Origin of the sequence: Streptococcus caecimuris (assembly GCF_943193075.1) — a bacterium.
GTDB lineage: Bacteria > Bacillota > Bacilli > Lactobacillales > Streptococcaceae > Streptococcus > Streptococcus caecimuris.
The window spans coordinates 1-57,671 of sequence record NZ_CALPCT010000011.1; the positions used below are offsets into that span (position 1 = coordinate 1).

The 57,671-nt window shown below is 41.7% G+C and carries 53 protein-coding genes and 2 pseudogenes (1 of these 55 running past the window's edge); 46 read left to right on the forward strand and 9 right to left on the reverse strand.

Features of this window, described 5'->3' with window-relative positions; genetic code table 11:
- Positions 1–144: 144 nt before the first annotated feature.
- Together NFR56_RS05600 and NFR56_RS05605 are read left to right on the forward strand one after the other, a co-directional pair.
- Positions 145–1,203, forward strand: a pseudogene (locus tag NFR56_RS05600) (Rpn family recombination-promoting nuclease/putative transposase).
- Positions 1,204–1,517: 314 nt separating this feature from the next.
- The gene (locus NFR56_RS05605) at positions 1,518–2,057 is read left to right on the forward strand and encodes an NADPH-dependent FMN reductase (RefSeq protein WP_003006128.1); all 540 of its coding nucleotides are present in this window, start codon (positions 1,518–1,520) and stop codon (positions 2,055–2,057) included.
- Positions 2,058–2,087: 30 nt separating this feature from the next.
- On the opposite strand, the gene NFR56_RS05610 is transcribed toward NFR56_RS05605, so the two are convergent.
- Both NFR56_RS05610 and NFR56_RS05615 read right to left on the reverse strand, forming a co-directional pair.
- Positions 2,088–2,783: a VIT1/CCC1 transporter family protein gene (locus NFR56_RS05610; protein ID WP_003006131.1), complete on the reverse strand. Its 696-nt coding sequence runs from the start codon at positions 2,781–2,783 to the stop codon at positions 2,088–2,090.
- 481 nt (positions 2,784–3,264) lie between these two features.
- The gene (locus tag NFR56_RS05615; protein WP_155168872.1) at positions 3,265–4,659 is read right to left on the reverse strand and encodes an MFS transporter; all 1,395 of its coding nucleotides are present in this window, start codon (positions 4,657–4,659) and stop codon (positions 3,265–3,267) included.
- 322 nt (positions 4,660–4,981) lie between these two features.
- Between NFR56_RS05615 and NFR56_RS05620 the strand changes: the two genes are divergently transcribed.
- The 6 genes from NFR56_RS05620 (at position 4,982) to NFR56_RS05645 (ending at position 12,036) form a co-directional block, all read left to right on the forward strand.
- Positions 4,982–6,274 carry a PTS transporter subunit EIIC gene (locus NFR56_RS05620; protein ID WP_251458059.1) on the forward strand — a complete coding sequence of 431 codons (1,293 nt, stop codon included), beginning with the start codon at positions 4,982–4,984 and terminating at the stop codon, positions 6,272–6,274.
- On the forward strand, positions 6,261–7,118 hold the full coding sequence (locus tag NFR56_RS05625; RefSeq protein ID WP_251458062.1) for an alpha/beta hydrolase: 858 nt from the start codon (positions 6,261–6,263) through the stop codon (positions 7,116–7,118). Before NFR56_RS05620 ends, NFR56_RS05625 begins: the two co-directional genes overlap by 14 nt.
- 83 nt (positions 7,119–7,201) lie before the next feature.
- Positions 7,202–8,320, forward strand: a complete 1,119-nt coding sequence (locus NFR56_RS05630) for a DUF4767 domain-containing protein (RefSeq protein WP_251458065.1) — start codon at positions 7,202–7,204, stop codon at positions 8,318–8,320.
- Between the two features lie 213 nt (positions 8,321–8,533).
- Positions 8,534–9,097 (forward strand): hypothetical protein, encoded by a 564-nt coding sequence (locus NFR56_RS05635; protein WP_049514852.1) that lies wholly within the window; start codon positions 8,534–8,536, stop codon positions 9,095–9,097.
- Between the two features lie 175 nt (positions 9,098–9,272).
- Positions 9,273–10,040: an ABC transporter ATP-binding protein gene (locus NFR56_RS05640; protein ID WP_251458068.1), complete on the forward strand. Its 768-nt coding sequence runs from the start codon at positions 9,273–9,275 to the stop codon at positions 10,038–10,040.
- Entirely contained in the window at positions 10,033–12,036 is a 2,004-nt protein-coding gene (locus NFR56_RS05645; protein WP_251458129.1) for an FtsX-like permease family protein, read from the forward strand. Before NFR56_RS05640 ends, NFR56_RS05645 begins: the two co-directional genes overlap by 8 nt.
- A gap of 358 nt (positions 12,037–12,394) precedes the next feature.
- Here NFR56_RS05645 and NFR56_RS05650 read toward each other — a convergent pair whose 3' ends face one another.
- On the reverse strand, positions 12,395–14,359 hold the full coding sequence (locus tag NFR56_RS05650; protein ID WP_251458071.1) for a peptide ABC transporter substrate-binding protein: 1,965 nt from the start codon (positions 14,357–14,359) through the stop codon (positions 12,395–12,397).
- A 260-nt stretch (positions 14,360–14,619) separates the two neighbouring features.
- On the opposite strand from NFR56_RS05650, the gene NFR56_RS05655 reads away from it, so the two are divergent.
- The 20 genes and pseudogenes from NFR56_RS05655 to NFR56_RS05750 all read left to right on the forward strand — a co-directional run.
- Positions 14,620–14,946 carry a PadR family transcriptional regulator gene (locus NFR56_RS05655; protein WP_070594416.1) on the forward strand — a complete coding sequence of 109 codons (327 nt, stop codon included), beginning with the start codon at positions 14,620–14,622 and terminating at the stop codon, positions 14,944–14,946.
- Positions 14,943–15,743 (forward strand): hypothetical protein, encoded by an 801-nt coding sequence (locus NFR56_RS05660; RefSeq protein WP_070594417.1) that lies wholly within the window; start codon positions 14,943–14,945, stop codon positions 15,741–15,743. Before NFR56_RS05655 ends, NFR56_RS05660 begins: the two co-directional genes overlap by 4 nt.
- On the forward strand, positions 15,740–16,570 hold the full coding sequence (locus NFR56_RS05665) for a hypothetical protein (RefSeq protein ID WP_251458074.1): 831 nt from the start codon (positions 15,740–15,742) through the stop codon (positions 16,568–16,570). Before NFR56_RS05660 ends, NFR56_RS05665 begins: the two co-directional genes overlap by 4 nt.
- Positions 16,571–16,854: 284 nt before the next feature.
- Positions 16,855–18,246, forward strand: a complete 1,392-nt coding sequence (locus NFR56_RS05670; RefSeq protein WP_251458077.1) for an APC family permease — start codon at positions 16,855–16,857, stop codon at positions 18,244–18,246.
- Positions 18,247–18,593: 347 nt separating this feature from the next.
- Positions 18,594–19,208: a hypothetical protein gene (locus NFR56_RS05675; protein ID WP_070589531.1), complete on the forward strand. Its 615-nt coding sequence runs from the start codon at positions 18,594–18,596 to the stop codon at positions 19,206–19,208.
- Between the two features lie 356 nt (positions 19,209–19,564).
- On the forward strand, positions 19,565–21,058 hold the full coding sequence (locus tag NFR56_RS05680) for an ATP-binding protein (protein WP_070589529.1): 1,494 nt from the start codon (positions 19,565–19,567) through the stop codon (positions 21,056–21,058).
- A gap of 522 nt (positions 21,059–21,580) precedes the next feature.
- Positions 21,581–21,817 (forward strand): DUF2829 domain-containing protein, encoded by a 237-nt coding sequence (locus tag NFR56_RS05685; RefSeq protein WP_070589528.1) that lies wholly within the window; start codon positions 21,581–21,583, stop codon positions 21,815–21,817.
- Positions 21,810–22,508: a 3-oxoacyl-ACP reductase gene (locus tag NFR56_RS05690; RefSeq protein WP_070589525.1), complete on the forward strand. Its 699-nt coding sequence runs from the start codon at positions 21,810–21,812 to the stop codon at positions 22,506–22,508. The genes NFR56_RS05685 and NFR56_RS05690 overlap by 8 nt, the downstream gene beginning before the upstream one ends.
- A 9-nt stretch (positions 22,509–22,517) precedes the next feature.
- A complete protein-coding gene (locus NFR56_RS05695) occupies positions 22,518–22,997 on the forward strand; it encodes an NUDIX hydrolase (RefSeq protein WP_070589523.1) in 480 nt (159 codons plus the stop codon).
- Positions 22,998–23,004: 7 nt separating this feature from the next.
- Entirely contained in the window at positions 23,005–23,739 is a 735-nt protein-coding gene (locus NFR56_RS05700; protein WP_251458080.1) for a GNAT family N-acetyltransferase, read from the forward strand.
- Positions 23,740–23,780: 41 nt separating this feature from the next.
- A complete protein-coding gene (locus tag NFR56_RS05705; RefSeq protein ID WP_251458083.1) occupies positions 23,781–24,683 on the forward strand; it encodes a putative PEP-binding protein in 903 nt (300 codons plus the stop codon).
- Entirely contained in the window at positions 24,625–25,065 is a 441-nt protein-coding gene (locus NFR56_RS05710) for an ASCH domain-containing protein (protein WP_251458086.1), read from the forward strand. The genes NFR56_RS05705 and NFR56_RS05710 overlap by 59 nt, the downstream gene beginning before the upstream one ends.
- A 381-nt stretch (positions 25,066–25,446) precedes the next feature.
- Positions 25,447–26,826, forward strand: a complete 1,380-nt coding sequence (gene glmU / locus NFR56_RS05715) for a bifunctional UDP-N-acetylglucosamine diphosphorylase/glucosamine-1-phosphate N-acetyltransferase GlmU (RefSeq protein WP_021152840.1) — start codon at positions 25,447–25,449, stop codon at positions 26,824–26,826.
- Positions 26,827–26,835: 9 nt separating this feature from the next.
- Positions 26,836–27,381 (forward strand): NUDIX hydrolase, encoded by a 546-nt coding sequence (locus NFR56_RS05720; protein ID WP_223325331.1) that lies wholly within the window; start codon positions 26,836–26,838, stop codon positions 27,379–27,381.
- A gap of 11 nt (positions 27,382–27,392) precedes the next feature.
- Positions 27,393–27,728 carry a cell wall synthase accessory phosphoprotein MacP gene (gene macP / locus NFR56_RS05725; protein ID WP_070589511.1) on the forward strand — a complete coding sequence of 112 codons (336 nt, stop codon included), beginning with the start codon at positions 27,393–27,395 and terminating at the stop codon, positions 27,726–27,728.
- Between the two features lie 24 nt (positions 27,729–27,752).
- Complete coding sequence (locus tag NFR56_RS05730) at positions 27,753–28,445, forward strand: 5'-methylthioadenosine/adenosylhomocysteine nucleosidase (protein ID WP_021152843.1); 693 nt, start codon at positions 27,753–27,755, stop codon at positions 28,443–28,445.
- 21 nt (positions 28,446–28,466) lie between these two features.
- Positions 28,467–28,775 carry a YjgN family protein gene (locus NFR56_RS05735; RefSeq protein WP_049483430.1) on the forward strand — a complete coding sequence of 103 codons (309 nt, stop codon included), beginning with the start codon at positions 28,467–28,469 and terminating at the stop codon, positions 28,773–28,775.
- Positions 28,776–28,879: 104 nt separating this feature from the next.
- Positions 28,880–29,503 (forward strand): endonuclease III, encoded by a 624-nt coding sequence (nth, locus tag NFR56_RS05740; protein ID WP_251458089.1) that lies wholly within the window; start codon positions 28,880–28,882, stop codon positions 29,501–29,503.
- A 265-nt stretch (positions 29,504–29,768) separates the two neighbouring features.
- The gene (locus tag NFR56_RS05745; protein WP_031574467.1) at positions 29,769–31,736 is read left to right on the forward strand and encodes a peptide ABC transporter substrate-binding protein; all 1,968 of its coding nucleotides are present in this window, start codon (positions 29,769–29,771) and stop codon (positions 31,734–31,736) included.
- Between the two features lie 168 nt (positions 31,737–31,904).
- Positions 31,905–32,114, forward strand: a pseudogene (locus NFR56_RS05750) (PaaI family thioesterase); the annotation flags it as partial.
- Positions 32,115–32,220: 106 nt separating this feature from the next.
- On the opposite strand, the gene NFR56_RS05755 reads toward NFR56_RS05750, so the two are convergent.
- The 3 genes from NFR56_RS05755 to NFR56_RS05765 all read right to left on the reverse strand — a co-directional run bounded on the left by NFR56_RS05755 (position 32,221) and on the right by NFR56_RS05765 (position 34,210).
- The gene (locus NFR56_RS05755; protein ID WP_031577145.1) at positions 32,221–32,814 is read right to left on the reverse strand and encodes a helix-turn-helix domain-containing protein; all 594 of its coding nucleotides are present in this window, start codon (positions 32,812–32,814) and stop codon (positions 32,221–32,223) included.
- 170 nt (positions 32,815–32,984) lie between these two features.
- Positions 32,985–33,371 (reverse strand): bleomycin resistance protein, encoded by a 387-nt coding sequence (locus tag NFR56_RS05760; RefSeq protein WP_070505835.1) that lies wholly within the window; start codon positions 33,369–33,371, stop codon positions 32,985–32,987.
- Positions 33,372–33,382: 11 nt separating this feature from the next.
- On the reverse strand, positions 33,383–34,210 hold the full coding sequence (locus tag NFR56_RS05765; RefSeq protein ID WP_251458092.1) for an exodeoxyribonuclease III: 828 nt from the start codon (positions 34,208–34,210) through the stop codon (positions 33,383–33,385).
- 135 nt (positions 34,211–34,345) lie between these two features.
- On the opposite strand from NFR56_RS05765, the gene NFR56_RS05770 reads away from it, so the two are divergent.
- The 15 genes from NFR56_RS05770 to NFR56_RS05840 all read left to right on the forward strand — a co-directional run bounded on the left by NFR56_RS05770 (position 34,346) and on the right by NFR56_RS05840 (position 50,485).
- Complete coding sequence (locus tag NFR56_RS05770; RefSeq protein WP_251458094.1) at positions 34,346–34,798, forward strand: DUF3290 family protein; 453 nt, start codon at positions 34,346–34,348, stop codon at positions 34,796–34,798.
- Positions 34,795–35,427 (forward strand): DUF421 domain-containing protein, encoded by a 633-nt coding sequence (locus NFR56_RS05775; RefSeq protein WP_009732502.1) that lies wholly within the window; start codon positions 34,795–34,797, stop codon positions 35,425–35,427. The genes NFR56_RS05770 and NFR56_RS05775 overlap by 4 nt, the downstream gene beginning before the upstream one ends.
- 139 nt (positions 35,428–35,566) lie before the next feature.
- Complete coding sequence (pbp2b, locus tag NFR56_RS05780) at positions 35,567–37,618, forward strand: penicillin-binding protein PBP2B (protein ID WP_251458097.1); 2,052 nt, start codon at positions 35,567–35,569, stop codon at positions 37,616–37,618.
- Between the two features lie 10 nt (positions 37,619–37,628).
- Positions 37,629–38,225 carry a recombination mediator RecR gene (recR, locus tag NFR56_RS05785; RefSeq protein ID WP_003002450.1) on the forward strand — a complete coding sequence of 199 codons (597 nt, stop codon included), beginning with the start codon at positions 37,629–37,631 and terminating at the stop codon, positions 38,223–38,225.
- Between the two features lie 76 nt (positions 38,226–38,301).
- Positions 38,302–39,348 (forward strand): D-alanine--D-alanine ligase, encoded by a 1,047-nt coding sequence (locus NFR56_RS05790; protein WP_251458100.1) that lies wholly within the window; start codon positions 38,302–38,304, stop codon positions 39,346–39,348.
- 272 nt (positions 39,349–39,620) lie between these two features.
- On the forward strand, positions 39,621–40,991 hold the full coding sequence (locus NFR56_RS05795) for a UDP-N-acetylmuramoyl-tripeptide--D-alanyl-D-alanine ligase (protein ID WP_251458103.1): 1,371 nt from the start codon (positions 39,621–39,623) through the stop codon (positions 40,989–40,991).
- Positions 40,981–41,592, forward strand: a complete 612-nt coding sequence (locus NFR56_RS05800; RefSeq protein ID WP_003015213.1) for an NUDIX hydrolase — start codon at positions 40,981–40,983, stop codon at positions 41,590–41,592. The genes NFR56_RS05795 and NFR56_RS05800 overlap by 11 nt, the downstream gene beginning before the upstream one ends.
- Before the next feature lie 30 nt (positions 41,593–41,622).
- Complete coding sequence (locus NFR56_RS05805; protein ID WP_251458106.1) at positions 41,623–42,324, forward strand: YwaF family protein; 702 nt, start codon at positions 41,623–41,625, stop codon at positions 42,322–42,324.
- A gap of 25 nt (positions 42,325–42,349) precedes the next feature.
- Positions 42,350–43,036 (forward strand): YwaF family protein, encoded by a 687-nt coding sequence (locus NFR56_RS05810; protein WP_251458109.1) that lies wholly within the window; start codon positions 42,350–42,352, stop codon positions 43,034–43,036.
- A 13-nt stretch (positions 43,037–43,049) separates the two neighbouring features.
- Positions 43,050–43,730, forward strand: coding sequence for a YwaF family protein (locus tag NFR56_RS05815; RefSeq protein ID WP_070505817.1), 681 nt, complete (start codon positions 43,050–43,052; stop codon positions 43,728–43,730).
- 184 nt (positions 43,731–43,914) lie between these two features.
- Positions 43,915–45,462, forward strand: a complete 1,548-nt coding sequence (locus NFR56_RS05820) for a peptide chain release factor 3 (RefSeq protein ID WP_023917622.1) — start codon at positions 43,915–43,917, stop codon at positions 45,460–45,462.
- An 80-nt stretch (positions 45,463–45,542) separates the two neighbouring features.
- Positions 45,543–45,923, forward strand: coding sequence for a PH domain-containing protein (locus NFR56_RS05825; RefSeq protein ID WP_003015210.1), 381 nt, complete (start codon positions 45,543–45,545; stop codon positions 45,921–45,923).
- A 40-nt stretch (positions 45,924–45,963) separates the two neighbouring features.
- Positions 45,964–46,872 (forward strand): magnesium transporter CorA family protein, encoded by a 909-nt coding sequence (locus NFR56_RS05830; protein WP_214259755.1) that lies wholly within the window; start codon positions 45,964–45,966, stop codon positions 46,870–46,872.
- Positions 46,873–47,669: 797 nt separating this feature from the next.
- Entirely contained in the window at positions 47,670–49,241 is a 1,572-nt protein-coding gene (cshA, locus tag NFR56_RS05835) for a degradosome RNA helicase CshA (RefSeq protein ID WP_251458112.1), read from the forward strand.
- 350 nt (positions 49,242–49,591) lie between these two features.
- Positions 49,592–50,485, forward strand: a complete 894-nt coding sequence (locus NFR56_RS05840; protein ID WP_070505813.1) for an aldose 1-epimerase family protein — start codon at positions 49,592–49,594, stop codon at positions 50,483–50,485.
- Positions 50,486–50,501: 16 nt separating this feature from the next.
- Here NFR56_RS05840 and NFR56_RS05845 read toward each other — a convergent pair whose 3' ends face one another.
- From NFR56_RS05845 to NFR56_RS05855, 3 genes are all read right to left on the reverse strand, one after another.
- Entirely contained in the window at positions 50,502–50,765 is a 264-nt protein-coding gene (locus NFR56_RS05845) for a GIY-YIG nuclease family protein (protein WP_004219743.1), read from the reverse strand.
- On the reverse strand, positions 50,755–51,501 hold the full coding sequence (locus tag NFR56_RS05850; protein WP_134974721.1) for a tRNA1(Val) (adenine(37)-N6)-methyltransferase: 747 nt from the start codon (positions 51,499–51,501) through the stop codon (positions 50,755–50,757). The genes NFR56_RS05845 and NFR56_RS05850 overlap by 11 nt, the downstream gene beginning before the upstream one ends.
- Before the next feature lie 80 nt (positions 51,502–51,581).
- Positions 51,582–53,921, reverse strand: coding sequence for a cation-translocating P-type ATPase (locus NFR56_RS05855; RefSeq protein WP_251458115.1), 2,340 nt, complete (start codon positions 53,919–53,921; stop codon positions 51,582–51,584).
- A gap of 175 nt (positions 53,922–54,096) precedes the next feature.
- On the opposite strand from NFR56_RS05855, the gene NFR56_RS05860 reads away from it, so the two are divergent.
- The 3 genes from NFR56_RS05860 to NFR56_RS05870 all read left to right on the forward strand — a co-directional run.
- On the forward strand, positions 54,097–54,843 hold the full coding sequence (locus NFR56_RS05860; RefSeq protein WP_003006324.1) for a lysophospholipid acyltransferase family protein: 747 nt from the start codon (positions 54,097–54,099) through the stop codon (positions 54,841–54,843).
- Between the two features lie 67 nt (positions 54,844–54,910).
- The gene (locus NFR56_RS05865; RefSeq protein ID WP_134974723.1) at positions 54,911–55,579 is read left to right on the forward strand and encodes a helix-hairpin-helix domain-containing protein; all 669 of its coding nucleotides are present in this window, start codon (positions 54,911–54,913) and stop codon (positions 55,577–55,579) included.
- A protein-coding gene (locus NFR56_RS05870; protein WP_251458118.1) for a DNA internalization-related competence protein ComEC/Rec2 crosses the window boundary here: on the forward strand, positions 55,560–57,671 show its 5' portion. 135 nt of this gene lie beyond the right edge of the window; 2,112 of the gene's 2,247 nt are visible here — the first part of the coding sequence; the start codon lies at positions 55,560–55,562; the stop codon falls past the right edge of the window. Before NFR56_RS05865 ends, NFR56_RS05870 begins: the two co-directional genes overlap by 20 nt.

Below are 57,671 nucleotides of genomic sequence, written 5' to 3' on the forward strand. Positions count from 1 at the left end.
GTAGAGCCCACTCAACCACTGCGTCTTGCTCGACAATCCAAAAATAATTGAGAGGCTAGGATTTTTGTCCCAGCCTCATTTTCTGCAATTTTTTCGAATAGTATAAGTGAGGGGATTCCCTATACGAAATCATCGGAGGTTGCTATGAAAAAACGACATGAGTATGTATCGCCCACCTTGGATTTAATGGCGAAAAAGATTTTTAGTCTGCCGGATGTGACAGCGAAATTCATCCGCGAAGTCTTGGATCTGCCAGTAGAGTCCGTTGAGATTTTAGAAGGAAGACCAGATCCATGAGCAGGGGTTTTTAGGAGATCTTCTTTTGAAACATCTGTTGATGTGAGAGCAAGACTAGATAGTGGGCTTGAAGTCATCATTGAGATTCAAGTTTTGAAGCAAGAGTATTTCTTGAATCGTTTTCACTATTATTTAGCCAATCAACTGGTAGAAAATGTCCAACGCAAGCGAAAGAAAGGGGCAACCCATTCTATGTACCAGGAGCTGGAGCCGGTCTATGGGATCGCTATCCTGGAGCGAAGTATTTTTCCTCATTTAGATTCACCTGTCAATGTCTATGAAATGCGCCATACAGTAGATGGGACACCTCTTTATAGCTCTCGAAAGGATGGAGTAGCTCATAATATGTTAAAGGTTGCCTTTTTAGAGTTGGATAAGTATAATGAAAGTAGAGATACGGAGTTGAATGCTCACTGGAGACAATGGCTTGAATTTTTTGGCAATCGCCCATTCAGTCATCAACCAGATCAAGTGATCGAGCAGGCAGAATCACTCCTGATCCCATCAAATTGGACAAGGGAGGAAAAAGAAATGATTGATGAACGGATTCGTATCAGAGAAAATTGGGAAATGAGCATGGATACCTTTCGGAAAGAACAACTGGAAGCCGGTTTTCAGAAAGGGTTGAAAAAAGGTCTTGAACAGGGACTCGAACAGGGACTCGAACAAGGTCTTGAACAAGGTCTTGAACAAGGTTTAGAACAAGGTCTCGAGCGTGGTCTTGAACAGGGATTGGAACAAGGCAGACAAGAAGGCATGGAGTTAGGAGTTCAAGCTGGTCAGCAGTCTCTGATTCAGAAACTGGCTTTGAAGGGGATGAGTATCGAGATGATTGCTGAAATGACGGATTTATCCAGCGAATCCATCAAAAAAATGTTGGCTACGGATTCGTCTGACGAGGAGTAGTAGCGTGAACAGAATTTTGGGAACAATGAAACTTCGAGAATTACCTTGCTGAGAAAAAAGTAGTTCTAAAATGGATTGTAAAGATCGTCAGGAGTTCGTTATTTTTGGATCTTGATCCTCTACAGATTTATACGGTTATGATGTATTGAAGGTTGGAAACTTTTATCCAACCTTTTTTCTCACTCCTCTTGCCCCTCACCTAGTGAACTGGAATAGAAGTTTAAAAATACGAGTTGTAATCCTTGACATTACATTGTGATCCTGTATAATAACTATTGTAATGAATAATCTTACAACAGAAAGAGGAAACAACTATGAAAAACATTTTATTTATCGTCGGATCTCTTCGTCAAGGATCATTCAACCACCAAATGGCCCAGAAAGCAGAAAGCCTTCTTGAAGGAAAAGCAACGGTGACTTACTTGGACTACAAGGACATCCCAATGATGAACCAAGATTTAGAAACACCAACCTTGCCAGCTGTGCAAGCAGCGCGTGATGCGGTCCTTGCTGCGGATGCCATCTGGATCTTCTCACCAGTCTACAACTTTGCCATTCCAGGTGTAGTGAAAAACCTGATCGACTGGCTTAGCCGTGCCCTTGACCTGTCAGAAACTCGTGGTCCATCTGCCCTTCAAGACAAGATCGTAACCGTCTCTTCAGTCGCTAATGCAGGACACGAGCCAATGTTTGCGGCTTACCAAGCGCTCTTACCATTCGTTCGGACTCAAGTGGTTGGAGAGTTTACTGGAACAACCGTTAACCCAGAAGCTTGGGAAACAGGTGAATTGGTCTTGACAGATGAAGCGGTCGCAGGACTGGAAAAACAAGCACAAGCCTTATTAGAAGCATAAGAAAAAGCTGAGACAAAATTCTCAGCTTTTTTAGATACTAAAGAGTTGTCCGAAGAAGTAAGTCACACCCATGGTGAGAAGTCCAATGATGAGATTGCGAAGCATGGCTGGCTTGGTTGGTGCTTTTCCCAGTTTTGCACTGGTATAGCCAGTGAAGATCAAGGATAGTCCAACAACGAAGACCGTCACCGGAATGCGATAGGCAGCTGGAAAGAGGATGATAGAGAGCATTGGAGGAAGGGAACCAACCGAAAAAGCAAGGAAGCTAGATGCAGCAGCATGCCAAGGATTGGTAAACTCCTCATATTCGATACCATATTTCTCTTCGACCAGGGCTTTGAGTGGATGTTTCAGAAAGGCCCGTTCTGTCAAAATCTTTGCGGAAGTTTCGCATTCTCCATTTTGAAGATAAGCGTGGTAGAGAGATTCTCTCGCTAACTTTGGATCGCGATCCAACAAGGCTTGTTCGCGGTTCACAGCGGCTTCTTCCGTGTCTTTTTGTGTGGAAACAGAGACATACTCACCGCCCGCCATCGAGAAAGCACCTGCCAGAATCGCCGATAAGCCAGAAAGGAAAATGATCCAGATGTTTGACGTGGCACTGGCTACCCCGATCACCACCCCAGCTATAGAAATAATCCCATCATTGGCCCCGAGAACAGCGGCTCTCAAGATATTCAAGCGGTCGTTAAATGATTCATCTACTCCATGTTTCATTTCAGTCATACAATATCTCCTTCATCTTATTTAGAATGATTATAAATAAAATACAAAAAGAAAGCAAGGATTTTAACTCAAATGATAAAAGTTCGACAATTTAATGAAATTTAAGTTATAATCTTTGGTATTGCAAGCAAAAAGAAAGAATAGGACATACGCCTATTCTAGCAAGATTTATTTAGCAGAAGTGACTTTACCTTTGAGGATCCTGATGGCATTGTCACACGGGTCAGAAAAGGATAATAAAAAGGGAGTGGGAAAGAACTCCAACTAATTAAGAAGAGTTCGTTTTCCCACCCCCGCACAGTTGATTAGGTCATCTTTGGAGCTTAATCAAGCGAACAACTACTTAGGAAACTTGCTTCGCAAGTCCTATCTACCACCTCAAAGCAGTGCTTTGAGCAATCAACCACTGCGTCATACAGTTATTTCTATCAAAGATCGAAGGCTGGACAGTTTATTCCCAGCTCCTATTTAATGAGATAAATTAGTTCATTTCATTTTCTTTTCCGACAACCCAAAATAAGAGAAGGAGTTGGAAGATGCCCAAGGCGAATAAGACCATAAAACCGTTGCGACTTCCTTTAGCAGTGGCTTGGGTGAAGTCCATCTTTTGATTAGCTTGGCTCATGGCAACGATCAAGGAAGCCAGGGTTGTTCCGACAGCGCCTGCAAATTGTTGCAAGGTGTTAAAGATCGCGTTCGCATCGGGTTGCTCTTCCAGAGAGAGTTGTTTTTGTCCGTTGGTCATGATATTGCCAAAGGCAAGGCCCATACCGGTCATGAAGATCATGTAAAAGATAAGAATCAAGCCATTTGTCAGCTTCAGGCCAAAGAGGGTGAAGTGGAAATGGGCCAGAAGGATTAAAGCAGCTCCAAGGAGAATCGGTTTACGGGCGCCCAACTTATCTAGAATGAGACCGGAGAAAGGAGCAAAACCTGCTCCAATGATGGCTCCTGGAAGCAGCATCAAGGCTGCAAGCGTGGTACTCGAGTGGTTGACCAATTGGACATAATTGGGCAAGAGGAAACTCATGGCCAGAGAACCTAATTGAAAAGTGAAAAAGGCAAGAACATGGCCAGTGAGGAGAGGATTTTTTAAGATGGCGAGGTTGATAATGGGAGTCTCTAACTGATTGGACCGGTAGACTAAGAGAACCAGTCCCAAGAACCCAATCACCAGCCAACCAAGGACAGAAAAACTAAAGAAAGCATGATCAGAAAGACCGTGAATACCTAGAATCAAGCCTAAAAATGAAGCAATAATAGCGAGAAGGCTCATGATATCAAGGGTTTCTCGTTTGACTGTACTGATTTGTTCAATGGAGCGAAGTCCTGCAACTAGCGAAGCTAGAAGGATCGGGAATTGAACCAAAAAGATGGACCGCCAACCGAAGTTAGCAGTCAAGAGACCACCGACAGTAGGCCCAATGGCGGGAGCGATGGCTGTGATCAGGGTACCCACTCCCATCATGAGACCGATCTTGCGTTTTGGGACCTGCTCTAAAATGATATTAAACATCAGAGGAAGGGCAAAACCAACCCCCATTCCTTGGACCAAGCGACCCAAAACCACAAAGCCAAAACTAGGAGCTAGGAAGTCAATGAGAACACCTAAAACAGATAGGAGATTTCCAACTAAAAAGATGGACTTCATTTTAAAAGAGCGCTTGAGGTAGGCAGATAGTGGGACTACACAGGCAACCACTAGAAGATAGATGGTGGTGACCCACTGGACGGTTGCGGTATTGATCTCAAATTCCTTCATCAATATTGGGAAGGTGATATTCATGGCAGTTTCTCCAGCCACCCCGCAAAAGGAAAGGATCCCTGTTGCAAAAATAGCATACAGGACCTTGGCTGAAATTTTTTCTTGTGACATCGGTGTCTGATTCCTCCTAAATCTTTCTATAATCTTGTAAAAATGGTCTGAAAATCCATCCTAGCTCTCTCATTTCCCATCAATTCCAATTGCTATGAGCATAGCAGGACCGATGGTAACCTGATTCATCGTTTTGTTAGCTAACAAATAGTATAGAGGAAATGAAGACCCCTGTCAAAGAATTTTTGAAAAATTGTGAAAATTTTAAAAGTGTTCTCAACTGATGACGTCTCTCCAAACGAAAGGATATGCTCGCCACTATGGTATAATAAGAAGAAAGTAAGCAATGTGAATAAGTCAATCAACTCGAACAGGAGGCCCCATGACCAAGTATTTAGTCCAGAAGTTTTTCTGGTTACGAGAAAAAAGTTTGATTCAAATTTCCCAGAAAACCCTGGTTTCCTTATTTCCTTTTTTCCTATTTTCAGGGATCATTCGGGTGATCGCGCTATCGGTCTTCTCCGATCGAGGCTATATCCATCAGCTCTTTTCGATGGATAGCTGGTTGCCGTGGGATCAAGCTATTAGTCAAGTCCTTATCAATTTTTCCAATTTTTTAGGAGGTCTAGCAGGACCTTTAGCGACTTACTTCGCTGGGAAATATACAGCTGGGCATTACGGTCGAAGTACGGGGACAGCCGGCGTGACTGCTCTTTTGGTCAGCTTGATTGTAGGGTCTCAGGAATTGTTGGTGGGACCACTCCATGATGGGCAACTGACACGCATTAACTTACCTGCGACGACCAATATCCTCTTAGCCATTGTTTTAGGCTATCTTATCGGACAGATCTTTCGTCTATCTAAAGCCAGTGACGATCAGATTGTGGACAAAGACTTCATCTATCAACCCAAGACGGTGCGTCCCATTTTCTTATCCTTAGTTCTAGGGGTCAGCCTAAATCTTCTTTTGGTTCTTGGGAACCAATTTAATATTTTTCAGACTATCCGACAGTTCTTGGCTTCTCTAACGGTAAGTAGTCATCATCTCCTGTCCACCTTTGTCATGGGACTATTTAGTGGGCTATCTGCTTGGTTTGGTAATAGTCAAGCCTTTGCCTTGAACTCAATTGCGGATGATAACTTTGCTTTGGAAAATCTCACCTACGCTGTGACCCATCATTCAACGACAGGCATTCCTCATCTCTATACCTTGACCAATTTGTACCGCAGTTTTGGCATGGTGGCGGGAGTTGGTGCTGTCCTAGCACTTTTGGTTGCAATCTTATTGGTTTCACGAAGTCAAAAGGACAAGAAAGTCAGCCTCCTCAGTCTCTTTCCAAGTCTCTTTAACAATGGTGCTCCATTCATGGTCGGAATCCCGGTCCTTCTCAATCTGCTTTATGTGATTCCCTTTTTATTGATCCCCTTGGTGAATATGGGAATTGCAGCAGTGGCTTTGTGCTTCAAACTGATGCCAGCGGCTGTCTATCCAGTGCCAGATGGGACTCCTAGCCTTCTCTATGCCTTTATTGGAACGGGAGGAAGTCTGAGAGCCTTAGCTGTGAGTCTCCTTTGTTTTGCCGTCGATGTGCTCCTTTATCTACCATTTGTCCGTATGGGAAATCGTATTCGAAAAGATTTAAAAGTGAAAGGAGAAAGCGATGAAGCAATCTAAAAAAACAGCCATCGTCCTTACTTTGGTCAGTCTTTTCTTGATCGCTTTAGCCATTCCTTCTTATAGCTGGACTCGGACCAATGTTTCAAAAATTGAGAAATTTTATAATTCAAAATTGTCTCCCATCATCATGATTCCAGGAAGTTCCGCAACAGAGAATCGCTTTGATGGCTTGGTGACCAAGCTCAACCAAGACCGCCAAGGAACCAAACACAGCCTGCTCAAGGTCAAAGTTTGGAATGATGGGCATATCACCTATAGTGGAAGTATGGATGCCAAGGACAATGAGCCGGTAATTGTAGTTGGTTTTGAAAATAACAAAGATGGCTATAGCAACATTAAAAAGCAAGCCAAACTATTCAATCAAGCCTTCGAAGCCCTTCAAGAAAAATATAATTTTAATAATTTTAAGGGCTTGGGTCATTCCAATGGTGGCTTGATTTATACAGCCTTTATTGAAAATTATCTGGGAGATTATGATATCGATCTCAAGACCCTTATGACCATCGGAACTCCCTATAATTTCACGGAGACCAATATCAAGAATAAATCTGAGATGTTGGCCGATTTTATCAAGGGAAAAGAAGCCATCCCCAATACACTTCATATGTATTCAGTAGCAGGGACCATCACCTATGATTCAGATGAGTTGGTCCCAGATACCAGTGTTTCTGCTGGGAAATATATCTACCAAAACCAAGCAGCTAGCTACACGGAGATTACAGTGACGGGGGAAGATGCTCAGCACTCGGACCTTCCAACCAATGATGAGGTGGTTGCCTTGGTGAAAGAGCATATTGAAAGTCAAACGGATCGTAGAAAGAATCCGAATAAAGAAAACTAAGTGTGAAGAAGGGATTCCTTCCTCACTCTTTTTTTAGTATAATAAAGTTTAGTATGAAAATAGGGGAGAGTAAAGGAGATCAGATGAAAAGAAAACAATGGGTGCCCTTAGGGTTAGTGGCTTCGAGTATGGTCATGTTAACAGGATGTTACCAAAGATACCAACGTCAGTCCAGTCCTAAAAAAGAGGCTGCAACGAGCCAGACTTCAGCAAAAAAACAAGCGAAAAAAGCAGATAACAAACAATTATACCAGTCTGTTTTTTCAGACTACCAAAAGATTTTTGCCACTTCAAAAGAGTTAGATGCCATTTCCAAATTGAATGATGCATTAGCTAAAGAAGATCGGATGATCAATAGCTGGGTGATCGAGACTATCATCAATCAGCCAGAAGCTGTCCGCTATGCCTTTAAGGACTTAAATAACGATGGGGTAGATGAGATGATCATCGCCAATCAGCAGACTGATGGAAGCTACTTTGTGACAGGAGTTTATTACCTCAAGGACCAAAAACCGACTCTGCTAGCCGAAGGTTTTGTCGCTGGACACGGTGGAGCGCGCAATGCGACGACCCTCTATCAGGGAGGAGAAGTCTTAGAAGTCAGCTGGATGTCAGGAACTGGCCGTGGTGTAGCTGTGCTCTCACGGATAGAAAAGGCGCCTCAAGCCGCGACCAAAGTCCAGGAAGAAGAAGTCCAAGTACCGGGGTCAGATCTGAATGCCCTCTTTGGGAAATCGGATGAGGATAAACTGGATCTCAAGAGTTTCGATTGGCAAACTTTTGACAGCACACCATCGGCGGGAAACAGCCAAAGCCAGGAAAAAACGCCTTGGAATGCTGAAAAATCAGCAAAATTAGCAGAATTTATGAAGACCTGGGGTGAAAAGATGGGCCAACCCAACTACCAAAAAGGCATCGCTGGTGGTGATGTAGGACCAGACAACCTCTATACTCTAGGGGAAAATAGTAAGATGGATGCCATTTATACAGATACTGGTCAAGGAAATGCAAAATACCGCATCGTGGAACGCTATAGCAATTGGGACAAGTATCCAGATGTGCATAGTTATTTCTTTGCCATTACAGATACAGGAGAAGGCATTGTCTTTCATTCTCCAACGACCAATGGTGGGAAGATGTACCTAAAACCAACGGACAACAAGGAACTTCAAGAAGAATTTACACAGTTGCTTCATCAATAAAAAGAAGAATAAACCAGAAAAGGACTGTTTTTCTGGTTTTGTTTATTCAAATAATGAATAAAGATACAATATAAGAAATAATTTTTAGGACATAAAATATGTTAAAAACTAGTGATAATTAGCAGTGTATAGGCATTTGGAAACAGAAAATGTTTGACAATTAAAGGAAAATCATTTAAAATATATTCATTCTTTATTTATAGGAGAAAAAATATGAAAAAACTTCTTACAGCCGGTGTGGCTCTTTTGTCTGTTGCAACGTTAGCAGCATGTTCTGGTAAAACTGCTTCAGAATCATCAAGCAAAGATGCAAAAGCTTCTTCTAGCAAAGTAGAAAAATCATCTACTTCAGAAAGCAAATCAAGCAGTTCATCAAAATCATCTAAATCAGCAACCTCTTCTGTTGAAATTCCAGAAATTGTCTTGTTAACTGATGAAGAAATCGACAACGCCAAAACACTTGGTGATATGAAAACCATTTATGGAAAAATGATTGACAACTACACAAAATATGTCAAAGAGATTGGTGACAAGATCCCAGCATCTGGTAAAGATGCCTATAATAAGCAAGTAGATCCTGCGATACAATCTATGGAGACTGCAAGAAAAACATTTAACGATACACTTTCAGCTGCAGGTTCTGATGATACAGTTGTTCCTGAACAAGCTCGTAGTCAATTCGCACAACAATTGAAAAATGCTCGCGATATTGCCCAAAAAGCTCTTGAAGGTGCTTATCAATCAATTGCACCATTGCTCTCTTCATCAGCTGAATAATCAATAAAAAAATAGGTTAGGACTTGAAGTCCCAGCCTATTTTTGCTTTCTTACAAAAATGTAAGAAATAAAGGGGAAAATGTAAGGTTATGTTATGGTGAAAGCGTTTCAGTTTTAGTACAATAGATTTGTAAAAAACGATTGAAGCTTTTATCGAGCTAGAAAGGAACAGACCATGACCCTACTAGACGTTCAACATATCAAAAAAATTTACAAAACCCGCTTTCAAGGAACGCAGGTCGAAGCCTTAAAGGATATCCATTTTACCGTTGAGAAGGGGGAATACGTTGCTATCATGGGGGAATCAGGATCCGGGAAATCGACCCTTCTCAATATCCTAGCCATGCTGGACCAGCCGACGGAAGGGCGGGTCTACCTAAATAGCATAGATACCTCAACCATCAAGAACAAGGATGCCTCGAGCTTCCGTCGGGAAAAACTAGGCTTTGTCTTTCAAGACTTCAACCTGCTCGATACCTTGTCTGTCAAAGATAATATCCTCTTACCTCTGGTCCTTTCTCGCAGACCAGTCAAGGAAATGATGAGCAAGGTGGATAGCGTGAGTCGGGAGTTGGGCATTCACCAGCTCTTAGAAAAATACCCTTACGAAATCTCTGGTGGTCAAAAGCAACGGGTGGCCGTAGCGCGGGCCATCATCACCTCACCAGAAATCCTCCTGGCTGATGAGCCAACAGGGGCGCTGGATTCTAAGTCTTCAGCTGCTTTGCTGGACGTCTTTGAAGATATCAATAGCATGGGGCAAACCATTCTCATGGTGACCCACTCAACCGCAGCAGCAGCGAGGGCTAAGCGCGTTCTCTTTATCAAGGATGGGATCCTTTACAATCAGATCTTCCGCGGGGAAAAGACAGAGCATCAGATGTTCCAAGAAATCTCGGATACCCTGACGGTCATGGCGGGTAAGGAGGATCATGATGTTTAAATTAACAAGTAAATTAGCTCTTTCCAACCTCAAACAAAATCGCAAGCTCTATTACCCTTTCGCTATAGCTGTCATTTTAACGACCATGATCCTCTATAGCTTTATCGCCTTGTCATTGACCCCTCATTTAGAGGATTCTTACGGAGGGGGATCGGCGAGAACTGTTCTTGGTTTTGGCAGTTTCGTCGTCCAGCTGGTCGTCATCATTTTGGTGGCTTATGCCAATGGCTACGTCATGAAAAATCGTTCCAAAGAACTGGGCTTGTACAGTGTTCTGGGGATGGAGAAGAAGCACCTCCTCGTCATGACCTTATGGGAATTGCTTATCGTCTATATCCTCACAGTTGGCGCGGGACTGGGTTTGGGACTCTTATTTGATCCCTTGATTTTTGCCTTACTCCTAAAATGTATGGGTCTACCAGTCGTCATTCAATCAACCTTCCAGATAGGGGCTGTTCTTAACACTTTACTTGGGTTAGCCTTAGCTTTTGGCCTCATTCTCTTGTTGAATTCTTTACGCCTTTTGCGCTACAGTTCCCTCCACCTCATGCAACAAAAGAAAGCAGGAGAGAAGAAGGGAAGATTCTTGCTGGTCCAAACTCTGTTAGGTCTAGGTCTCTTAGGAATTGCTTTCTATTTGGCGCTCACTGTTGAGCGTCCAGTTGCGGCCGTCCAAAGATTCTTTATTGCTGTCATCTTGGTCATTCTGGCGACTTATCTCTTATTCAACGCAGGATCGATTACCTTCTTAAGAATTCTTAAAGGTCGGAAACCCTACTATTACAAGCCGGAGAATTTTATCTCTGTTTCCAACTTAATAGCTCGGATGCGAAAAAATGCAGCGGGTCTTGCGACCATTAGTATTCTTTCCACCATGGTCTTGGTCACCTTAACCGGGTCGCTCAATCTCTTTATTGGAGGGCAGAATTACCTAGATACTATGTACCCTTCGGACTACAATTTTAGTGTGGGACATATGCCTTCAGATGCTGAAACAGAACCGGTTATTGAGGAGGTTCAAGCGCAAATTAAGAAAGTGGCCGATGCAACCCATCTGTCCGATTATCAGGTGGCACAGACAACATACTGGTCGGCTGAAATTCGAAAGATTGATGGAAGGATCTTAGAGGTGTATGACCAGTCTGATCAAGAAACTGGTCAGGAATTGAAGACAGAAGGAGTAGTCTACTTTTTTGATCAGGCGACTTATGAGCAACTGACCGGTCAAAAAGTTGAGCTTGGGGAAAATGAAATCCTAGCCTATGGGTATCAATATCCTGGAAGATTAGACGCGCAATTAGAAATCAATGGGAAGACCTTCACGATTAAAGAAAAACTAGACTCCAATTTTATCCAAGGAAAACTCCCTCAAGCCGACCTGTTTCAACACCAAATGGGCTTGTATCTTGTCCTCCCTGACTTGAACCAACTGGGACTAAAAATTGATAAAAATTTGGAATTCTCTATTAGTGCTAAAAATAAAGAAAACCAAGATTTTATAGCTGGAATGGCCAAAGAGCTTAATTCGACAGACAAAATGAGTCAATATGGTGCGACTTTGTTTGGTGGGGTTGATCGATACAGCATGGAGAAGGAGTGGCGTGAATCAGCAGGGACAATCCTCTTTATTGGGATTTTCCTATCGGTGATCTTTCTATTGTCTACGGTACTCGTCATTTACTACAAGCAGATTTCAGAGGGCTATGAGGACCGGGATAATTTTGTGATCTTGCAACAAGTAGGGTTGGACCAAAAGCAAACGGCCACCACCATTCGCAAACAGATTCTCACTGTCTTTTTCCTTCCTTTATTCTTCTCCTTCCTCTACCTAGGTGTGGCCTACAAGATGATTGCAAAGATCGTTGCCCTCTTAGGAGCAACCAATGCGGGCTTGGTCCTTCAAACGACTCTTTCTATCTGCGCTGTCTTTTTCATCTCCTATATTCTCGTCTTTCTTCTGACTTCTAGAAGTTATCGGAAGATTGTCGTGAGATAGCGGTTGAGTCTATATAAGATTGGGAAATGAAAAAGCCGATAAGTAGACAAACTGTTTTTTACATAGAACAAGCCAAGTGTTGCAGAAAGAATTATAATAATGTATATTATTAAGCTTATTTAAACAAATACCGAAACTTTCCGCCGTGAGAAAAGTGCTAGAAATAATAGTATTTCTAGCACTCGGGAGTTTTGGAACCTTAGGTCCAAAACTAAGTTATGGAACTTCCTGGATTGCTGAAATCATCCACTGGATAATTTCACCTAACGTCCGTACTCACCTAAGGAAAGTTTCAAAGATAGGTATTTCCTTAATCAAAAAACACCGAGGATTTTATCCCCGGTGTTTTCTATCACGATTATTTCACGTGTTTTGCAAGTTCTTCTTGCGCTTTTTTGTTTGATTCTTCTTTTTCTTTCAACCAATTCTTATAAGCTTTTTCGTAGTCAGCAGTTGTGACTGTCTTATCTTGAAGTTTTTGGTATTTGAAGAAGCTTGTTTCACCTTTAATACCAATTGCAGAATTTGCTGCTGAGAATGGCGTTACCTTCGTGATAGATGGAACTCCACCCTTAGAGTAGATTGGAAGAACCATGGCGTTTTCTGTCAACCAAGCTTGGGCATCAGCATATTTTTCATAACGTGCATTGGTATCCAATTTTTCAGCATTGGCAGCATCCAACAATGCTTTGTATTCGTTCAAACCAATTTTCTCGATGAGCGCTTGGTCTTTCTTAGGATCAAGTCCCATACCAGTCAAGGTTGAACCATCAGTTGGGTTTAAGATATCCAAGTAAGTAGATGGATCTTGGAAGTCAGGTCCCCAACCTGTGATATCCATATCAAAGTCTTTTTGATCTGGTGATTGGGCGAAGTAAGTAGCGTTGTCTGCATCGTCTGTAGACAATTTTTGTACATCGATCACGACATTGTCTTTACCAAGGGCCGCTTCGATTGAGCTCTTCATAGAGTCTGCTTGTTGGACAAGAGCATTAGAAGATTGGTCTACAACATAGTCGATATGGATTGGGAATTGAACACCTTGTGATTGCAATTCAGCCTTCGCTTTTTCAAGTTCCGCTTTGGCTTTATCGGCATTATGCAAGCTATCTTGAGCATCAGCAAAGCTAACACCATTCCACTCATCTCCTGTTGCGGCAAGTTTTTCTTCAACGAGAGTACCGAAGTCTTTCCCGCCTGCTTGGACAAATGTTGGTGGAACTAAAAGGGTACGAAGAGTTTTTGATGCTCCGTCTTTCCCGTTAACTTGAGCGCTGTAGGAAGTTCTGTCTAAAGCAAAGTTCAAAGCTTGACGGAAGTTTTTGTTTTGAAGAGCTGTCTTAGTACTGTTCTTTTGCTCATCAGACGTCTTCTTCGTATGGCCGTAGTTTTGACGGTTAACGTTGAAGTAAGCGTAGTAAACAGTAGAATCTTGAGGTGAATAAACGATGTTATCCTTGAATTTCTTCTCAATCGTGCTATAAGTTGAGCTAGTTGGGAAGAGACGAGCAGTAGATAGGTTCCCATCTGAGAAGTTACGAGCAAGGTAGTCTTGGTCTGATCCATCGAAGTAAGTTAATTTAACGGTATCGATGTGAACATTTTTCTTGTCGTAGTATTCAGGGTTCTTTTCCAACTCGATTTGTGATTTTGAAGTGAAAGATTTCAAAATATAGGCACCATTGTAGAGGATCCCATTTGGTTTCACGCTACCAAAGTCTTTCCCAGCTGATTCCAAGAATTTTTCATTAACCGGCATCATGGTAGAAGTGGTCAATTTAGAATTCCAGAAAGATTCTGGTTGGTTCAAAGTATATTGAAGAGTATGATCGTCAACAGCTTTGACCCCAACAGTTGAGAAGTCTTTGGTTTTCCCGTTTACATAGTCATCCAAGCCTTTGACTGAGTTTTGAACCAAGTAAAGAGCATCCGATTTTTTATCTGCTACGTATTTTAGAGATGTCACGAAATCTTTTGCAGTGACGTCAGCGTATTCATTTCCTTCTGAATCATACCACTTCGCGTCTTTTCGAAGCTTGTAAGTATAAGTCAGACCATCTTTTGAAACGGACCAGTCCTCAGCAAGAGCAGGCACTAGGTTACCGTATTGATCGTTTTCAAACAAACCATCGACCAAGTTGGTTGTAATGTCGCTTGTAGTTGAACGATTTGAAGTCAAATAGTTCAAGGAATCAGGGTCTGTACCATACACGTAGTTGTAGGTAGTCCCTTTTGACGCATTAGAAGATGAGCCACATGCAGCAAGGAAAAGCGTTGAAGCCGCGGCGACACCTGCTAAAAGAGCAAGCTTCGATTTTTTCATATTCGTGTCTCCTTTTGAATAATTTTAATTATTATACTCCAATCAATCTACAAAATAAAGTGTTTTTTGAACTTTTTTTGTATATTTACACACCCGTATACAGTAAAACCCCTGATTTTAAGGGATTTTTAAGGAATAAAAAATTTTTAAAAAAAATTACTATTATGCTTTACATACTAGTCGAGAAAGAGTATACTGATAGTGAAAAGACTAGTATGTAAAACAAACTAGTAAAGAATGTGAAGAAAGAGGTGAGAAGGATGAAAGAGTCCCAATTACTAAAGGGAGTCTTGGAGGGCTGTGTGCTGGAGATTATTTCCAAAAAGGCCATCTATGGCTATGAATTGATCCAAAGTCTCAAAGAGATGGGATTTGATAAGATTGTCGCTGGGACTATTTATCCCCTACTTCAAAAATTAGAAAAACAAGGGGTCATTCATGGGGAAATGAGGCCGTCTCCAGATGGTCCCGATCGCAAGTATTTTTCACTCAGTGATGCTGGAGGAGAGCGTTTAGGGGAATTTTGGGACCAGTGGCAGGAACTGGTCACGAAAGTAGAACGTATCAAGAAGGAGGGAGAAGAATGATAGAAAGTTATACAGAAAAAATGTCGGATGAATTGATTCATCTAAACAAAGAGGATCAAGCCTATGTGAAAAAAATGGTGGCCTATATTGGGGCCAAGTCCTATTTTTATGATGATGAAGCGCTCGGTGAACAACTCTACAATATGGTTTGCGATCTGAAAGTTGCTGAAAAAGAAGGCATTCGGGCGGTGGATTATTTTGGAAAGGATCCACGGGCTATGGTGGATCAAGTTCTTTCAGACTTGCCTAAACGCTCATTAGGATCTTATGTGGGACTCGTCTTCCTACTTGGAGTGATCTTGGTTGGCATGCGTTATTTAATGGATTTTACCTGGATGACACCACTGAAAATCGAACCCTTGACCTATGTTGTCATTCTACTTAATTTCTTGGTGTTCAGCCAGTTCATCACGTGGCTTTGGTCCAAACAGAGCTATGGAGAAATAAAGTGGTCTTGGGCTACTTTTATCAGTGTGATCAGCCTGATGGTGTTTCTGAACATCGTACGACTATTTTCGATCTATTTTGGCCACATTGGAAGTCTCTTCTTATCAGATGGTTGGGCGATTGTTCTCTCTGTCCTAGTCTTACTTGGGTTTGCAGTTATGGCCTATAGAAGCAGGGAGCGTTTGATGACGAGTCTACTAGTCATGGGCCTGACTTTCCTAGTTACTGGATGCTGGATGCGTCTCGTGAATCAGGAAACTGCTCATTTAATAGGCTGGCTCCTTCCTCTCATGGGACTAGTCCTGACCCTTGTTGTATTTTGTCTCCAAAGAAAGAAGGAAGAAGCATGAAATCAGCAATGTATTTTGAAGAAACGCAGGCCTTGATGCAAACCTTTAGCCAGGAGGATCAAGTTTATTTCCAAGATCTCTGGGATTATTTCAATCTTGCAGGTTTTTTATATGAGGAGAAGGCCTTAAGAGAGCAGGTCTATAATTTAGCGGTAGATTTTTCGCAAGCAAGCGGAGATGACCTCACGGCAAAGGATTATTTTGGTCTCGATCCAAAGGGGATGGCAGACCAAATCATCGAAAATATGCCCAAAGAAACGACGCGGTCTGTTCTAAAATATGGGGCTATCTTTTCAGGTATTGTGATTTTTTATCGCCTCTTAAGTGATTTTGCTTCTCAAGCGGTCCTTGTGCTCAAGCCACTAGTCTATTTAACCGACATCATTTTGGGACTCCTAGCTGTTGGGATCATCTTCTATCTCCTTCGTCGTCTCATTTTTGCGGAGGAAAAAACGAAAAAAGCAATTTATGTAGCATTTGTTCTGGTATTAGGGATCTATTTTTTCAGTGAAATAGTGGGAGTTCGCTTCTTGCCTGCTTTTGCTTGGTTAGCGGTTCCTAGTCCTTGGGATACTCTTCTCATGACAGGGGCTAGCGGGGCTCTCATTCTTTGGCAATGGAAAGAAGAGTTTGGACGAGCTTTCATCTTTCCTATCATCGCCTTTTTAGTGGTTGGATTCCTACATCGCTGGACCTTGGCACAAGGAGTTCAGAATCTTGGTATGACGGTTCTTCTGCCCACAGTGATCATCGTCTTTGGGCTAGTTATTTATTATTGGTTTACGATTCGTGCTTTGAAAAAGAATAGGACGGAAAGTGATAAATAGTAAGAAAAGGGGGGCTGGGACAAAAGTCCTAGCCTCTCAATTGTTTTTGGATTGTCAAGCAAGACGCAGTAGTTGAGTGCTCAAAGCACTGCTTTGAGGTGGTAGATAGGACTTGCTAAGCAAGTTTCCTAAGTAGTTGTTCGCTTTTCAAGTTCCAAAGATGCCCTACTCAACTGTGCGGAGGTGGGACGACGAAATCGAATTCTGACGAATGACCGATTTCTGTTCCACTCTCTTTCTTGTTTAAGTATGATAGAATAAACTCATTAGATGGGAGAATATACATGAATCTATTTCGAAAAAAGGGACTTGGGCAAGTACACCCAGGTCTAAATCGCCATTTACGATTGTGGGATTTGATTATTTTAGGAATCGGTGCCATGGTGGGGACAGGGATCTTCACGATTACGGGGACTGCAGCAGCGAATTTAGCTGGTCCAGCCTTGATCATTTCAATTGTGATTGCGGCTTTTTGCGTTGGCTTATCTGCCCTCTTCTTTGCTGAATTTGCATCCCGCATTCCTTCAACTGGTGGAGCCTATAGCTACCTCTATGCCATCTTTGGAGAGTTTCCAGCCTGGATTGCAGGTTGGTTGACCGTGATGGAATTCATGACAGCCGTATCAGGTGTGGCCTCAGGTTGGGCTGCTTATTTCAAGGGATTGTTGGCCAATCTTGGCTGGCGTCTGCCGACGGCTTTAAATGGGACTTTTGATCCAGCTGCGGGAACTTATGTGGATCTCTTACCTATTTTGGTCATGGTCCTCGTCACAGCCTTGGTCCTTATGAATGCAAAAGCCGTCTTACGCTTCAATTCCTTGCTGGTCTTACTCAAGTTCTCAGCTCTTACCTTGTTTATTCTTGTCGGGATTTTTCACCTAAACCCTGGCAACTGGGGAAACTTTGCCCCTTATGGCTTTGGCGAAATTTATGGTGGTCAAACAGGGATTATGGCTGGCGCTTCGCTCATGTTCTTTGCCTTTCTTGGTTTTGAGTCCATTTCAATGGCGGTCGATGAAATCAAGGAACCACAAAAGAACGTTCCTCGCGGCATTGTCCTTAGTCTTTTGATCACAACGGTTCTTTATATCTTGGTTACCCTGGTTTTGACCGGCATGGTTCCTTTTAAGAAGTTAAATGTAGAGGATGCGGTTGCCTTTGCCCTCCGTCAGGTAGGAGCTAGCTGGGCAGGGAATTATGTATCGTTGGTCGCTATTTTGACCCTGATTACCGTCTGCATTTCTATGACTTTTGCCCTCTCACGGATGATTTACAGTTTGGCGCGAGATGGCCTTTTGCCAAAAGCGATGAAACAGCTCGATCCTAAAACCAGAATCCCAAAAAATGCGACCCTGGTCGCTGGAGTAATGGCTGCCATTGCTGGTGGAGTTTTTCCGCTAGCTAGTATCGCTTCCTTTTTAAATATCTGTACCTTGGCTTACCTGGTTATGTTGGCCTTTGCCCTCTTGAAATTGCGCAAGGAACACGGTGCTCCTGGACCTGGTGAATTTAAAACGCCTTTGGTTCCGGTCTTGCCAATTCTATCGATTGTGGTCTGTGTGTCCTTTATGACCCAGTATTCTCTATCGACCTGGCTGGCCTTTGGAGTTGCTCTCTTGATTGGGATAGGAATTTATTTTGGCTATGGGTATCGCCATTCAGAAGAACATAAATAAAAGATGAAAGCTAGAGTAGAAGAACTCTGGCTTTTTGTATAGGGAAAGCTCTTTTTTTGGTATAATAAAGGGAGAAAGTTAAATAGATAACAAAGGAGAACACCATGACATTTGAAGAGATTTTAAATAATAGTAATCATAAATTTCTTTAATGAATTCCACATAGAGTTCTGGTTTCTTAAAATTATATTTTATAGAGTTCGTCTACATTTCTTATTGTTTCACTCTAGAATAATTGGTAGAGGGTTATAATAGAATTATATTTTCGAAAAGTCGAAGTAGTTATAAATATTTATAAAAGTATAAGAAAGTAAAAGATAAGATTGAAAAATGAATAGGAGGTTATTATGAGATTCATTATTTCTTTTATCACATTTTGTGGTTTAGTTGGTGTTTGGTATTTTATAAAAAAACAACCTAATATAAAATATCGAAACATTTCGGCTTTGATCTCTTTAATTAGTTTTGTTATATTTGGTTTATTCTTTCGAGAAGATAAATCTCAACAAGGTTCGGTCAGATCTGTTGTTAGTTCAAGCAGTTCGTCTTTGAATTTATCTACAACAACTCAGGCATCTTCCTCGATATTAGAAGTGAGTTCATCAAGCGAATCAGCTTCGATATCAAATCAATTTAATGATGAAGAGTTTCAAAAATATGCTAGTCAATTTCAGAATAAATTGAATGAGTTGGTAAAAGAAACTGGGCAAGTTTATAGTGCTACAGGGAGAGGTCTTATACTATATCTGACTGTTCCACAAGACTTTAAATATAATTCAAAAGATAATATTCAAGAATTTGCTGATAAAGTGTTGCAGGTCAAGAATGAAACTTTTCCTGTTTGGCTTGTTGAAAATGGCTATTCTGCACAAGATGTAAGTATTCGTCTACACATTAAGACAGAAGATGGAACGGTACTCGCAAAAGAAAAGTTATCGGGAATAATGAAAGTTACGAAGTAAAAAATCAAATTAAGCAAACCTACCTCAAAAATGTTGGCTGATCTGTCTATTAAAAATGAAATAAGTCATCTTATTAATTTGCTAAAAAATAAATACATATTTTGGTTCTTCTAGTTTTGATAGAAGAAAAATTAAAATGTTAGTTTTTGTTAGTATGTGTTATTTTTCGAAGAAAACCGAAAATTTTATCTAGGTTTTCACAATATGTGATATAGTTTTTTTGAAACTATTTTTATATAGACTTTGAACTAATTAATTCTTGACATTGGAGTACGTGGAATTTACTTGGAAAATAAAAAAACGCTGATTTTACGACGTTTTTAACCTATTTAGAATTTACTTGGAAAATAAAAATTATGGAAGATAAAGATTTAAAAAAGTTATTAGAATTATTGAATAAAAATGAAGATGAAATTATTGAATACAAAGTTAATAATAAAGATCATGATCGTATAGGCAAATATATATCAGCTTTAGCTAACTCAGCAGCAATGTTAGGTCAGCAATTCTCATACTTAATTTGGGGGGTTAATGATGTTTCAAAAGAAATTATTGGTACAAAATTCTATCCAAAAACTGAAAAACATGCACAGGGTGAGCCGTTTATTACTTGGTTAGAAAGGATGCTTGATCCTCGTATCACAATTCGTTTTGAAGAATATGATATCGAACAAAAACATGTTGTCGTTTTAGTCATCCACATGAATGCTGGTAGACCTGTTGCTTTTAGCGGTAGTCGATACATTAGAAGTGGATCTTCATTAAAAAACTTAAAGGATTATCCTGAAAAGGAAAGAGAACTGTGGAAATCCTTTGAATCGCGATCATTTGAAAGAGAGTATGCAAAAACCGCATGTACATTTGAAGAAATTAAAGAATTGATTGATGTTAATTCCTATTTGAAAATGATGGGATACTTTGAAGATTCAAACGATGAAGAGATAATTTTTCATATGATAGAAGATGGTGTGATAGAATCTTCTGGAAAAACTTTCAATCTAACCAATATGGGAGCATTTACATTCGCAAAAAATCTTAAAAATTTTGAAAATTTATCTGCTCATGCTTTACGAGTAATTAGATATGCCGGTAATAATAAACTAAGTGCAGTAGCTGATAATACAGCTAGTAAAGGAGCTGCCGTTGGTTTTGAAGGTTTACTAAAATTTATCAATGGTCATTTACCTCGTAATCCTGAAACGTTAAAAGATAATGGACAAATCACTTCTGATACAGATTATCCTCCTCTGGTTATACGTGAAATAGTTGCAAACCAAATAGTACATCAGGATTTTTCTGTAAAAGGTAGCTCACCAACAATTGAAATATTTGATAATAGAGTAGTATTCACAAATCCTGGATCTCCTCTTAATCGTCCTGAAAGATTGCTTGATATGCCTCCTTACTCTCGAAATGAAGCTTTAGCTGAACTATTTCGAAAGATGCATTTAGTAGAGTCTCGTGGTAGCGGTATAGATAAGATTATCTTAACGTTGGAATTAAATCACTTACCTGCTCCGGATATAGCTGCTAAGGATAATTATACTGTTGTTACTTTACATCAACGACGAACAATCCAAGAAATGGGGAATAGAGAAAAAATAAATGCTATTTATTATCATTCTGCATTACTCTACATAGAAGATAATTTTATGACAAATAGTACACTAAGAAAAAGATTCGGATTGACAAATAAACAATCATCTATCGCTTCTAAACTCATTGCTCTTGCGTTAGAAAATGACAAAATAAAAATTTATGACGAAAACGCTGGAAAAAAGAATATGCAGTATATTCCATACTGGGGCATTAGTTACAATAATAACTCTACTCCAATTTCCTCAAAATAAACGCTAATAAGGGATTTCACAAGTTCAAACATGATTTGAACCACAATTTAAAACCTTTTTAATAATAGTTTACCTAATGATGTTTTTTGAAAGGAATATAAAAATTTCAGAAGTAAAAAAAGATGGCAGTACAGTATATTGTGCTAGTATGTATTTAGAAATAGATTAGATAACTGGAAAAAGGTGAAAACTAGTATAACTGCCCAAACTAGAAAAGAACAAAATTAAATGATAAAACCTAGCAAAAAAATTTAAATATAAATTCAGTTACATTACTGAGTTAGTGTAGATATAACATTATTAGGAACCAGCTGATTTATGGCCAGATACATTTAAATTAACTGTAAAACCATAGACCTTAAAATATAACGAAATCACAATTGTATAACATTTAGTTCTTATTATAAAAGAGCCATGAATGCTCTTTAGGTTCACAAAAAGGTGAACAAAATACAATGAATATGTTTTACGAGTTCATAAAGTTCATCATATCAATATTAAATTACATCAAAGGAGAACACCATGACATTTGAAGAGATTTTACCAGGATTAAAGGCCAAGAAAAAATATGTACGAACAGGATGGGGTGGAGGAGAAAACTATGTCCAATTGTTTGATACCATCGAGCAAAATGGAGTGGCTCTGGAAGTGACACCTTATTTCCTCATTAACGTGTCTGGTGAAGGCGAAGGCTTTTCCATGTGGAGTCCAACTCCCTGTGATGTTCTAGCGACAGATTGGGTGGAAGTCCATGACTAAACGGGTCTTGATTACAGGCGTGAGCTCCGGGATTGGTCTGGCGCAAGCTCGTTTGTTTTTAGAAAAGGGCTACCAGGTCTATGGGGTGGATCAGGGAGCTGATCCCCAGTTGCCAGGTGAGTTTCACTTCTTACAGCTAGACTTAACCTTGGATTTGACGCCGATTTTTGACTGGTGTCCTGAGGTAGATGTCTTGTGCAATACAGCTGGAGTATTGGACGATTATAAACCGCTTCTGGAGCAAAGCGCTCAGGAGATTCAGGAGATTTTTGAGATTAACTATGTGACTCCGGTGGAGCTGACACGGCATTATCTGACTCAAATGTTGGAGAAGAAGCGAGGTATCATCATCAATATGTGCTCCATTGCATCTATTCTAGCTGGTGGAGGCGGTCACGCTTATACTTCCTCCAAGCATGCTCTAGCGGGCTTTACCAAGCAGTTGGCCCTGGATTATGCAGAATCTGGCATTCAAGTCTTTGGGATCGCTCCAGGTGCTGTCAAGACTGGCATGACTGCTGCGGACTTTGAACCCGGTGGCTTAGCAGACTGGGTAGCCAGTGAAACACCTATCAAACGCTGGATTGAGCCAGAAGAAGTGGCAGAAGTCAGTTTCTTTTTGGCCAGTGGGAAGGTATCTGCCATGCAGGGACAAATCTTGACCATTGATGGTGGTTGGAGTTTGAAGTAGGAGGAATTGATGGAAATCAAAAAACACTTTGGTGTCTACGGCATTTGCTATGAGAATGGGAAACTTCTCTGTATTGAAAAAACAAGAGGCCCCTATCAACATCGTTTTGATCTACCGGGTGGTAGTCAGGAACTCGGTGAGGGGTTGACAGAAACCCTTAAGAGAGAAGTTCTGGAAGAGACGGGTTATACGCTTAGCCGTTACTTAAATCCTAGGATTTATGACGTGCTGGTTCAAGAAGAGGGGCAAGACTTCGCTGTACATCATACCATGGCCTTTTATGATGTAGTGCTCGATTTCGAGAGCTCTCAAAAATCCCTTCCTCATGAAGTTCTTGATGGAAGTAATGATTCAGCAAATGTTATTTGGCTGAATTTGGAAGAAATTACCGAAGAAAATGCCTCGCCTTTAGTATTAAAAGTGAAGGCAGAGTTACGAGGATTTCCAGAATTAGAACGGATAAGTTATAGGAATTGGAAGGTAAAATAGAGGGATAATGGAACTATTTAAAACATGGAAGAAAAATATGGTTCTCTATGGTCTTAAATCTCAAATTGGAACTGTATACCGAAACAGTGATGGGACAACAAGTTTTTATGATATTGGGAATTTTCTATACTTAGCAGGGGAGCTAAATTCTAGATTTTGGGAAGATTTTGTTAGGCAATATGGTTTAGATTATAAGATTATTATTTCAGAAGACACTAAGTGGCAAGATTTTCTGCATCAGAAACTGGAGCTAATTTCTTTTGCTCGCTATTCTTTTAAAGATAAGGCAAATTTTCAAGTTGAATTTCTAAATGATCTAGTTAGTCAGTTAGAGAAAGGTTACAATATTGTGCCTATTGATAATCGTATTTATAACTGCCTTTCTGAGGAAGAATGGTCACAAGATTTACAAGGGGATTTTAAATCCTATCAGGATTTTGCTTTAAAAGGTGGATTTGGCTTTGTGATTCTTAAAAATAAAGAACTGATTGCTGGGATTTCCTCAGGCTTAGTTTACCAAGGAGCAGTTGAAGTGGAAGTTGTAACTAGACCAAACGAACAAGGAAATGGATTTGCTAAAAAGCTTGGTGCTGCAATGATTCTAGAGAGTTTAAATAGAGATATGTTTCCACTTTGGGATGCTCATAACGAGGCTTCCAAAAAAGTAGCAGAATTTTTAGGATATGAGTTAGTTGAACCTTATGAAGCTTTTGAACTAGAGGAAAGTGTCGTATTCGTATAATGATATCTGATATTGTATCTTTTAAGACAAGGTGAATGAACATGCAAAATCAACTAGCTCTTAGTGGCGAAAAAATTGTTGAAAAAGTTTATCCCCATTTATTGCACCACGTCGGCTTGATTCGTGGGGAATACTTGTTGAGAGAAATAAACCAAAACATACTATTACCAAATTGTAAGCAATTTGTGAAAGATTATCTAGACACTATTTGTCATTTGTACTCAGATGAAGAAGTCTGGTATCGCTTTTCAGAGTTAACAAATGCAGAAGCAAATAGTCTAGACGGGACTAAAGAGTATTTTGACGAACGCCACTCATTATTTGGATATAGAGGGGCTAGGCGTTTGTTGGCGTGTCCAGATGAATTTCAGGCTGAGACAAATGTTGTTACAGAAGTTTTTCAAACCAATCCCAATCTGTCTGTTATTTTTCCTTTTGTCAATGATGCCGAACAATTAAAACAAGCTATTACAGTATTGCGTCAGTATGGTTTTACCGGTAAAGTCGGCACGATGATTGAATTACCATCAGCTTATTTCGACTTGGACAGGATACTGGAAACTGGTATTTCAAAGATTGTAGTTGGAATGAATGATTTAACTTCTTTTATTTTTGCGACTGTGAGAAACAGTCAATGGCATGATATGGAAAGTCCAATTATGTTAGATATGTTGAGACAGATGCAGGATAAAGCAAGGAAGAACAAGATTGATTTTGCTGTAGCAGGCTATCTGAATACTTCTTTCATACAAAAAATGAATCAGATGGGTATCGAATGTATTCTCCATTACAGCTCTATTCCAGAGATTTTTGATTTAGAAATTGACCATCCAGACCATCTTAAACATATAAAAGAAGAAAGTAAAAAATTACAAAGGAGAACCCATGACACCTCAAGAAATGTGGAATGCCTACAAGCAAATCAACCCCTCTATCGGAGATGAGATAGACGCCTGGGCTTTTGGAGCGGAACCAGACCTTTTAGCGTTACTGGTCTTTAAAGGCGAAAAAACAGCAACAGCCTCAGCTTACGACCTCTACGCATTAGAGGACGAACCCCTTCCCCAAGAAGGGACTTTTGATGTCATTTTAGACAGTCAAGATCAGGCTGTCTGCATTGTTGAAGTTACAAAGGTTTCTGTTCAGCCTTTCAAACAGGTTTCAGCTGACCATGCCTACAAGGAAGGTGAGGGAGACAAATCTCTAGCTTATTGGCGTCAGGTTCATGAAGACTTTTTCACAGACTGTTTAGGAGAAGCGGGACTAACTTTTACACCTGATAGCAAGGTGGTTTTAGAAGAATTTCGCAAGATTTATCCATTATAGATACGCTCTCCATTTAGGAGAGTCACATTGAAGACAAAATTAATTTGAAAACTTTCCTTAGGTGAGTACGGACGTCAGCGAACTTCCTCGAAGTTCCATGACTTAGTTTTGAGCCTAAGGTCTCAAAACTCCCGAGTGCTTGAAATGATCGTATTTCAAGCACTTTTCTCACAGCGGAAAGTTTTAGTATATTTTTGATTAATTTTTAAAATTAAAACTATTATTACTTATTTGTTGAGTAACGTTACTTATCTTACTAAAAAATAGTTTGTCTACATTCGAGCTTCCCTTATAGGAGAGTTTTTTGGTTTGGGTCTTATTTTCCAAAAGGGCTAAAAAATGGTATAATGTAAGCGATATTGTACAGAAAAGAGAAATGTTATGCCAAATTATGCCATTATTTTAGCAGCGGGGAAAGGTACCCGTATGAAATCAGATCTGCCTAAGGTTCTTCACAAGGTTGCTGGGATCTCTATGTTGGAACATGTTTTCCGTAGTGTTGGAGCCATCTCACCTGAGAAGACTGTAACGGTTGTGGGCCACAAGGCGGAATTGGTGGAGCAAGTATTAGCTGGACAAACAGAATTTGTTAAGCAAACAGAGCAATTAGGAACTGGTCATGCGGTAATGATGGCAGAGCCAGTCTTGGAAGGTCTTGAAGGGCATACTCTTGTCATCGCAGGTGATACTCCTTTGATTACAGGTGAAAGCCTCAAACACTTGATTGACTTTCATATCAACCACAAAAATGTGGCAACCATTTTGACAGCCGAAGCAGCTAATCCATTTGGCTATGGTCGGATTGTCCGCAATGACAATGCGGAAGTGCTTCGAATCGTCGAGCAAAAAGATGCGACAGATTTTGAAAAGCAAATCAAGGAAATCAATACAGGAACTTATGTCTTTGACAATGCACGCCTCTTTGAAGCTTTGAAAAATATAAACACTAACAATGCCCAAGGTGAATACTATATCACGGATGTCATCGGTATTTTCCGTGAAGCTGGTGAAAAAGTTGGGGCTTATACGCTCAAAGACTTTGATGAAAGTCTCGGGGTTAACGACCGCGTTGCCCTTGCAACAGCAGAAGGCATCATGCGTCGTCGCATTAACCAAGCCCACATGGTCAATGGGGTGAGCTTTGTCAATCCGGATGCGGCCTATATCGATGTCGATGTTGAGATCGCACCAGAAGTGCAAATCGAAGCCAATGTTACCTTAAAAGGACACACAAAAATTGGGGCTGAAACAGTCTTAACCAATGGAACCTATATTGTGGACAGTGAAATTGGGGCAGCTGCTGTCATCACTAACTCTATGATTGAAGAGAGCACGGTAGCTGATGGCGTGACGGTAGGACCATACGCTCATATTCGTCCAGGATCTAGCCTCGCCAAAGATGTCCATATTGGAAACTTTGTTGAAGTCAAAGGTTCGTCTATTGGCGAAAATACCAAAGCGGGTCATTTGACCTACATCGGCAACTGCCAAGTCGGCAGCAACGTCAACTTTGGGGCAGGAACTATCACTGTGAATTATGATGGCCAACACAAGTTTAAAACGACGATTGGAAACAATGTCTTTGTCGGATCCAATTCGACGATTATTGCGCCAGTTGAATTAGGCGACAATTCCTTAGTCGGTGCTGGATCAACCATTACCAAGGATGTACCAGCTGATGCGATTGCGATTGGTCGTGGCCGTCAAGTGAATAAAGAAGAGTATGCCCTTCGCTTGCCACACCATCCTAAAAATAAATAGGAGATTCTCATGCAATTTGAAGAAAAAACCATTGAGCGCAAGGAGATTTATCAGGGACCGATTTTCCAAGTGGTCACTGATCAAGTAGAACTACCCGCTGGAAAAGGCCAAGCGCAGCGTGATTTAATCTTCCATAATGGAGCAGTAGCGGTTTTGCCGATCACAGAAGATGGGAAAACGATCTTGGTCAAGCAGTACCGTAAGGCGATTGAAAGGACCTCGGTGGAGATTCCAGCAGGGAAGTTAGAAAAGGGAGAAAACGCAGACCCTAAAGCGGCTGCTCTGCGCGAATTGGAAGAAGAAATTGGCTACACAGCTGATCTAGAGTTGTTGTATGATTTTTATTCAGCCATTGGATTTTGTAATGAGCGGATCAAACTTTATGGTGCGACCAACTTGAAAAAGGTGGAAAATCCACGTCCACAAGATGCGGATGAGACCTTAGAGTTATTAGAAGTGACTTTGAAGGAAGCCAAAGATTTAATCCAAACTGGCGAAGTCTGTGATGCCAAGACCATCATGGCGATCCAATATTGGGACTTAATCAATAAATAGAGGAGGATCCGATGGGAAAACCTTTATTAACCGATGAAATGATTGAACGAGCAAGGCGAGGTGAGGACATCACCGGTCCTAAAATGGTCGATGCGGAAGAGACGAAAATTATTCGGACAGACCACAGAGGATTTGGCTATGAACGTCCTATGAGAGAGAGTCGTAGGGAACGTCCACAAGAGCGTTATTCTCAGGATACTGTGCAGATCCAAGTGGAGCCCACAGTGACCAAGAGTCGTCGCATTGAAGAACGCAAACAAAGTGTGGTCCAATCCAAACTCAATAAGATTTTGTTCTGGATCATTGTGCTCCTCATTGCCTTGATCATTGCTATTTGGCGTTTATAAGGTCGTCACAAGGAGAGAAATGACATGAAAATTGGAATTATCGCAGCCATGCCCCAGGAGTTGAAGATCTTGGTTGAAGCCCTTGAAAATGGGGAAAAGCATCTGCGTCTTGGAAAAGTCTACTATACAGGATCTATTGGACGCCATGAGGTCGTTTTGGTTGAAAGTGGTATCGGAAAAGTCATGTCTGCTATGAGTGTAGCAGTCTTGGCCAATGATTTTAAGGTGGAAGCCATTATCAATACGGGTTCTGCAGGTGCCGTTGCACCGGGAATGGCCGTTGGGGATATCGTCCTTGCGGACAAATTGGCCTATCATGATGTGGATGTGACAGCCTTTGGTTATAAGTATGGTCAAATGGCAGGTCAACCACTTTACTTTGAATCCAGTCGCTATTTCGTATCAGAAATGAAAAAAGTTCTGGAAGAAGAAGCTGCAACCACACATGTAGGCTTGATTACAACAGGAGATAGCTTTATCGCGAGTGAAGAAAAAGTCGCAGCAATTCGGGAGCATTTCCCAGAAGTATTAGCAGTTGAGATGGAAGGGGCAGCTATTGCCCAAGCCGCTCATGCAGCTGGGCGTCCTTTCATGGTCATTCGAGCTATGAGTGATACGGCAGATCACGCAGCTAATATCTCTTTTGATGAATTTATCGTAGAGGCTGGTGAACGCTCTGCTCAAACCCTGATTACTTTCTTGAAGAGATTGGTGTAAAAAAATATAGGGAAATTGAACATGTATCGTGAATCGTATTTTGATGGAGGCCTATTTTCCTATATTGGCTATGTTTTATTAGCAACCTTCATTACAGTATTGACTTTGGGGATTTGTGCTCCTTGGGGCGTGTGCATTATGTATAACTGGAAGGTCAAGCATACCGTGATTGATGGTCGTCGTCAGTATTTTGACGGCACGGCTATGCAGTTATTTGGAAATTGGATCAAATGGTGGTTCTTTACCATCATTACATTTGGTATCTATGTGTTCTGGTTAAATATCAAGGTCACACAATGGATTACCAAGCATACTCATTTTATAGACTAATTGAAAAGGACTCGTCTAAGGACTAGTCCTTTTTTGAAGTCGAATCTTTCAGAAATAGGGAACTTTCATGCTATAATAAGGACTAGTAGTGTAAAGGAGAGAATATGGTTTTATCAAAGAAACGGGCACGTCATGTGATTGAAGAAATTATCGCCCTTTTTCCAGATGCCAAGCCAAGTCTGGATTTTCGTAATCATTTTGAATTGTTAGTAGCGGTTATGCTCTCGGCTCAGACGACTGATGCGGCTGTTAACAAAGCGACACCAGGTTTGTTTGCGGCTTTTCCAACCCCGCAAGCCATGGCAGCAGCCAGTGAAGCAGCTATCGCCAAGCATATTTCTAAATTAGGTCTCTATCGAAATAAGGCCAAATTTCTCAAAAAATGTGCCCAACAATTGCTAGACAACTTTGATGGGCAGGTGCCTCAGATTCGTGAAGAGTTAGAAAGCCTGGCAGGAGTAGGACGGAAAACAGCTAATGTCGTCATGAGTGTAGGATTTGGGATTCCAGCCTTTGCTGTCGATACCCATGTGGAGCGGATCTGCAAGCACCATGATATTGTCAAGAAATCAGCGACGCCCTTGGAAGTGGAAAAAAGAGTCATGGATGTTCTACCAAAAAGCGAATGGCTAGCAGCTCATCAAGCCATGATCTATTTTGGACGGGCTATCTGCCATCCTAAAAATCCTGAATGCGATCAGTACCCACAACTCTATCATTTTGATTAGGAATCAGTCCCTCTGCTCGAAAGAGCAGAGGTTCTTTTTTTCGCTGAAACGTATATTTATTAAAAGAATTAAAAGATGAGGTTTTACAAGTCTGTAATGGTATGTGATAAGACTTGCCTATCCAGCATCTTTGAGATCAATTTCAAAATGCTTTTCTTGACATCTTATTATATTCATTCAGAAATAACGAACTTTTTTAAAATAAATTTGGTTTTTTTTAAGAAATAGTGTATAATGGTAGAAAATCTAACATAAGGAGATAGTGATGAAAGCAAAAAAACTGTTAGCTCTTGCAGGAGTTTCTGTTGCAGGTGCCTTTCTCTTAGCAGCGTGTGGCGGTGGTAGTAGCAATCAAGCAACCTACTCATTCGTCTATTCAGCGGATCCAAATACATTGGATTACATCGCTGCAACTCGTACAACGACTTCAGATATCACAAGTAACCTTGTAGATGGTCTTCTTGAAAATGACCAATACGGAAACTTTGTGCCAAGTCTAGCAGAAGATTGGACTGTCTCTGAAGATGGATTAACCTATACTTACAAACTTCGTAAGGATGCCAAATGGTATACAAGTGAGGGTGAAGAGTATGGTGCTGTAACAGCTCAAGACTTTGTTACAGGGATCAAACACGCGGTTGAGTCAAAATCAGAAGGCCTCTTCATGATTCAAAATTCAATCAAAGGTTTGGATGCCTATGTAAAAGGAGAAACGAAGGACTTTAAAACAGTTGGAGTCAAAGCTTTAGATGACCACACCATTCAATATACTTTGGTCCATCCAGAAAGCTTCTGGAACTCTAAAACAACTTCAGGTGTTCTTTTCCCAGTCAATGCGGATTTCTTGAAATCTCAAGGGAAAGATTTTGGTTCGTTGAAACCTAGCAGCATCTTATATAATGGTCCATATTACTTGAAATCATTGACTTCAAAATCTGAGATCCAATTGGTCAAGAACAAAGATTATTACGATGCGAAAAATGTTCATATCGATCATGTCAAATTGACCTTTAACGATGGATCAAACCCAGATTCTATCATTAAGAACTTTGAAAAAGGTCAATACTCCTTTGCCTCTGTTATGCCAAACAGTTCGACGTATAAGAGCGTCAAGAAAAACTTTGGTGACAACATTGTCTACGGTTTGCAATTAGGAACATCTTACTACCTTGGATTCAACTTGGATCGTCAAAAATATGACCACACAGCCAAAACAACGGATGAACAAAAAGCTTCTACCAAGAAAGCAATCTTGAACAAGAACTTCCGTCAAGCGGTGAACTTTGCCTTTGACCGCAAATCTTATGCGGCACAAGTATCAGGATCTGATGCAGCTGAGAAGACCCTTCGTAGTACCTTGGTGCCACCAACTTATGTCCAAGTCAATGGAGAAGATTTTGGTAAAGTGGTTGAAAAACAATTGGTTACCTATGGAGACCAATGGAAGGGTGTGAGCCTGGACGATGGCCAAACAAGCCTGTATAACCCAGAAAAAGCCAAAGCTTCATTTGCAAAAGCCAAAGCTGAATTGCAAAAACAAGGAGTTCAATTCCCAATTCATTTGGACTACATTGTCAGCCAAGTGGACAATAGCATGGTCCAACAAGCGAGCTCCTTCAAACAATCTGTAGAGTCAGCGCTTGGTGCAGACAATGTTGTGGTGGATCTTCAAAAGGTATCGGATGATGATTTCCAAAATATCACCTACTTCAGCGATACAGCTGCTGCAAGAGACTACGATATCTCAGGCGGTGGATGGCAACCTGACTACCAAGACCCATCTACTTATCTGGAAAGTATCAGCCCAGTAAATGGTTCTGTCTTCTATTATCTTGGTATTGATGCAGGTTCAAACAACCCAGCCATTGCAGCAGTTGGTTTGGATCAATATGCGAACATGTTGAAAGACGCCGATGCTGAATTGTTGGATCAAGCAAAACGCTATGAAAAATATGCAGCAGCGCAAGCTTGGTTGACAGATAGCTCGATTACGCTTCCAACTGTCTCAAATGGTGGTGCTCCAATGCTTCAACGGACCGTACCATACAGCCGTGCTTCTTCATGGGTAGGTACTAAAGGAACAGGAACATTCTACAAATACCTTGAAATGTCTAAAGATGTTGTCACAACAAAAGACTTTAACAAGGCCAAAGAAGAATGGTTGAAGAAAAAAGCAGAATCCAATAAAAAAGCTCAAGAAGATCTCAAAGATCACATTGAGAAGAAAAAATAAAAAATAAAAAATCAATCATTGGTCTATCAATGAAGATAAAAAAGTCGAGGCTGGGACAAAAGTCCTAGCCTCTTAATTATTTTTGGATTGTCGAGCAAGACGCAGTGGTTGAGTGGACTCTACTACGCTGATTTCATCAGCTTTTACAGCCCTACTCAACTGTGCGGAGGTGGGACGCTCCAGTCTTCTATCAACTATTTGAAAGCTGGCAATCTAGGGGATGTCCTAACCATCAGGGGGGAATGTGTCCATCAAGGTCGTACAACCTGTGTCGTCGATGTAGATATCACCAACCAAGATGACCGAAATGTCTGCAAGGCAACCTTCACCATGTTTGTCACAGGCCAACGGTCTGAAGATAGACAGGTGAGGATATAGGAAAGCATGAGTAGGAAGTTACATCCCAAAAATCCCGAGTGTGATCACTATCCGCAACTCTATAACTTTAAAGACATTTGAAAAGCGAGGTCTGATGACTTCGCTTTTATTTGATAGGGAAGAAAGTCAGTAAGAGCCAAGAAAACAACAGAGCAATAGCTCCAATTCCAAGGCAAAATAGAACAGGAAGGATAATATTTTGGTAAGGAGCCTTGCCCCTTTCCTCGGCTTCTTCAATCTCGCTCAGGCTGCGTCCTTGATCATAGGCGACAATCTGGCGAAAGGTACGAAGATTATGCTGTTTCTTAAATTTCTCAATGCGTAGGGCGTAGAACATTGTGATAGCATAAATCAAGCAACTAATAGCGATACCGAACCATTCCAGATAAAGAATTAGAGGAATCATTATTATAGGACTTCCAATTAGTAAAATGGTAAAAACCACTCCATCTTTTTGATAGCGCATAAATTCTTGGTCGTGAATAATTTGTTTCATGGTTTCCACATCTCCTTTTATGAGTTGGTCCAATGACACTTCAAAGACCTTGCTCAGTAAAAGCAGGTTTTGAATATCAGGGTAGGTTGCTCCGCGTTCCCAGTTGGAAATGGATTGACGGCTGACAAAGATGATTTCAGCCAAATCATCTTGAGATAAATTTTTCTCTTTACGATAGTGCTGGATCTGCTTTCCGACTTGCATAAGATTTCCTCGCTTTCTGATTTCATTCTACTCAATTATACAAAAAATGGCTATCAAAGTTCTTTGACATGCTGATTTCATGGGCTTTAGCAAAGGTTTCTGTCACTGGATTTACAGTTCTGTCAATTTATATTTACTTACTGAAAAAGAGGCCAACAACCTCCTTTTTCTTATTCACTAAATCTTAAAAAATAGCCATCTGGGTCTAAAACTGCAAATTCATGAGGATAGATAAAATGGTCGTCAACACGAAATTTTCTTTTGGTCAGGGGACGATGGATGTGATAGTCAGCTTCCAGCAGTTTTTGGTGGAGCTGAGGAACATCCTCAATGCCAAAGGAAATATTGACACCACGCCCGAAAGGATAAGTCAGCTGAGCTAATTCTTCTGCGTCGCCTTCTTCTAACATGAGTTGGCAGTCTTCAAGGGAGAGGAAGAGAAATTTCTCCTCGGGGCGTTCGTATTCGACAGAGAAGCCCAGCAAGTTGCAGTAGAAGTAGCGCGATTTTTCGATGTTGGATACCACAAATTCGGGGATGACAGCTTGATAGTCCATTAGCTTTCTCCTTAGAGTTCAATCTCCAAGACAATCGGTGTGTGGTCTTGGCGAGCGCCTGAGTCAATCATATCTGATTTAGTAACCTTGTCTGCAATGCGGTTTGAGGTTAACCAATAGTCGATTCTCCAGCCTGTATTGTTGATTTTTGAGGTTTTACTGCGTTGTGCCCACCAAGTGTAACGCTCCGGCACATCACCGTGGAGGTGGCGGAAGGTATCTGTAAAGCCTGCTGCTAGAAGGTTGGTAAAGCCTGCACGTTCTTCGTCTGTGAAACCTGGTGAACGACGGTTGCTGGCTGGATTAGCAAGGTCGATTTCCTTGTGGGCCACGTTGTAGTCACCTGTAGCAAGGACAGGTTTTTGCTTATCAAGTTCAGCCAAGTACTCCGCATATTTGACATCCCAGACTTGACGTTCTGCTAAACGTTTGAGGCCATCACCGGCATTAGGAGTATAGACTTGTGTTACAAAGAAGCCACCAAATTCCAGAGTAATGATCCGACCTTCCAAGTCCATGGTCGAAGGAGCACCGATCTCTGGGAAAGTCACAACGGGAGTAAGCTCTTTTTTATAGAGGAACATGGTTCCAGCATAGCCTTTGCGAGCTGGTTCTTGAGAAGAGCGCCAGGTATTTTCGTAGCCAGGGAAGAGTTCCTCAAGAATTTCGAGGTGTTTTTTAGTAGGACCTTTGGCGGATAACTTGGTTTCTTGAATGGCAATGATATCCGCATCCTCAGCAACCAAGGTTTGGAGGACTTCTTGAGAGAGTTTGGCGCGTGCTGAATCACTAGTTAATGCAGCATTAAGCGAGTCGATATTCCATGAAATGAGTTTCATTGTATTTCCTTTTCTTGACATGATAGATAACTTTATTATAACAAAAAATATATTTTTTTCTGATTAGAATGCCTTGAATTCTCTCCTGAAATACATTATAATAGCTTGAATTCATTTGGAGAAAGGGAGTTCATTATGAAATTTTACTCTTATGATTATGTATTGGGTCAGATCAGCCAGCAAAACTGGGTGACCATTGGGATATCTGGCTTGCTCATTCTACTGACTGGTTTTTTTGCGGTGAAAGCCTATCGGGATAAGCAAGATGGCAAATTCCGTGAATTATCCATTATCTCGATTTTGACTCTGGTTGCAGTGGTCTTGATCGGCATCAGCAATTTCCAAAATAGCCAAAGTAATAATGACCAATTCCAACGTTCTCTGCGTTTTATTGAGGTTATCTCAAAGGAGTTGGATGTCAAAAAAGAAGATGTCTATGTCAATACTTCAGCAGCCACAGATGGGGCGATCCTGAAGGTTGGAGAGGTTTATTACCGAGCTATCGCAGGCTCTGACCCAGATAGCTACCTATTAGAAAAGATGGATCTGTATAAAACAGACGTGGAACTTGTGGAGGTGAACAAATGACAGTAGATTTTTTAGCCATTTTGATTAAATTAGCTCTCGGCTTGATTTCCTTGGTATTTGTAATCAATGTGACCGGGAAAGGAAACTTAGCACCAAGTTCTGCAGTAGACCAGATACAGAACTTTGTTCTTGGGGGAATTATTGGTGGGGTCATCTACAATAGCTCCATTACCATACTTCAATACATTGTGATTCTCTTGATGTGGACTATTTTGATCTTACTCTTAAAATGGCTCAATACCAATGTCCGTTTTATGAAGCACTTGATCGATGGCAAACCAACTGTCATTATCAAAAATGGGAAGCTTGATCCGGAAGCTTGTCGATCCAAGGGACTTTCTGCTTCAGACGTTGCCTTGAAATTGCGTTCACAAGGAATTTTCCAATTAAAGGGAGTGAAACGAGCTGTCATTGAACAAAACGGTCAAATGATCGTTGTCCGTGCGGGGGATGAAAATCCTAAATACCCAATCATTACGGATGGTGTGGTTCAGCTTGAAATTTTGGAAACAATTGGGAAAAGTGAAGAGTGGTTGCTAGCTGAATTGGAAAAAGAAGGCTATGACAACGTTTTGGATATTTTCATTGCTGAGTATGACAAAGGAAAAATCAATGTTGTGACTTATTAGAAAAAAAGATTGGGCGAGCATGTCCAATCTTTTTTCCTTGCAAAAAAGAGAAAAGGACCCTTCCTTTTCTTGAGATACTCTTGGAAAAATAGTAAAATGGAAGGTAAGTGTTGATTAGAAAAGAAGGATAGAACATTTCATGAAGAAAAAAATACGGAAGTTTGAGAATCATTCGATTACACGCAGACTCTACCTGCTGTTTAGTTTGATTTGCCTTCTTTTTTTGGTGCTGATTGCCCGACTTGGCTATATGCAGATCACTCACCAAGCCTACTATACGGATAAATTGGCAAAAGCTACGAAAAAGACGGTCAAACAAGGGAGTGTGCGAGGGCAAATCTATGATGCTTCTGGTAAGCCCTTGGTGGAAAATGTGGGAAAACAGGTCCTGACTTTTACGCGGGATCGTAAAATGACAGCCCAAGAAATGCGAGAGACAGCTGGGAAACTCCTTCAGTATGTTGACGTAGAAAATCCTCAAGTAACCGAACGGCAAGAAGTGGATTACTATCTAGCCAATACCAAGGTCTACCAAGAGGTCGTGGAACACCTGCCTGAGAAAAAGAAATTTGATACCGATGGCAACCGCCTGCCGGAAGCCAAGATTTATCAAGCGGCAGTGGATAGTATCGACCCTTCAAAACTCGGCTATACGGATGATGAGAAAAAGATTATTTATCTCTATAGCCAGATGAATGCGGTAGAGAATTTTGCGACGGGGATCATTACGACGCAGGCACTAGGAGCTGAGCAGATTGCGACCATCGCAGCGGACAGTCAGGACCTTCCGGGAATTGCCATCACGACCAGCTGGGACCGCAAGGTTTTGGACACTCCTCTAGCTTCTATTATTGGAAACGTATCGACCGAGCAGGCGGGGCTTCCAGCAGAAGAGGTTGAGGACTATGTCAAAAAAGGCTATGCTCTCAATGACCGGGTTGGTACCTCTTATTTGGAGAAAGAATACGAAAATGTCCTTCAAGGAAAACGCAGTAAAAAAGAAATTCTCCTAGATAAAAATGGCAACATGGAGAAAGTGGTCGATGTTTCAAAAGGGGCCAAAGGAGAAAACCTCAAGCTCTCGATTGATTTGGATTTCCAAAAAGGAGTGGAAGATATCCTTCGCTCCGCCTTTAGCGCAGAGTTGCAAGCTGGAAATGCGACCTACTCCGAAGGTGTCTATGCCGTAGCTCTGGAGCCCGATACAGGGAAGGTCCTTGCCATGGCAGGGATTAAACACCAGGCTGGTAGTCAAGATCTAACAGCAGATGCTTTGGGAACAGTGACCAACGTCTTCGTTCCAGGATCCGTGGTCAAAGGAGCGACCTTGACTTCTGGATGGGAAAATGGAGCCATTTCTGGGAATCAGGTGCTGACCGATCAGCCGATTGTTTTTGCAGGATCCGCTCCTATCAATTCTTGGTTTACCCAATACGGTAGTCGTTCCATCAATGCGGTGGAAGCATTGGAATACTCTTCCAATACCTATATGGTCCAAATTGCCCTTAAGATGATGGGGCAACCTTACACTCCCAACATGACCTTACAAGTGGATCAGGTTGAACCTGCCATGAAAAAACTGCGCTCTACTTTTGCAGAGTATGGTCTTGGAACATCAACGGGGATTGACCTTCCCAATGAATCGACTGGTTTTATCCCGAAAGAGTATACAGTCGGCAATTATTTGACCAATGCCTTTGGTCAGTTTGACAACTATACGCCGATGCAATTGGCCCAGTATGCGGCAACCGTTGCAAATGATGGGAAGAGGGTGAGTCCTCATGTCGTCGAAGGCATCTATGACAATAATGATCAAGGGGGCCTTGGTCAGTTGAAAAAAGCGATCGAAACCAAGGAGCTCAATCAGGTCCATATCTCAGCGGAGGACATGGCTTTGATCAAGCAAGGGTTCTATCAGGTTGCGAATGGTACGAGTGGGTTGACGACAGGGAAAACTGTTGGTCAAGGTGCCAGTGTCTCCATTAGTGCCAAGACAGGTACGGCCGAAACCACAGTCGATGGAGGCAAACAAGCCATTAATACCAATGTGGTGGCTTATGCACCGTCAAACAATCCAAAGATTGCGGTAGCGGTGGTCTTTCCACATAATACCAATCTACAAGCGACAGTCAGTCATTCCATTACACGTGACATTATTAACTTATACAATCAGAAACACCCGATGAATTAGAAAGGAAACTATGCTTTATCCAGCACCTATTGCAAAATTAATTGACAGCTATTCGAAGTTGCCAGGAATTGGGATCAAAACAGCGACTCGTCTGGCTTTTTACACCATTGGTATGTCAGATGATGATGTCAATGAATTTGCCAAGAACTTACTGAATGCCAAGCGTGAGCTAGGGTATTGCAGTATTTGTGGCAATTTAACCGATGAAGAAACCTGCGAGATTTGTCGAGATGAAACGCGGGATCCATCCCTCATTCTGGTTGTAGAAGATAGCCGGGATGTATCTGCTATGGAGAATATCCAGGAATACCACGGTCGCTATCATGTCTTGCATGGCTTGATCTCGCCTATGAATGGCGTGGGACCCGATGATATCAATCTCAAGAGTTTGATTAGTCGCTTGATGGATGGAACAGTCACTGAGGTCATTGTTGCTACCAATGCGACGGCAGACGGGGAAGCGACATCTATGTATATCTCGCGTGTGCTCAAGCCAGCAGGGATCAAAGTGACCCGTTTGGCACGAGGACTGGCAGTTGGAGCCGATATCGAGTATGCGGACGAAGTGACCTTGCTTCGTGCGATCGAAAATCGGACAGAATTATAAGAGAAGTTCTTTCGAAAGGGCTATCATTGTGGTATACTATCAAGTAAGAAATCAAGGGAACAATTAGGGAGAAACTATGAGCAAACAAGACTTAATCCTGTTGTATGGTGGACGTAGTGCAGAACGTGAAGTATCTGTTCTTTCAGCAGAAAGCGTGATGCGCGCGATTGATTACCAAGCATTTTCGGTTCAAACCTACTTTATTACGCAGTCAGGAGACTTCATCCAGACGCAAGCTTTTGAAGAGAAACCAGCGGATGATGAGAAATTGATGACCAATGAGACAGTGGACTGGTCTAAAAAAGTGGCTCCATCTGCGATTTACAAGGAAGGAGCAGTAGTCTTTCCAGTTCTTCATGGACCGATGGGAGAAGATGGTTCCATTCAAGGCTTCTTAGAAGTCTTGAAGATGCCTTATGTCGGCTGTGGCATCCTAGCTTCCAGTGTTGCGATGGACAAGATCACGACCAAACGGGTCTTGGAGTCTGCAGGAATTCCGCAAGTTCCTTATGTAGCTGTAGTGGAAGGCGATGACGTGGATGAGAAAATTGCTGCAATTGAAGCCAATCTTTCTTACCCTGTCTTTACCAAACCATCCAATATGGGTTCAAGCGTAGGGATTTCAAAATCTGAAAACCAAACAGAGCTTCGGGCTGCTCTTGAATTAGCATTCAAATACGATAGCCGTGTCTTAGTAGAACAAGGGGTTAATGCGCGTGAGATCGAAGTTGGACTGCTTGGAAACTATGATGTGAAGAGCACCTTGCCAGGTGAAGTTGTGAAAGATGTGGCCTTCTATGATTATGATGCCAAATACATCGACAACAAAATTACCATGGCGATTCCAGCTCAATTGGACCCTGAGGTTGTGAAAATCATGCGGACCAACGCAGAAAAAGCTTTTCGTGCAATCGGTGGTTTGGGCTTAGCTCGCTGTGATTTCTTCTATACCGATAAAGGAGACATCTTCTTAAACGAACTCAATACCATGCCAGGATTTACCCAATGGTCTATGTATCCCTTGCTTTGGGACAATATGGGACTCAACTATACAGATTTGATCACCAAGTTAGTAGAGCTTGGAAAAGAAGTCTTCCAAAAACACGAAGCGCATTTGTTGTAAGAAAAGAGAGAGTGGGACAGAAATCGGTAATTTGTTAGAATTCGATTTCTGTCCCACCTCCGCACAGTTGAGTAGGGCTGTAAAAGCTGATGAAATCAGTGTAGTAGAGCCCACTCAACCACTGCGTCTTGCTCGACAATCCAAAAACAATCAAGAGGCTAGGACTTCTGTCCCAGCCACTTTTTTTGTGGTCTAGAATATGGTATAATGAGAAGAATTTGATAGGAGCGTCCAAATCTTTGAGGACGCTACGGAGAACTGAGGAGTCGGATATGAATCTCACATTACATGAAGTTGCTCATCTAGTACATGCAAAAAATGATATCAGCCAATTTGAAGATGTGGCCCTCGTCAAGCCGGAATTTGACAGCCGTTTGATTGGGCCTGGAGACCTGTTTGTTCCTTTAAAGGGAGCGCGTGATGGTCATGACTTTATTGAGACTGCTTTTGAAAATGGAGCCGTAGCCACTTTTTCAGAGAAAGTGGTAGAAGGCCACCCTTATATTTTGGTGGAAGATGTGCTGAGTGCTTTTCAAACATTAGCTGCAGCCTATCTTCAAAAGACAAAAGTAGATGTTTTTGCAGTGACGGGGTCAAATGGTAAAACCACCACAAAAGATATGTTGGCACAGCTTTTGTCCACCACCTACCTGACCTATAAAACACAAGGGAACTATAATAACGAAATTGGTCTGCCTTATACGGTTTTGCATATGCCAGAAGGGACAGACAAACTGGTCCTTGAAATGGGGCAAGACCATCTAGGAGATATCCATCTCTTGTCAGAACTGGCGCATCCAAAAGCTGCTATTGTCACCTTGATTGGGGAAGCCCATTTGGAATTCTTTAAAGATCGAAGTGAGATCGCAAAAGGAAAACTCCAGATTGCGGACGGGATGCCAGAAGGTGGTCTTCTGGTGGTTCCCGCTGATCCGATCGTCAATACCTACCTCCCTGAAAATCAAACAGTCGTCCGCTTTGGTCCAGACGAGGAGATTTTTATTACCGAGTTAATCGAGCGAAAGGATAGCTTAACTTTCCGAGCTAATTTCTTAGAAGAAGCGATTGATCTTCCGGTAACAGGAAAATACAATGCGACCAATGCTATGATTGCAGCTTATGTTGCCTTGAAAGAAGGAGTAAGTGAAGCTGCGATTCGTGATAGTTTTGAAACCTTGCAATTAACGCGCAACCGGACAGAATGGAAAAAGGCCAGTAATGGAGCGGATATCCTATCCGATGTCTACAATGCCAATCCAACGGCTATGCGCCTAATCTTAGAAACTTTCTCGACTATTCCTGCTAATCCAAATGGTCGAAAATTAGCCGTCCTGGCAGATATGAAAGAACTAGGGGAGCAATCTATTGATCTGCACAACCAAATGATCCTCAGCCTCTCGCCAGATGTCTTGGATACGGTTATTTTCTATGGCCAAGACATTGCGGGATTGGCTCAGTTAGCGAGTCAGATGTTCCCACTCGGACATGTCTATTATTTCAAGAAGACAGCTGAGGAAGACCAGTTTGAGGACATGGTCAAACAAGTCAAGGAAAGTTTGAAAGAGCAAGACCAAATCCTCATCAAGGGAAGCAATTCCATGAATCTAGCCAAATTGGTAGAGGAGTTGGAGAATGGTAAGTAATAATGTACTGAAGGACATTCAGCGCTTGATTTCAATCACCAATACAGGCTTAGCCTTCTCAAAAGATCCATTTGATCAAGAGCGCTACCAGGATATTCGTGAAATTTTACAGGATCTTGTGAGAGAAACGACTGATCTGAATTCACAAGAATTATCGGATTTGTTTCGACCGACAAACTATTATGACACCCCCTTAATTGATGTTAGGGCTTGGATTGTCAAAGATAGAAAACTTTGTCTGGTGAAAGGTCAGGGAGAAGAGACCTGGGCTTTGCCAGGTGGTTTTGGTGAGGTTGGCTATTCTCCTAAAGAAAATATTTTAAAGGAAATTCAAGAAGAAACGGGCTATGTAGCACGTGTCAATCGGTTGTTGGCAGTATTTGACACCAATCGCTACCAATTGCAAAGCCGCCAATATGTGAAATTGGTATTTGAATGTGAATTGCTGGATGGAAGTTTTCAACAGAATCAGGAAATTTCCGATCTTGCCTTTTTTGAGAGAGAGAAGATGCCTGCTCTTTCTACCAAGCGCAATACAGAAGAACAATTGAATTTCCTTTGGGAGGTTTATGATGGGAAACGAGATTTGTATTGTGATTAAAAACGATCTATAAATTAAAAGGATATAAAAATGACACTTTGGGATTTATTGTTTACGAACCAAAAATCAGCCCCGCCTGAATTTGGGCTCTGGTATTTTTTCCTACCAGCTTCCTTGTTGGTGGTTGGCTACTTTTCTATCAAATATGCGCAGTCAAAAAGCTACCAGCGCTTTTGGTACGGGGCACAATTGATTCAAGTCTTGACCATCAATGCTTGGTATATTCTCGCCCACATGCCTCTGACAGATAATTTGCCTTTTTATCATTGTCGCTTGGCCATGCTTGCGATCCTCTTTGCACCGAGAGGAACCTATATCAAGCAATATTTTGCCTTGTTGGGAGTTCTAGGATCCATCGCGGCCTTGGTTTATCCAGCCTTTGACCCCTTCCCATTCCCCCATATTACCGTGCTCAATCTGATTTTTAGTCACTGGGCCTTGTTTGCCAATAGTTTGATTTACCTGCAAGATTTTTATCAGTCGGAAAAACAAGACAGCCTACGAATTGTTAAGATCACCTTTGGCATGAATGCCGTCATCTTTTTGGTCAACCTCTTGACCAGAGGAGATTACGGCTTCTTACGACGTCCACCAATCATTGGAGACCACGGTGCTCTCTTGAACTACCTCTTGGTCAGCATCGTGATGGTGGCGGGTATTTGCTTGGTCAATCAACGCTATAAATACAAATACAAGATGGTCGAAAAGAGTATAGTTTCGCGCTCAGAATAAAAAGAGCAGATAAGGGAAAGAAATCATGACACTTTGGGACTTATTTTTCACCAGTCAACCAACGGCCCCTCCTCAATTGGGGGCTTGGTATTTCTTGTTGCCGACCTCATTGGTAGTGGTGGGGCTTCTGTCTATTCGATTTGCTTCTTCCAAAGGCTATCAAAACTTTTGGTATTGGGGGCAGTTGATCCAGTTGCTCATTATCAACTCTTGGTATTTAGCAGCTCGCTTGCCTTTTTCAGAGAGTCTTCCTTTTTATCATAGCCGGATGGCCATGTGGATCATTCTTTTGGCTCCCAAGGGCAGCTTCAAACAATATTTTGCTCTCGTGGGAGTCTTTGGCTCCATTATGGCCTTGGTTCATCCTGTTTTTTATCCCTATCCTTTTCCTCACGTATCCTCGATCAACAATGTCTTTGGTCACTGGGCTCTCCTGGCCAACTGTTTGATCTATCTGGTTCAATCCTACCAGGTGGAAGAAGGGGCTGTTTGGAAAATCTGTCAGATGACGTTTGGGGTCAATGCCATTATTCAGCTTGCGAATCTCGCAACGGGTGGAAACTACGGCTTTATGCGTCGCCCTCCTGTGATCGGTGACCATGGCCTTGTGCTCAACTATTTGATCGTGACAGTTCTCATGACGGGGACACTGATTTTCATCAATACGATCGTTCAGTACAGTAAGAAAAGAAGAATACCTAAATCTGTTTAAATAAGGAGATTTTATGCATCATTTTTTCACTACAGAATCAACAGCACCACCAGCAATCTCAGTAACTTGGTATAGTGTGATGGTCTTGTTCGTTGTGACAGCGATTATGATGTCACTTCGCTATTATCAGAATGAGCAATTTCGCAAATGTTTTCAATACTTACAGGGCTTCCAGTTAATTTGCTTGTATCTTTGGTATTTTGCCTACCACATTCCATGGTCCAATAGCTTACCTTTTTACCATTGCCGCTTGGCCATGTTTGCGGTCTTGTTTTTACCAGACCGATGGAAAAGCAAACAGTTCTTTGCCTTGATGGGAGTGAGTGGAGCCATCTTTGCTTTGGGCTATCCAGTCTTTGATCCCTACACTTTCCCTCATATTACGAGTTTTTCTTTCCTCCTCGGACATTACTGTCTCCTCATCAATTCCTTGATTTATCTTTTGAGATGGTATGATCGAAACCAATTAAAAAATAGTCAGATTGTTCTCTATACCTTTGCCTTAGATTTATTCCTGGTTGGAGTCAATCAATTGACGGGAGGAAATTACGGCTTGATGGCCCGCCCTCCGATTATGAGAGGGGATAAGGTGTGGCTCAACTATCTGGTTGTATCCAGTATTTTAGCCCTTGCTTTATTACTCTTTAATCAGTTCTTCAGTCGCAGAAGTGAGCGAGTGAAAGTGAGAAAATAAATATGATTGAATTAGACTAGAATCTACGGATTTTAGTCTTTCTTTTTGCTCTCAAAGAAGAATCATCGTTGAAAAAAGTGCCTATTTTCGCTATAATAGGACAGATAGAGAAATTGAGGAGAGATCCGATGTAGAGATGAATTTGTAAATTTATCAAAAAATAAGAAGAGAAAGAATTAGGAACATGAACGTACAAGAAGAAATTAAAAAACGCCGTACCTTTGCCATCATCTCCCACCCGGATGCTGGTAAAACGACGATTACTGAGCAGTTGCTCTACTTTGGGGGAGAGATTCGGGAAGCCGGTACTGTCAAAGGGAAGAAAACAGGAAACTTTGCTAAATCCGACTGGATGGACATTGAGAAACAACGTGGGATTTCCGTAACCTCATCTGTCATGCAGTTTGACTACGATGGTAAACGCGTTAATATCCTTGATACCCCAGGGCACGAGGACTTCTCAGAAGATACTTACCGGACCTTGATGGCGGTGGATGCGGCGGTTATGGTTGTAGACTCTGCCAAGGGTATCGAGGCCCAAACCAAGAAATTGTTTGAGGTTGTGAAACACCGAGGCATTCCAGTCTTTACCTTTATGAACAAGCTGGACCGTGATGGACGTGAGCCACTGGACCTCTTGCAAGAATTGGAAGAAGTCTTGGGCATCGCCAGTTACCCAATGAACTGGCCGATCGGGATGGGGAAAGCCTTTGAGGGGCTTTACGACCTCTATAATCAACGCTTGGAACTCTACAAAGGGGATGAACGCTTTGCGAGTCTAGAAGATGGAGACAAGCTCTTTGCTAACAATCCATTCTACGAGCAGGTGAAAGACGATATCGAACTTTTGCAAGAAGCTGGAAATGAATTCTCAGAAGAAGCCATCCTTGCGGGTGAATTAACACCAGTCTTCTTTGGATCCGCTTTGACGAACTTTGGGGTGCAGACTTTCTTAGAAACCTTCTTGAAGTTTGCTCCAGAACCACATGGCCACAAGAAGACAGATGGAGAGCTTGTCGACCCTTATGATAAGGATTTCTCAGGATTTGTCTTTAAAATCCAAGCCAACATGGACCCTCGTCACCGTGACCGGATTGCCTTTGTTCGAATTGTATCGGGCGAGTTTGAGCGGGGCATGAGCGTTAACCTGCCTCGTACTGGTAAGGGGGCTAAGCTATCAAATGTCACTCAGTTTATGGCCGAAAGCCGTGAAAATGTCAGCAATGCCGTAGCAGGAGACATCATCGGGGTTTACGATACTGGTACTTATCAGGTTGGAGATACGCTGACAGTTGGTAAAAATAAGTTCGAATTTGAACCACTGCCAACCTTTACGCCTGAAATCTTCATGAAGGTATCTGCTAAGAATGTCATGAAGCAAAAATCCTTCCACAAGGGGATTGAGCAATTGGTGCAAGAAGGAGCTATCCAGCTTTATACCAACTACCAAACAGGTGAATACATGCTAGGTGCTGTTGGGCAACTCCAGTTTGAAGTCTTCAAGCACCGCATGGAAAATGAATACAATGCCGAAGTGGTCATGAGCCCAATGGGTAAAAAGACCGTTCGTTGGATCAAACCAGAAGATTTAGATGAGCGTATGTCTTCAAGTCGAAACATCTTGGCCAAAGACCGTTTTGACCAGCCTGTCTTCCTCTTTGAAAACGACTTTGCCCTCCGTTGGTTTGCGGACAAGTATCCAGACGTTGAGTTGGAAGAAAAGATGGGATAAGGAAAGTTTTCAAAACCGATCCATGACAATAGAAATAAGAAAACGGAATCTTGTCCGTTTTCGCTTATAAAGGAGAAATGATGGGATTATTAAGTGGTTTGATGGGCAATGCCTCTCAAAAAAATGTTGACAAAGTAGAAAGAGATCTGGAAGATATTTTGGTGCCTGGAGAGCAAGTCACTCTCGCTTTTAGCCTGATTCGTGATTTGATCGTCTTTACCGAGTTTCGTTTGATCTTGGTGGATAAGCAAGGAGTAACAGGAAAGAAAACTTCCTACAAATCCCTTCCTTATCGCTCCATCTCTCGATTTTCAGTAGAAACTTCCGGTCATTTTGATTTGGATGCTGAATTAAAAATCTGGGTCTCTTCAGCAGTGGAACCTTCAGAAGTTTTACAATTCAAGAGTGACAACAGTGTCATTGAAATCCAGCAAGCATTAGCCAGTGCGGTCTTTAAATAAAAAATCATGTTGATAGAGAACAGTTGAGAAAGGAGACGGAATGTTTATCGATAAACAATTGGGTCAAGATCGGAAATGGATCAATATCGACTCGGATTTGATTGCTGAAAATTCATATCTTTATAAAAAATACGATATTGACAAAGAAACCATTGAGTACGCGATGGATAAGAACGAACGTGCCCATATGGATTACAATCGAGAAAACGGAACGATCACCTTTATCTACAATGTATTGGATTTAGAAAAGGACAAGGAATATTACGAAACCATACCCATGACCTTTATCGTTCAAGATACGCGACTCGTGACCATCAGTAATCAGGACAATGCCTATATCATTGAACAAATGGTTCGCTATTTGGAAAGCCATGGGGAGCTGTCGATCTATAAGTTGCTTTTTGCAGGTCTTGAAATGATCAGTAATGCTTATTATCCGATTATTGATCGCTTAGATAAGCACAAGGATGAACTCAACCGTTTGCTTCGAAAGACAACGACGACCAAGAATCTTTATGCCCTGTCTGACCTTGAGACCGGTATGGTCTATCTGGTCGCAGCTGCTAAGCAAAATCGGATGTTGCTAGAACATATCAAAGCGCATGTCATTTATCGCAGGATGAATGATGTTGAAAAAGAGCAGTTTGATGATGCCATGATCGAAGCGCGTCAGTTGGTTTCGATGACTGAGTTGATTTCCAATGTCTTGCAACAGTTGTCAGGATCTTACAACAATATCCTAAACAACAACTTGAATGACAACTTGACCACCCTAACCATCTTTGAAGCCTTGTTGGCGGTTTTAGCCGTTATCACCGGTTTCTTTGGAATGAATATCCCTCTTCCGATGACAGAGGATCCTAATGCTTGGATTTATGTATCCGTATGTAGCTTTATATTATGGCTCATTTTGGCAAAGGTCATGCGGTGGATTGTGAAAAAAAGATAAAAAAAAGAGGCTTGGAGAAATCCGAGCCTCTTCGTATCTAGAATAATCTGAGAAATAGGAACCATCTAGACACCTGCCCTCCTCTCCAAAGAAGGGGCAGTGTGAATAGTTCATCGACTGTACAAAATCTTCTTGGAAATAGTAGGAGTAGATTTAATAGTACTGAGTGGTTCTAAATAAATCAGAACTTAGAATAAATCGTTGAATCAGATAAAATGATCCTATTTCTTTATACAGAAATATTTTAGATACTAACTGTATTATACATATTTATTTGTAAAAACGCAAGAACTACCAAAAAAAGTTTTTCCGAAGTTTTTATACTCCTATGATGAAGTATCTGAAATGGTTACAAGAAGAAAACCAGTCCTGGCTAGGTTTAGGGGTGCTTTTATAATCTTAAGCTATCTAAGATTTTTTCCTAAAAAATAAAATTAGTCTCCTGTGACTATCATTTGGCTCTTCATTGTGTTATACTAGATAAGTTGCAAACTTGTATGAGAGAAATGGTAGGGAGGCAGAACAGATGGAAGGATTCTGTTCGAAAGAAGACTCCCGCAAGTAGGATCATGTTGCCTATTTGTTTGAAAAAACGATTCTAGTCAACAACATCCGTTAGGACGCAAAACATTTTTCTCTAAAGAAAATGTAGTCTCAAACAGACAAACTGATTTTTTCTTTAGATGAGTCTTGCGACAGGTAACCGGGAAGGTGACTTCCTATGCAATCAGTGCGTTTTCGCATTGAAAGAAGTTTGATAAAGTGGCTTCGCACCACTTTTTAGAAAGAAGAAAGAATTGAAATTCAATGAATTTAACTTATCTGCTGAATTATTAGCAGAAATCGAAAAAGCTGGCTTTGTAGAAGCAAGCCCCATCCAAGAACAAACCATTCCTTTGGCCCTTGAAGGAAAAGATGTCATTGGTCAGGCACAAACAGGGACCGGTAAAACGGCTGCTTTTGGTCTTCCAACTTTGGAGAAGATTGATGTTGATAACACAGTAATCCAAGCCCTTGTTATTGCCCCGACACGTGAGTTGGCGGTTCAAAGTCAGGAAGAACTCTTCCGCTTTGGACGCAGTAAGGGTGTCAAGGTTCGCTCTGTCTATGGTGGATCAAGCATTGAAAAGCAAATTAAAGCTTTGAAGTCAGGCGCTCACATCGTTGTGGGAACACCTGGACGTTTGCTAGATTTGATCAAGCGCAAGGCCTTGAAACTCGATCATATTGAAACCTTGATCCTGGATGAAGCAGATGAAATGCTCAATATGGGCTTCTTGGAAGATATCGAAGCTATCATTAGCCGTGTTCCGGAAACACGCCAGACCTTGCTCTTTTCAGCAACGCTGCCAGAAGCGATCAAGCGTATCGGTGTTCAGTTTATGAAAGAGCCCGAACACGTTAAGATCGCAGCCAAAGAATTGACCACCGATTTGGTCGATCAATACTATATCCGTGTCAAAGAGGGCGAAAAGTTTGATACCATGACCCGCTTGATGGATGTCGAGCAACCGGAGCTTGCCATTGTCTTTGGTCGGACGAAACGTCGGGTCGATGAATTGACGCGTGGCTTGAAGATCCGTGGTTTCCGAGCAGAAGGGATTCACGGAGATTTGGATCAAAACAAACGCCTCCGAGTGCTTCGTGACTTTAAAAATGGGAACTTGGACGTCTTGGTAGCAACAGACGTTGCGGCACGTGGCTTGGATATTTCAGGTGTTACCCATGTCTACAACTACGATATTCCACAAGATCCAGAAAGCTATGTTCACCGGATCGGACGGACAGGTCGTGCTGGGAAAACAGGGCAATCCATTACCTTTGTATCGCCAAATGAAATGGGCTATTTGCAAATCATTGAGAACTTGACTAAAAAGCGGATGAAGGGAATGAAACCTGCAACAGCGGAAGAAGCCTTCCAAGCTAAAAAACAAGTAGCACTGAAGAAAATTGAGCGAGACTTTGAAGATGAAAAAATCCGGACCAACTTTGAGAAGTTTGGCAAGGATGCTCGCAAATTGGCTGCAGAATTCACTCCTGAAGAATTGGCCATGTATATTTTGAGCTTGACCGTTCAAGATCCAGACAGCCTTCCAGAAGTTGAAATTGCGCGTGAAAAACCATTGCCATTTAAACCATCTGGTGGTGGCTTTGGTGGAAAAGGCAAAGGTGGCCGTGGAAATGGTCGTCGTGGAGACCAACGCCGTGACCGAAATCGCAGAGATGACCGTGAAGGTGGACGCCGTGATTTCAAACGCAAGTCCAATAAAAATAGCCGAGACTTTGAAGGCAAAGGCAACAAACGTCCTCATCGTACTTCCAATGAAAAGAAAAATGGATTTGTTATCCGCAACAAAGGGGATAAATAAGCCCTAAGAACGGTCTAGCAATAGGCCGTTTTTATATGAAAATCAAAAATACAAGGGTTAACTAGCTGTTAACCCTTGTATATTTATAAGGAGACCTAAATGATAACTGACTCTTTTAGAAAAATGTATCATGATAAGGAGCATCCAAAAAAGTCAGACAACAGAAAGAATGAATTCCTAAAATGGAATATTTCTGTTAACATATTAAGTCTACAATTATTTCTAAGCTTTGTCAAGAATTTTTTCTTATTTTTTTAAAAATTTTTGACTAGAAAAATAAAAATTGACAATCTTTTCTAAAAGGTTATAATGAATATAATAACTATACTAATTATAAAGAGGTGTCGCCCATGGTGATTGCATTAAAAAATGATGATCTAGAAGTACAATGTAAGACATTTGGTGGGGAATTGAGCTCCATTCGAAGTAAGGAAGGCATAGAATATCTCTGGCAGGGGGACCCAGAGTATTGGTCAGGACAAGCGCCGGTTCTGTTTCCGATTTGCGGGAGTGTTCGTAATGGCCAAGTGCAGTATCATCTAAAAGATGGAGTGAAGACAGGCCAGCTTCCAAGACACGGCCTCATTCGCAAAAGAGAGTTTGAACTAAAAGAACAAACAGACCATCGTCTTGTCTTTGAAATTACCTCTAACGACGAAAGCTTACAAAATTATCCCTACCATTTTCGAGTGGAAATCGCTTATGAATTGAAAGGAAAAGAAATCACTATCACCTATCGCGTGCAAAATCTAGAGTCAGATCAAGTCATGCCTTATTTCATTGGAGGGCATCCAGCCTTTCGTTGTCCCCTTTTAGCAGATGAAGACTATGAAGACTACGAGTTGATTTTTGAAAAAGAAGAAAGCTGTAGCGTTCCTCTCTTGTTCACAGAAACCGGTTTGGTTGATCGCCTGCAGCGGACGCCATTTTTAGACCATAGTCGTAGCCTACCTTTGCGCCATGAACTATTTGAAAAAGACGCCATTATTTTAGATCAATTAGCTTCTAAATCTGTGCAGCTCCTCTCGAAAAAATCTGGTAAAGGTTTGGAATTTGCCTTTGCAGATTTTGAGAATCTCGTCCTTTGGTCTACCAATAACAAGGGTCCTTTCATTGCCTTGGAGCCTTGGACGGGTATTTCCACATCTGCAGAAGAGGGCGATTTCTTCGAAGATAAAAAAGGTGTGATCCAGTTGGCTCCCCAAGAGACACGGAGTCACCAGTACCGTATCACCATTTTGTAAATGAAAAACCGTTGGACTATGGAGTTCGACGGTTCTTTTTGATATAGTTTAGCTTTGCTTGGCGCGATTTCTTTTTAAAGAGAGCCTCGGCAGACATAGCAGAGGGTTTATCTGGATAGGATTCTTGGTAAAGAAGTTTAACAGGGAGACGAGCCCGTGTGTATTTGGCGCCTTTTCCAGCATTGTGAGTCTTTAGGCGTTTTTCGACATCCGTGGTGTAGCCAGTGTAGAGGGAGCCATCCGCACACTCTAGGACATACATGTAAGCTTTAGTTTCCATAGTAGATCTCATGAATCTCGTCTGTATAGCTGCCGTCTTCATTGTGAATAAAGAGGGGAGGCAGAATTTTTAAACCATCCAGTGAGCCATCCTTGATCGCCTCAATCAACAACATATTCGCCTCTTTGGTCACTTTTGGATAGACAAACTGGATCCGTTTAGGTGCAAGATTGTATCGTTTCATAGTTTCGATGATATCTAAAAAGCGATCTGGACGATGGACCATCGCTAAGCGACCATTTGATTTGAGAACCCGCTGAGCCACATGGCAAATCTCATCTAAATTGGTGGTAATTTCATGCCGAGCTAAGAGGTAGTGTTCACTCTCATTGAGATTGGAATGCTCATCCACCTTGAAATAAGGAGGATTGCAAAGGATAATATCCACCTTACTCCCCTTGATATGTCGAGGGAGATGCTTGAGGTCATCGGTGATCATGGACATTTGCTGGTTCAAGTCATTGAGGGCAATGGAGCGGGTAGCCATATCTGCTAAACGTTCCTGAATTTCGACACCAATGATCTGAGCCTCTGTTCGGGTACTTGCAAATAGTCCCACAGCTCCATTTCCAGCGCAGAGATCCACGATCAATCCTCGCTTGGGCAATTTTGGAAAACGTGAGAGCAGGACGCTATCTACGGAGTAACTAAAAACTTCCCGATTTTGTATGATTTTTACATCACTTGAAAAGAGTTGGTTGACGCGCTCGCCGTCTTTTAATTCGATATCTGTCATGGCTCTATTATAGCATGAAAAGAGGCTTGGGGAAAGGCGGGCAGAACAGAAAAAGTTGAGAGTTTTTCTCTCAACTTTTTTTAATCAAATTCATATTTTTGTAGAATCGTTGTGAGGATAAAGACTCCTGTAAAGATGGCCATCAATGCCAGATAAACTGGGAAAGTAGTGGCTGTAAGGAGTGAAATCTCGATCAAGTTTTTCAATACAACCGCAGATGCGTAGAATCCTACAACAGAGAAGAGGATGAGGAGGGCTCGCCAGATATTTAGTGGCAGGCAAGAACGGATGACGGATAGGAAACCGATGGATCCAAGTAAGTAATAGGATACAGTAGACATATCGGCTGCAGACCAACCATGGCTTGCTCCCCAAAGGCGAATGAACAAGACACTAAAGACGACCATCAAGGCGCTTGGTAAGGCTAACAGAAGGGAACGTCTTAAGAAGTGTTTTTCAACCGGTTTGATATTGCGTTCAAAGGTCAACACAAATGGTGGGAATCCTTCGACGAATTGGTCAATTAAGGTGATTTGAATAGGGATGAATGGAAAAATCAGCAAATAATTGACGTTGAAGAAAAGGGCACTGGCGATACAGATAATAGCCAAGAGGAAGGAATAGATCGTTTTGATAAAGAAGATTGGAGCGATTCGTCCAATGTTATTCACCACACGACGGCCTTCAAAAAGAATTTCTGGAACGTCATTAAAGTCAGAGTTCAAAAGAACAATATTGGCAATTTGACGAGTTGCGGGATCTCCCTCGGCCATCACGATGGAGCAGTCTGCTTCGCGAAGAGCAAGGATATCATTGACCCCATCTCCTGTCATAGCAGTCGTCCGACCAGCTGCTTTCAAGGTTTGGATAAGCAGTTTTTTCTGGTGAGGAGACACGCGCCCAAAGATAGCTGTTTCTTCTGCTTGATCCACTAATTGATCATCAGAAATTTTTGAACAATCGATGTAGTTCTCATAATTTTTGAAGCCAGCTTGTTGAGCGATATAAGAGACCGTCACAGGGTTGTCACCGGAGATGATTTTGAGATCCACTCCTTGAGAGCGCAAATACTCAAGAGTATCTGAAGCCCCTTCACGAATGGGGTCTGTAATCTCAATAACCGCAATCCCTTCAAGATTTTCAGGCAGATTCAATTCCTGCATGCTGATCAGTTCTGAACTATGAGCCAAGACGAGCACGCGCGATCCACGAGCTTGTGCTTCGACGACAGCAGCTGGATTTTCTTTCAGGAGCATTTCAGGAGCACCGAGAAAGACGGTTCCAAGGTTGGATAGGTGCATGGCTCCCCATTTCCGATCACTTGAGAAAGGAATAATGTTTTCCGCAGTATAAGCATGCTCCAACTCCCCATAAGCCTTGCGAATAGCTTGAGCAGTAGGATTGGTGTCCTCGCTATATTGCATGTAAGCAGAGAGGATGACCTGGATCGTCTGTTCCGAAAAATGATCAGACAAGCTATGGAGAGCTTCGACTGTCATCTTCCCTTGAGTGATGGTACCGGTCTTATCAAGACACAAGGTATCCACACGCGCCAGGGTTTCTACTGAGTACATTTCTTGGACAAGAACCTTGCGCATACCGAGCTTAATCACCGCTGTCAAAAGAGATGTAACCGTCAGTAGGGCAATTCCCTTTGGCAACATTCCCAAGAGAGCTGTTGAAGAATTCACGACAGAATCCTTGATTGGCAGCATCTTGATCAACAGAGCTTCAAAGAAGAGGGCAAGGCCAAATGGGATGATAATTTTACCAGTGAAGCTAGAAATTTTCGCTAAGTTATAAAGAATACGCGAATTGATAGGCTTCAAGGTTTTGGCTTCCATCATCAGTTTGTTGGCATAGTTGTTTGCTCCAACTCGCTTGACACGGGCATAGACTTGACCACTGGCAATATAACTACCAGAAAGCAGTTCATCACCAACTTCTTTTAAGACCAGATCACTCTCACCAGTCAGCATAGCTTCATTGGCTTCAGCGATACCAGACATGACTTCGGCATCACTAGGGATCTGCTCACCCGAAGATAAGAGCATTAAATCACCTAGAACAAGCTTTTCTGGTGGAATCGCATCTTTTTCCCCGTCACGAATGACAGTCACTAGCTCACGACTCATGAGATTGAGTTTATCAATCATCCGCTTGGCGCGCATCTCGGTCATGATCCCTGTAATGGCATTGAAGCAAATGACTGCAAAAAAGATCATATTGCTCCAGGCCTGTACAGCAGCCAAGGCCACAGCAATCACAAAGTTTAAGGTATTAAACAAGGTGAAGACGTTGCGTTTGATAATTTGCCAGGTACTGGTACTTGTATTCGTTGTAAAATCATTGGTTTGTCCGCGATCCATTTTCTTGCGGACTTCACTGAGGGACAAGCCCTTTAAATCAATAGTTTCCATAGACAATATGATATCATTTTTTTGAGAAAAAGACTATCTAGAATCGGTCCGCTGAGACATTTTTTATCTAAAAAAGGTTTGCGGTCAAAATCAGGATACGGTATAATAAGAAAGAACCTTTTACAGGATGGAATATCTTGTAGAGAGACGAATGAAATGGATTTGAGGAACAACTATGTTTTATACCTATTTACGTGGCCTTGTTGCCTTTATTCTTTGGGTTTTAAATGGGAATGCCCATTACCATCATAAGGACAATATTCCAGATCGGGAAGAGAACTACATCTTGGTATCCCCTCACCGAACTTGGTGGGATCCAGTCTATATGGCCTTTGCAACCAAGCCAAAGCAATTTATCTTTATGGCGAAAAAAGAACTCTTCACCAATCGTATTTTTGGCTGGTGGATTCGCATGTGTGGGGCTTTTCCGATTGACCGTGAAAATCCAGGAGCAGAAGCCATTAAGTATCCTGTCAATATGCTGAAAAAGAGCAACCGTTCTTTGATTATGTTCCCAAGTGGAAGCCGTCATTCTCAAGACGTCAAAGGCGGTGTTGCCATCATTGCCAAAATGGCTAAGGTCCGTATCATGCCAGTGACTTATACTGGTCCAAGAGACTTGAAAGGGTTGGCAACGGGTGAACGCATTGATATGAACTTTGGACATCCCATTGATATTTCGGATATTAAAAAGATGAATGACGAAGGAGTGGCAGAAGTTGCTCGCCGTATCCAAGAGGAGTTTGACCGCTTGGATGCGGAAGCACAAGCGATCAACACCCCAACAAAACCTTTTATCTTGATTCGTTTGTTAAAAATCCTTTTGATTCCCCTTGTCTTAGTCGTGGGCATCTTGACCTTGCTCTTTAGTTACCTGGCAAGCTTTGTATGGGATCCAGACAAACATCGGAAAAACAAGTAAAAAAACTGAGAGTTTCTCTCAGTTTTTTTTTATTTTTACGAATAATAAAAGTGAGAGGAGGTTTCTTATGGAGGATATCATTGAAAAAATCAAAGAATATAAGCTCTTTTTAGCTCTTACTGCTATCGGACTCTTAATTGGAGGGTATTTTCTTTTTCATCGACCTCAGTCAAGTGCATCCACCATACCGGATCTTTATCAGGCTTCTAGTTTAACTTCGAGCAAAGAAAAGGTGCAGACCACTAGTTCCAAAGAAGAAAAGACGGCGACTTCTGTGTCTGATGCACCTGAGATCATTACGGTCGATGTCAAAGGAGCCGTCAAACAACCAGGTGTCTATGAGTTGCGCTCCAATAGCAGAGTCCATGATGCTATTTATAAGGCAGGCGGGATGACAGCAGATGCCAATAGCCAATCGGTCAACTTGGCGCAAAAACTCACCGATGAAGCAGTGATCTATGTTGCTAAAGAAGGGGAGGATGTTCCAGCACTTGGAAGTTCAGAAAGTTCTGTAACTGCGTCAGCACCAGCAGAAAAAACAGGCAAGGTCCATTTAAATCGAGCAACCGAATCAGAGCTCCAGACAGTATCGGGCATTGGACAGAAACGTGCCCAGGACATTATCGCCTATCGCGAAGCAAATGGTCCTTTTCGATCAGTGGATGATCTGAAGAATGTTTCAGGAATCGGAGAGAAAACACTGGAGAAACTAAGAGATGCTTTCACGGTGGATTAAAGACCTTCCTTTTTCGCTTGTCCATCTCGCTTTTGTACTCCTATGGCTGTATTTTAGTATCTATCAACCATCTTGGCTTTCGATCAGCGGTCTAGTAGTAGTGGGAGTTTTAGCGCTGCATCACTATAAAGGGGATCGCTCAAGTTTGCTAGGGCTTGCTTTAGCAACCCTTTGTTTTGCGGCCTTCTTTGTCTTTCAGCGACTACAGGATCATCCAGTACAAGCAGAAAGTCAGCCCCCATCCCACTTACGACTGATTCCAGATACCATCAAGATCAATGGGGACGCCCTGTCTTTTCGTGCTAAAAATCAGGGAAGGACCTACCAAGTCTTCTACACTTTAAAATCAGAAAAAGAAAAACAGCAGTGGCAAAGTCAAACTCATTTGTTGGAGTTGACGTATAAAGGTGCTATAGAAGAGCCAGAAGGGCAGCGAAATTTTAGAGGATTTGACTATCGGTCTTATTTGGAAACACAGGGGATTCACTATCAAATAAAAATTGAAGCGATCCAATCCGCACTTCCTATACAGACTTGGAATGTTTTCGATTGCCTATCTCAATGGAGGCGCCAAGCCATTGTTTGGAGCAAGGAGCACTTTCCACAACCGATGAACCAGTATATGACCGGCCTTCTTTTTGGCTATTTAGATACGGATTTTGAAGAGATGGACCAGCTTTACACGAGTTTAGGAATCATCCATTTATTCGCCTTATCTGGGATGCAGGTTGGCTTTTTCATCAATGGGATCCGGAAAGCTCTCTTACGTCTAGGAATCTTGCAAGAGACAGTCGATATCTGGATGCTTCCAATTTCTTTGGTCTATGCTGGCTTGACAGGTTTTTCTGTTTCAGTGGTTCGTAGCCTCTTGCAGAAGATCCTCTCTCAAAAGGGGGTCCGAGGGATGGAGAATATGGCGATGACCTTGATGATCTTAATGTTGCTCATGCCCAAGTTTCTCCTGACAGCTGGAGGGGTCTTGAGTTGTGCCTACGCCTTTATTTTGACCTTGGTAGATACCAGTTCTTATTCCGGACTGAAAAAGCTACTAGTGGAAAGTTTCTGGATTAGCCTGGGGATTTTGCCCCTTTTGACCTATTACTTTAGTGTCTTTCAACCCTGGTCACTCCCTTTAACCTTCCTCTTTTCTTTCTTATTTGATCTTGTCCTTCTTCCAGGTTTAACGGTGCTATTTATCTTATCGATTCTAAAGCCCCTTACAATTTTTAACAGTTTCTTTCTTCTTATAGAGGAGTGTATTCGTTGGATTTCAAAGCTCACGTCGCTACCTTTGGTATTTGGTCAGCCGACGGGACCAGCTCTGATCGCTCTCTTCCTTCTTTTAGGGATCTTGTATGATCTTCGAAAGCAAAAAAAACGTCGTTTCCTATTAATAGGCATGATTCTACTCATCTTTTGTTGGACCAAGCATCCTTTAGAAAATGAGATCACCATGGTGGATATCGGTCAAGGAGACAGTATCTTTTTACGCGATTGGAAAGGAAGAACCATATTGATTGATGTCGGAGGACGTGTCACTTTTAAAAGTGGAGAAAAGTGGCAAGAGCGCAGTCAATCTGCCAATGCGGATCAAACCTTGATTCCCTATCTCAAGAGTCGAGGTGTTGGAAAACTCGATGCTTTGGTCTTGACTCATACAGACCAGGACCATATGGGTGATATGGTGGAGGTTGCCAAACAAATCCCAATTAAAAAAGTGTATGTCAGTCCAGGTAGTCTAACTAATTCTCAATTTCGAGAGAAATTGAAACTGCTTCATAGTCCGATTAAAGTAGTCCAGAGAGGGGATCAACTACCTATTTTTGATCATCATCTAGAAGTCTTATCACCTGATGAAGTGGGGGATGGTAAAAATGATGATTCGATTGTCCTCTACGGGCAGTTCTATCAGAAACGATTTTTGTTCACAGGTGATCTGGAAGAAGCCGGAGAGAAGAAACTATTGAAAAACGATCCACAATTACAAGTAGATGTCTTGAAAGTAGGCCACCACGGTTCTAAAGGTTCCTCTAGTGATGTGTTTTTAGATCAGTTACATCCTCAGTTGGCCTTGATCTCTGTTGGAAAGAAA

Excerpts from the sequence above, each read along its gene's own strand:
- NFR56_RS05605 (WP_003006128.1), top strand. The coding sequence starts at position 1,518 with ATGAAAAACATTTTATTTATCGTCGGATCTCTTCGTCAAGGATCATTC.
- NFR56_RS05610 (WP_003006131.1), bottom strand. The coding sequence starts at position 2,783 with ATGACTGAAATGAAACATGGAGTAGATGAATCATTTAACGACCGCTTG.
- NFR56_RS05615 (WP_155168872.1), bottom strand. The coding sequence starts at position 4,659 with ATGTCACAAGAAAAAATTTCAGCCAAGGTCCTGTATGCTATTTTTGCA.
- NFR56_RS05620 (WP_251458059.1), top strand. The coding sequence starts at position 4,982 with ATGACCAAGTATTTAGTCCAGAAGTTTTTCTGGTTACGAGAAAAAAGT.
- NFR56_RS05625 (WP_251458062.1), top strand. The coding sequence starts at position 6,261 with ATGAAGCAATCTAAAAAAACAGCCATCGTCCTTACTTTGGTCAGTCTT.
- NFR56_RS05630 (WP_251458065.1), top strand. The coding sequence starts at position 7,202 with ATGAAAAGAAAACAATGGGTGCCCTTAGGGTTAGTGGCTTCGAGTATG.
- NFR56_RS05635 (WP_049514852.1), top strand. The coding sequence starts at position 8,534 with ATGAAAAAACTTCTTACAGCCGGTGTGGCTCTTTTGTCTGTTGCAACG.
- NFR56_RS05640 (WP_251458068.1), top strand. The coding sequence starts at position 9,273 with ATGACCCTACTAGACGTTCAACATATCAAAAAAATTTACAAAACCCGC.
- NFR56_RS05645 (WP_251458129.1), top strand. The coding sequence starts at position 10,033 with ATGTTTAAATTAACAAGTAAATTAGCTCTTTCCAACCTCAAACAAAAT.
- NFR56_RS05650 (WP_251458071.1), bottom strand. The coding sequence starts at position 14,359 with ATGAAAAAATCGAAGCTTGCTCTTTTAGCAGGTGTCGCCGCGGCTTCA.
- NFR56_RS05655 (WP_070594416.1), top strand. The coding sequence starts at position 14,620 with ATGAAAGAGTCCCAATTACTAAAGGGAGTCTTGGAGGGCTGTGTGCTG.
- NFR56_RS05660 (WP_070594417.1), top strand. The coding sequence starts at position 14,943 with ATGATAGAAAGTTATACAGAAAAAATGTCGGATGAATTGATTCATCTA.
- NFR56_RS05665 (WP_251458074.1), top strand. The coding sequence starts at position 15,740 with ATGAAATCAGCAATGTATTTTGAAGAAACGCAGGCCTTGATGCAAACC.
- NFR56_RS05670 (WP_251458077.1), top strand. The coding sequence starts at position 16,855 with ATGAATCTATTTCGAAAAAAGGGACTTGGGCAAGTACACCCAGGTCTA.
- NFR56_RS05675 (WP_070589531.1), top strand. The coding sequence starts at position 18,594 with ATGAGATTCATTATTTCTTTTATCACATTTTGTGGTTTAGTTGGTGTT.
- NFR56_RS05680 (WP_070589529.1), top strand. The coding sequence starts at position 19,565 with ATGGAAGATAAAGATTTAAAAAAGTTATTAGAATTATTGAATAAAAAT.
- NFR56_RS05685 (WP_070589528.1), top strand. The coding sequence starts at position 21,581 with ATGACATTTGAAGAGATTTTACCAGGATTAAAGGCCAAGAAAAAATAT.
- NFR56_RS05690 (WP_070589525.1), top strand. The coding sequence starts at position 21,810 with ATGACTAAACGGGTCTTGATTACAGGCGTGAGCTCCGGGATTGGTCTG.
- NFR56_RS05695 (WP_070589523.1), top strand. The coding sequence starts at position 22,518 with ATGGAAATCAAAAAACACTTTGGTGTCTACGGCATTTGCTATGAGAAT.
- NFR56_RS05700 (WP_251458080.1), top strand. The coding sequence starts at position 23,005 with ATGGAACTATTTAAAACATGGAAGAAAAATATGGTTCTCTATGGTCTT.
- NFR56_RS05705 (WP_251458083.1), top strand. The coding sequence starts at position 23,781 with ATGCAAAATCAACTAGCTCTTAGTGGCGAAAAAATTGTTGAAAAAGTT.
- NFR56_RS05710 (WP_251458086.1), top strand. The coding sequence starts at position 24,625 with ATGACACCTCAAGAAATGTGGAATGCCTACAAGCAAATCAACCCCTCT.
- glmU (WP_021152840.1), top strand. The coding sequence starts at position 25,447 with ATGCCAAATTATGCCATTATTTTAGCAGCGGGGAAAGGTACCCGTATG.
- NFR56_RS05720 (WP_223325331.1), top strand. The coding sequence starts at position 26,836 with ATGCAATTTGAAGAAAAAACCATTGAGCGCAAGGAGATTTATCAGGGA.
- macP (WP_070589511.1), top strand. The coding sequence starts at position 27,393 with ATGGGAAAACCTTTATTAACCGATGAAATGATTGAACGAGCAAGGCGA.
- NFR56_RS05730 (WP_021152843.1), top strand. The coding sequence starts at position 27,753 with ATGAAAATTGGAATTATCGCAGCCATGCCCCAGGAGTTGAAGATCTTG.
- NFR56_RS05735 (WP_049483430.1), top strand. The coding sequence starts at position 28,467 with ATGTATCGTGAATCGTATTTTGATGGAGGCCTATTTTCCTATATTGGC.
- nth (WP_251458089.1), top strand. The coding sequence starts at position 28,880 with ATGGTTTTATCAAAGAAACGGGCACGTCATGTGATTGAAGAAATTATC.
- NFR56_RS05745 (WP_031574467.1), top strand. The coding sequence starts at position 29,769 with ATGAAAGCAAAAAAACTGTTAGCTCTTGCAGGAGTTTCTGTTGCAGGT.
- NFR56_RS05755 (WP_031577145.1), bottom strand. The coding sequence starts at position 32,814 with ATGCAAGTCGGAAAGCAGATCCAGCACTATCGTAAAGAGAAAAATTTA.
- NFR56_RS05760 (WP_070505835.1), bottom strand. The coding sequence starts at position 33,371 with ATGGACTATCAAGCTGTCATCCCCGAATTTGTGGTATCCAACATCGAA.
- NFR56_RS05765 (WP_251458092.1), bottom strand. The coding sequence starts at position 34,210 with ATGAAACTCATTTCATGGAATATCGACTCGCTTAATGCTGCATTAACT.
- NFR56_RS05770 (WP_251458094.1), top strand. The coding sequence starts at position 34,346 with ATGAAATTTTACTCTTATGATTATGTATTGGGTCAGATCAGCCAGCAA.
- NFR56_RS05775 (WP_009732502.1), top strand. The coding sequence starts at position 34,795 with ATGACAGTAGATTTTTTAGCCATTTTGATTAAATTAGCTCTCGGCTTG.
- pbp2b (WP_251458097.1), top strand. The coding sequence starts at position 35,567 with ATGAAGAAAAAAATACGGAAGTTTGAGAATCATTCGATTACACGCAGA.
- recR (WP_003002450.1), top strand. The coding sequence starts at position 37,629 with ATGCTTTATCCAGCACCTATTGCAAAATTAATTGACAGCTATTCGAAG.
- NFR56_RS05790 (WP_251458100.1), top strand. The coding sequence starts at position 38,302 with ATGAGCAAACAAGACTTAATCCTGTTGTATGGTGGACGTAGTGCAGAA.
- NFR56_RS05795 (WP_251458103.1), top strand. The coding sequence starts at position 39,621 with ATGAATCTCACATTACATGAAGTTGCTCATCTAGTACATGCAAAAAAT.
- NFR56_RS05800 (WP_003015213.1), top strand. The coding sequence starts at position 40,981 with ATGGTAAGTAATAATGTACTGAAGGACATTCAGCGCTTGATTTCAATC.
- NFR56_RS05805 (WP_251458106.1), top strand. The coding sequence starts at position 41,623 with ATGACACTTTGGGATTTATTGTTTACGAACCAAAAATCAGCCCCGCCT.
- NFR56_RS05810 (WP_251458109.1), top strand. The coding sequence starts at position 42,350 with ATGACACTTTGGGACTTATTTTTCACCAGTCAACCAACGGCCCCTCCT.
- NFR56_RS05815 (WP_070505817.1), top strand. The coding sequence starts at position 43,050 with ATGCATCATTTTTTCACTACAGAATCAACAGCACCACCAGCAATCTCA.
- NFR56_RS05820 (WP_023917622.1), top strand. The coding sequence starts at position 43,915 with ATGAACGTACAAGAAGAAATTAAAAAACGCCGTACCTTTGCCATCATC.
- NFR56_RS05825 (WP_003015210.1), top strand. The coding sequence starts at position 45,543 with ATGGGATTATTAAGTGGTTTGATGGGCAATGCCTCTCAAAAAAATGTT.
- NFR56_RS05830 (WP_214259755.1), top strand. The coding sequence starts at position 45,964 with ATGTTTATCGATAAACAATTGGGTCAAGATCGGAAATGGATCAATATC.
- NFR56_RS05840 (WP_070505813.1), top strand. The coding sequence starts at position 49,592 with ATGGTGATTGCATTAAAAAATGATGATCTAGAAGTACAATGTAAGACA.
- NFR56_RS05845 (WP_004219743.1), bottom strand. The coding sequence starts at position 50,765 with ATGGAAACTAAAGCTTACATGTATGTCCTAGAGTGTGCGGATGGCTCC.
- NFR56_RS05850 (WP_134974721.1), bottom strand. The coding sequence starts at position 51,501 with ATGACAGATATCGAATTAAAAGACGGCGAGCGCGTCAACCAACTCTTT.
- NFR56_RS05855 (WP_251458115.1), bottom strand. The coding sequence starts at position 53,921 with ATGGAAACTATTGATTTAAAGGGCTTGTCCCTCAGTGAAGTCCGCAAG.
- NFR56_RS05860 (WP_003006324.1), top strand. The coding sequence starts at position 54,097 with ATGTTTTATACCTATTTACGTGGCCTTGTTGCCTTTATTCTTTGGGTT.
- NFR56_RS05865 (WP_134974723.1), top strand. The coding sequence starts at position 54,911 with ATGGAGGATATCATTGAAAAAATCAAAGAATATAAGCTCTTTTTAGCT.